The following is a 57,671-nucleotide window of genomic DNA, read 5'->3' on the forward strand; positions in this document are numbered from 1 at the left end:
TACAATGCCGTTATCGATGAAATTACCCGTTTAGTGGGTGAAGGACGCCCGGTATTGGTCGGTACGACCTCGGTAGAGGTCTCCGAGTTGTTGAGCCGTATGTTGAAGTTGAGGGGTATCAAACACAATGTGTTGAATGCCAAATTGCATCAACGGGAGGCGGAGATTGTGGCAGTTGCCGGTCAATCGCAAGTGGTAACCATTGCAACCAATATGGCGGGGCGTGGTACCGATATCAAATTAAGCCCGGAGGTGAGAGCAGCCGGAGGTTTGGCTATCGTGGGTACGGAACGTCATGATTCTCGTCGTGTCGACCGTCAGCTGCGCGGTCGTGCGGGGCGGCAGGGAGATCCGGGGTCTTCCCAGTTCTTCGTTTCTCTGGAAGACGACCTGATGCGTTTGTTCAGCTCCGAACGGATTATTCGCGTGATGGACCGTTTGGGACACGAAGAGGGAGATGTGATTCAGCACTCCATGATTACGAAGTCCATTGAAAGGGCTCAACGGAAGGTGGAAGAGAATAACTTCGGTATTCGTAAACGTTTGTTGGAGTACGACGACGTGATGAACTCACAGCGGGAGGTTATCTATAAAAAGAGACGTCATGCCTTGCTGGGCGAGCGGATAGGAGTGGATATTGCCAATACGATGTACGATGTATGTGAAGGGTTGGTTGAAGAGTATAAAGAGGCAAACGATCTGGAAGAGTTCCGTCTGGCCGTGTTGAAGAATCTTTCCGTTAATTACGAGATTACTCCTGAAGTTTTTCAGAAAAAATCGGGAGCGGATATTACGGAAGATTTGTACCAGCAGATGCGGGAAACCTATACACGGAAGGTGGAAAGTATCTCCCGTCAGGCTTTTCCGGTGATTAAGAATGTATTCGAACAGCGGGGAGAGTTGTTTAAGAATATTATTGTGCCTTTCACGGACGGAATAAAGATGTATAATGTCGTTACCAATTTGGAAAAGGCTTACCATTCGGGAGGAGAAGAGTTGGTTCGGGCATACGAGAAATCAATCATGCTTGCCCATATCGATGATGCCTGGAAAGAGCACTTGAGAGAGATGGACGATTTGAAACAATCCGTGCAGAATGCGACCTACGAACAAAAAGATCCGCTATTGATCTATAAATTCGAATCTTTCAACCTGTTTAAATCCATGGTCGACAAGATCAACAAGAGCGTAGTCTCCACGTTGATGAAGGGACAGATTCCTTTTGAAGCACCCGAAGATGTACGTCAGGCCGAAGAGAGACGTACGGATTTGAGTAGGATGAAAACGGGACGTTCGGATATGGCTCCGCAGGCCAACCGGGAACAACGTAAACAGGAGCCTGTGCACGTGGGACCGAAGGTCGGCCGTAATGACCCTTGTCCTTGCGGGAGTGGCAAAAAATATAAAAATTGCCACGGAAAAGAAGAGTAATAAACGAATAAAGGAATCCGGAGGTTGACGAGATTGATCTCCGGATTTCATTCTCCAGATAATCTTAAAATCAGAAACATGATTTCACTTTATATTGATTGGAACGTAAGTCCGGAAATATTTAATTTAGGAGGTATTTCTGTCCGTTACTACGGATTGTTGTTCGCGTTGGCCTTTATATTTGGCTATAAGGTTGAGGAAAAGATGTTCCAGTCGGAAGGTCTGAGTCAGAAATGGCTGGATAAGCTGTGGATATATGTTGCCATAGCCACGGTGATAGGCGCTCGTTTGGGACATTGTTTTTTCTATGACTGGGGATATTACAGCAGTCATCCTCTTGAGATCATTCTGCCGGTACGTTTTGAAGGTGGATTTCATTTTACGGGATACCAGGGACTGGCAAGTCATGGGGCTGCCATCGGAATTATCGCGGGATTGTGGTATTACTCTAAAAAAGTGAGTAAAAAGTCTATTTTCTGGATATTGGATAGAGCTGTCGTACCCATCGCTCTGGCGGGATTTTTTATCCGTATGGGAAATTTCATGAATTCGGAAATCATTGGAGCACCGACATCCGTACCCTGGGGATTTCATTTTTTGCGGGTAGACGATAGCGAGTGGATTAAGGCTGTCTTCTCCACGGAACAGATTGCTCAGTACCTGAAAGACGGGATTATTGCTAAAACCCGTACGGGGCTCCATTTTCTCAGACATCCGGCTCAATTGTACGAGGCAATTTGTTATTTGATTAGTTTTGCCGTACTTATGCATCTCTATTGGAAAACGAAGGTGAAAGAGAGGCAGGGATATCTTTTCGGGATGTTTCTCGTATTAATCTTTACGGCTCGTTTTGTCATCGAGTTCTTTAAGGAGGTACAGGAACCCTGGGAAGCAGAAATGGCATTGAAGATGGGACAATGGTTGAGTATTCCATTTGTCTTGTTCGGTGCGTTTATGATATGGTACAGCAGTCGGAAAAAAGTTAAAGTAAGAAATTAAATCAGTTCGTTCATATATAACTATTCATTCATATGGCTGTATACGATAAAGAGTTTATGAAAGAGGCAATACGCATTGCCGTAGAGAATGTGAAAAACGGAACAGGAGGACCCTTTGGGGCGGTTGTCGTACGTGATGGGAAAATTATTGCCACTTCCGGCAATACGGTTGTTCCGGATAACGATCCGACGGCTCATGCCGAAGTAAATGCCATACGAAAAGCTTGTAAACAATTGGATTCCTTTCAATTAAAAGGATGCGATATTTATTCCAGTTGCGAACCCTGTCCCATGTGTCTGGGTGCTATCTACTGGGCTCGTCCCGATCACCTCTATTATGCCTCAACGAAAGAGGATGCTGCCGACGGCGGGTTCGACGACTCTTTTATCTATAAAGAGATTGCCTTGGACGGCCCCAATCGTTTTATACCCTTTATCAATAAACGGGAAGAGGGAAGCGGGGAGGAGTTCCGGCTATGGAAAGAGAACGAAAACAAAACAGCATATTAACAAATCGACCGAAAATTTTATTTTTCGGTCGATTTCTTTTAAAGGATTAAGTTAGAGAAAAATATAAAAGAAATGTAATAATCCTATTGTTGCAGAATTCGTTTTTTGTGGAAAAATAGTATATTTGCGCCTTGAAGAAACGTCTTATGGCGTTATGTTAAACCAAAATTTAAAGTTATGAGCGAAGACCCTTATAACCAGTGTAGAAAAACAGATTGTTTAATCGCTCTGTAAGGGTACGTTGTTTCTCCTTGCGGGGCTAAACTGTAAGGAGATATGAACGAAATTACAATTCGCTTCCGGCTACTTATTGAGAATAAGAGTTGGAAAATCCTCAAACAAGAACTTGTTAAATTAGATCCGGCACGGATTGCCGATATTATTACGGATATCTCTTCGGATAACGAACGGATTATCTTGTTTCGGCTACTGACAGGCGAACAGGCCAAACAGACATTTCAACGCCTTTCGCACGACGAACAGGAAGATATTATTAACGGGCTTGCTGCCAATAGTAACAAAGTAACACGATTGCTTGACGATCTTGATCCGGATGACCGTACTGCTTTTTTCGAGGAGCTTCCCGGTAAGGTGAGCCAGAGATTGATGCAATTGATGTCTCCCGATGAGCGTGTTATTGCAATCAAACTTCTGGGATATCCGCAGGACAGTATCGGACGCTTGATGACTCCCGAATATGTTGCGGTAAAAACCAGTTTTACCGTTGAGCAGTCATTGGAACATATCCGGAAATTCGGGAGAGATTCGGAGACGCTGGATGTTATTTACGTGGTAGATGATTCATGGAAACTCGCGGGGAGTATTCGTATCAAAGAGATCATACTTGCCTCGCCGCAACGGATGGTTACGGAACTGACTATGGATTATCTTGTATCCCTTAATGCCTATGACGACAGGGATTTAGCCGTGAAGGTTTTTAAAGAGCATGACCTGAGTGTCCTGCCTGTTTTAGATAGTAACGGTGTGTTGGTCGGTATCGTTACGGTGGATGATGTCATGAATCTGGTAGAAGAAAAGGCTGCCGAGGAGTTCCAAAAATTCGGTTCATTGCAAGATGTGGTGGCAAATCCTCTTAAAGCCCGTGTATCGCAGCTTTACAGGCAGCGTATCGTATGGTTGATCGCCTTGGTTTTCATGAATGTTTTTTCCGGATCTGCAATAGCTGATTTTCAGAATGTTATCGAGTCAGTAGTGGCACTTGTCTTTTTTCTTCCGCTGTTGATAGACAGCGGTGGGAATGCAGGTTCGCAATCGGCGACGCTTATGATACGGGCATTGGCTGTAGGTGAAGTACAAATGAAGGATTGGTTCTATTTATTGGGCAAAGAGTTGCTGGTGTCATTATTGCTCGGCCTTACGATGGCTGTTGGAGTATCGGCTGTATCAGCATTCCGGGCTCCCGAGATTATGCCGGTTGTTGCCGGCACGATGGTATTGGCCGTTGTAGGGGGGAGTGTCATCGGCATGTTGTTGCCGTTCATCTTTACAAAATTCAGGGCCGATCCTGCCACGGCGAGTGCACCGCTTATTACGTCTCTATGTGACATTATGGGAGTGTTGATCTATTTCTCGTTGGCTTCGTGGTATTTCGGACTTTGATCGTAAGAATTGAAAAAGGTGCTTTTGACAGCACCTTTTATTGATTGATTTCATCCAGAATGGCCTGGATTTCATCTTGACAGCCACCACAACCACATCCTGCATTTGTAGCGTCTCCGACTTCTTCTACTGTTTTTAAGCCTTGTTCCTGAATAGCTTTTACGATATCAGCCTTTGATACTTGAAAACAGTTACAGATTATTTCCTCGCTCATAGATTATATTATTATACTGTTTTGTGTACGTTTCAAAGATAAACTATATTTCTTTAAGAGTCCTTATAGATACGATATTATCTATTTATGAACGGATAGAGAAAATCTATTTATACTAAAACGAGGTCGTAAAAGCGACCTCGTTTTAGTATATTGAAAGATTCGGATTATTTCAGGTTGTTATAGAAGAATTTCCAGAGATTATCTTCCAGCGGAGGGGTAGCCGTGATGGTGATCATTTCCTGTTTCACGGGATGCATAAAACTAATGCTACGAGCATGTAAGCTAATGCCTCCTCCGGGATTGGAACGAGGTGAACCGTATTTCAGGTCGCCTTTAATAGGACATCCTATTTTAGCTAACTGGCAGCGAATCTGGTGATGTCTGCCCGTGCAGAGCTTTACTTCTAACAGGAAGTAGTTTTGGCTTCCATTGATTAGCTTGTATTCCAAAATAGCTTCTTTGGCCCCTGGGCGAGGACGGGTATACACAGAAGATTTATTTTTCTCCGTATCGCGTACCAAATAATGGACTAAGCGTGCTTCATCCTCTTGCGGCAGTTCGCTTACGATCGCCCAGTAAATTTTAGTTATTTCGTTATCATGTTCTTGGAACATTTTATTTAAGCGGGTTAGGGCCTTGCTTGTTTTGGCAAAGAGAACAACACCGCTTACAGGTCTGTCCACCCGGTGGGGAATTCCGAGAAATACATCTCCCGGCTTATTGTATTTCTCTTTGATGTAGGCTTTCACCTGCTCGCTGAGAGGTTCGTCTCCGGTTTTGTCTGCCTGTACAATATCGGAACTTTTTTTATTGACGGCAATGATGTGATTATCCTCGTATAAAATTTCCAAGCTCATTTTATTCTATTCTTTTCAAATTTAATATTGTTCCCTTTCGTTCGGGAAGTTTCTGCTTTTTACATCGTTGATGTAATTACTTACGGCTCCGCTGATCTCTGCGTACAGATTATGATAGCGACGTAAGAAACGAGGAGAGAACTCCTGATTGATACCTAACATATCGTGTATAACCAGTACCTGACCGTCAACGCCACCACCTGCACCGATTCCGATGACCGGTATCGTTAACTCTTTGGCAACACGGGCGGCTAATTGGGCCGGAATCTTCTCCAAAACGAGTGCGAAGCACCCCGCTTCCTCTAACAAGTGGGCGTCTGCTACCAACTTTTCAGCCTCTTCATTTTCTTGGGCCCGAACTACATAGGTTCCGAACTTGTGAATACTTTGTGGGGTTAATCCCAAATGCCCCATAATCGGTATTCCGGCAGAAAGAATGCGGGCAATGGATTCCAGTATCTCTTCGCCTCCTTCTAATTTTACGGCATCCGCACTGGTCTCTTTCATGATGCGTATGGCGGAGCACAAGGCCTCCTTGCTGTTTCCCTGGTAGCTACCGAAAGGCATATCGACAACCACGAGAGCACGATCTACACCTCTGACGACAGAAGCCCCGTGGTAGATCATTTGATCGAGAGTGATCGGTAGAGTCGTTTCATGTCCTGCCATGACGTTCGAAGCCGAATCTCCGACAAGGATAACATCTATACCTGCATGATCAATGATTTGGGCCATGGAGAAATCGTAGGCCGTTAGCATGCTTATTTTTTCACCCTTTAGTTTCATCTCTGATAAAACATGGGTAGTAACTCTTTTTACTTTCTTTTGAACTGACATTGCATTCTGATTTGTAAATCCGGTGACGTATCACTTGGATTCAAGGTTCTGAAATGTTCCGATAAGTGTTTGCGAACCGGTCACTTTCTGACCTAATTTTACATCGATTTGGGTTCCAAGAGGTAAAAACAGATCCACTCTTGAACCGAATTTAATAAATCCTGCATGTTCATCCTGACGAGCTTCTCCTCCCACGGGAGCATAAGAAACAATTCGTTTGGCCATGGCTCCCGCAATCTGTCGCATAACGATCTCTTGTCCGTTTCGGGTTTCAATGGCAATGGTTGTTCTCTCGTTTTCCGTGGAAGATTTCGGTAGGTAGGCTGCCATGTATCTTCCTTGATGGTATTTAAAATATTTGATAATGCCGTTTACGGCGAACCAATTAATATGTACGTTGAAAATATTCATGAAAATAGATACTTGAATACATTGACTTTTCAGATATTCGGGTTCGTATGTCTCTTCGACAACCACGATTTTTCCGTCAGCAGGGGCTAAAATAGTGTTATCGTTTACCTGAATATGCCGATTGGGAAATCGGAAAAAGTTTACGATTAACAGGTATATAACGGCACTTGATATAAGTATGATCCGAAAGATAAGATCGTTTGGAATAAAGACAAAAACCAATACGTTTATAAAAGCAATAAACACAAAAATCTTAAATAGTAACGGATAACCAGCCTTATGTATTTTCATCGGATAATATTTTAGTCAGTTTTCGCAAAGAGCGATTTGTCTTTCTTTGTTTTTACATATGATTTTATCAAAACAAGTCGCAAAGTTAATACATGAATTCCATATAAACAAAAATAGCGGGGATTGCGAAGATAATTGCATCGAATCGATCCAAAATTCCGCCGTGTCCCGGCAATATATTGCCCGAATCTTTTATCTCTATACTTCGTTTGAAAAGGGATTCCAACAAATCCCCGTATATACCGAATACGACGACGATGCAGGCTATGATGGTTGTGTCTATAATAGTGTATCCTTCAATATGAGGGGCGAGCCCCAAAGCGGCAAGGATAGTTGTGACCCCTCCGCCGATAGCTCCTTCCCAAGATTTTTTGGGCGATATTCGGGGAAATAATTTATGCTTCCCGAATTGAGAACCGAACAAGTAGGCGAATGTATCGTTAATCCACACGAGTAAAAATGGAAAAAAGATAATTTCCGGCATCCATTGACCGGAAGTCATGTAAGGAAGATATATCAATAGGGTGAAAGGAAGACTGATATACAATAAGGCGTAATAGGAGAAAGCTATATTCTGGAAACCATTTCCTTTTTTTCGATATAATTCCCGGATGGCCATCAGAAAGGTCAACAGGAAAAAGAATAGGTAGCCGTCCTTGTAATCAATATAGTTGTGCAGGAAGCCTACCGTGAAAAGTACGCTACCACACAGGATACAGAAAGGAAAATTAATGTGGATATTCATTTTTTTTGCCATTCTTCCGAATTCGATAATTCCTAATATATTGATAATAAAAAAGAGTATATAAAAGCAAATGGGGTGTATAAAAATACACCCTGTTAAAATGAATACGAACAGCAATCCGCTGATAGCTCTTTTCCAGAAATTACTCACGATTGTTCTTGTTTTTGATTACTTTTTCAGCCTCTTCTTTATGCTCCTTGTTCACCATTACATTTATCTCCCCGAGCATGGTATAAGAAGAATCTTTTTGATTTAAAATCACGGCAGGAATGTTCGAATCGATCAATAATTCTTTGATCCTTTCCGCTTCAAATTCCTCATTTGTTGTAAAAACAGATACCCAGTTGTCCATGACGTATGTTTTAAATTAATCCATATTGTCTTTTGGGGCGTCTTGAGGCTTCGCCTCTTCTTCCTCGTCTGACCAAGGGCGTTTTCCTAAAATATTTTCCAAATCATCGCTGAAAATTACTTCTCTTTCGATTAATAGTTCCGCAACCTGTTTATGTTGTTCCTGATGTTTTCTAAGTAATTGTTTTGCTCGTTCGTAAGCAGCGCTGACCATTTCCTTCACTTCTGCATCGATAAGTTCTGCCGTCTTTTCGGAATAGGGTTTTGTAAAGCTAAAATCACTTTGCCCCGTGGAATCGTAGAAGCTTAACGTTCCGATTTTGTCGCTCATACCATAAATGGATACCATCGCATATGCTTGCTTTGTCGCTCTTTCCAGATCATTTTGAGCTCCTGTTGAAACTTGCCCGAAAACGAGTTCTTCGGCGGCCCTTCCTCCCAATACGGAACACATTTGATCTAATAACTGTTCTTTCGTGGTGATCTGCCTTTCCTGAGGTAAATACCAAGCGGCTCCCAGAGCCTTGCCTCTCGGGACAATGGTTACTTTCAAAAGGGGATGAGCATGCTGCAATAGCCAAGAAACGGTGGCATGACCAGCTTCATGGTAGGCAATCGTTTTCTTTTCACTAATTTTTATCACTTTGCTACGATTCTCGAGACCTCCCACGATTCGATCGATAGCATCCAGGAAATCTTGTTTCTCCACGGCAGATTTGTCTTTTCTGGCCGCAATAAGAGCGGCTTCATTTGCCACGTTGGCAATATCTGCGCCTGAGAATCCCGGTGTTTGTTTAGCCAGAAAAGAGTAGTCCACGTTGTCGGCCAGTTTCAGCGGTTTCAGATGGACTTTGAATATTTCTTCCCGGTCTTTTAATTCCGGTAGATCCACGTATATCTGACGATCGAAACGTCCGGCTCTTAAAAGGGCGCTGTCCAGAATATCAGCCCGGTTTGTTGCGGCTATGATTATGACTCCCGAATTGGTTTCGAACCCGTCCATTTCCGTCAACAATTGATTCAACGTATTTTCCCGTTCATCGTTTGAACCCATGTTCGGATTTTTACCTCGGGCACGTCCGATAGCATCGATCTCATCGATAAAGACGATGCAGGGAGCTTTTTCTTTGGCTTGCTTAAACAAATCCCGAACGCGGGAAGCTCCGACACCGACGAACATCTCCACGAAATCGGAACCCGACATGGAGAAGAAAGGTACGTTTGCCTCTCCCGCCATAGCTTTTGCCATTAAAGTTTTACCTGTTCCCGGAGGACCGACCAATAAAGCTCCTTTGGGTATTTTTCCTCCCAATTTCGTGTATTTGTCCGGACTCTTCAAGAAAGAGACAATCTCTTCTACTTCCTGCTTGGCTTCCGCTAATCCGGCCACGTCTTTAAAAGTTACTTTCACGTTGGATTCTTTGTCAAAAAGTTTTGCCTTTGATTTTCCCACGTTGAAAATTCCTCCTCCTCCGCCACCTCCGGCATTTTTACTCATTCTTCGGAAGAAGAAAATCCAAATGAAGATAAGGATAGCCAGAGGGAAAATGATGGATATGACATCACTCCACCAGTTGTATTCTTGTTTATAGTCGATGGTAACACTCGTTGCCCCGGGGATCTCCTTACGTGCCTCCTCCATGTTTTTTTCAAAGGTTTCAGTCGAACCTATTGAAAAATAAAATTGAGGGCCGTTTTCATTGTTTTTGAATCCTTTGGAGACTAATTTACTGTAATTCTCGATCTTATCAGGTTGTAGGTACACATTTACCCGCCCCGTGTTAGTGATCACCACGAATTCTTTTACATCTCCCTTTTCTAACATTTGAGTTTTGACTTCTTGCCAAGTCGTCCTTTCCGGACTGGTCGGCATATTGAGGAAGTTGAAACCGATGATGATGGCGGCGATTATAATGTACATCCAGTATCCGCTGAATTTAGATCCTTTATTGTTTTTTCCTCCTCCTACAGGGGGAAAGTTGAAGCCTTCATTTTTATTGTTTTCTGCCATAATTTATTGTTAAATTCTCTTCTAATCTTGTTATTTTTGCATCTACCCAAAAGTCCTCCAATTGGTAATAGTCTCGTTGCTCTTTTTGAAAAATATGCACCACGACATCCCCGTAATCTAACACGACCCATTGGGCTTGATCTTCTCCTTCTTTATGTATAGGTGTTTCTTTCAGTTCCTCCCGAACCGAATCGTGAACATAGTCCGCTAAACTCGCAACATGAGAGTTTGAAGTTCCATGACATATTACGAAGAAACTACAAAAACAGTTTTCTATTTTTCTCAGATCAATTTTTACGATATCAACACCTTTATGATCATCCAGTGTTTTTACTACATTCTCCACGATTTTTTCTGCTCCGCTCATTCTAAAAATAGTTTTAAAATCCAGTACAAATATACATTTTTATTTAGACTTAAAAGGTTTTGAAGGGACTCTTCTTGATTTCTATCAAAAAATGTACCTAAATTTATTTTCTTATTTATTCTGACGATTTGACAGTAAAATAAGTTATAGAAAATGGGGTTGAAAATAATATACAAATTGTTAAAGTTTTTGGAGAGAAGCCGTGTATTTAACAAATCTTATTTATAGTTTTGCAAACTTGAATAGAGGAAGTAAGTAAACTTATTTCCCTCGCATTCTTTAAAGAATGACTCGAAATATTGTCGTTTTAAGTTTAAATGAAAAGAAATGGAGAAATATCTTATACCATTAGTACCGGGGCCGGTTTCAGTTCCCAAAGAAATTTTGAATGTTGCGACCTTTAATTACGGTTCTGCCGATTTGGAGCCGGAATTCTTGTCTATGTACCGGGAAACGGAAAGATTACTGCAGAAAATGATGAACACGAAAAACCATGTCGTTATTCAAACGGGAGAAGGCATGCTGGCTTTGTGGACAGCATTGAAAAGTACGTTGCTGCCAGGAGATCGGGTATTGGTTATTTCTACCGGTATCTTTGGTTATGGTTTTGGCGAAATGGCGGAATCCATCGGTTGTGAGGTAAGGACATTGGCTTTCGGATTCGACGAAACGATAACGGATTTTGATTTGATTGAAAAGGCAATAAAGGATTTTCAGCCTAAAATGATTACTTTGGTGCAAAATGAAACGCCGAGTGGAACGATGAACCCGGTGAAGGAGATCGGAGATTTGAAAGTAAAATACAATGTTCCGTTACTATGCGTGGATATTGTATCGGGCTTAGGTGGTTCGTGCATTGACATTGATGGTTGGAATGTGGATTTGGCACTGGGCGGTTCGCAGAAATGCCTGTCTGCTCCCGCGAACATGTCATTCCTTTCCGTGAGCGAAAAAGCGTGGGGCATTGTCAAAGAAGTCGCTTACCCCGGATACGAGGCCTTATTGCCTTTCCTGAAGGCTATTGAAACGGGATGTTTTCCTTACACACCTTATTGGCACGGTATAGCCCAATTGCATAAGGCATGTGAGTTGATATTTGAAGAAGGGCTGGAAAACTGTATCAATCGCCATAAGACCGTGGCGGAATATTGCCGGGGACGAATCAAGGAGATGGAATTGAAGCTTTATCCGCTCGAGGATGCGATATGTTCTCCTACGGTTACGGCCGTTTATGTTCCGGAGCAAATGACCTGGGAAAAACTGGATAGCGAATTGCGTTTGCAGAATATGGTTGTGGGTGGAAATTATAGCTGTTTGGCCGGCAAAGTATTTCGTATAGGACATATGGGATCGCAGGCTAATATGAATTTGGTGAAAGAGGCTATGGATATATTGGAGACGGTTGTTCACAATATATAGTGTCGGCTTTTTTAATAAGTCCATAATGACGGAATGGTTTGAAGTGCATCAATTGTCGTGCTGGATAAAGGCATTATACGGCATAGATTGCCCCGGATGCGGTTTTCAGACGGCTATATTGTTATTGATGAAAGGAGAGGTGTCGGAGTCGATTGTAACCTATCCGGCATTACTTCCGTTTATGTGGTTTATCTTGTTGATTATAGGGAGAATAGTAGGAATAAAGAAAATTAAAACAGGCTTGTTAAAAATTAGCGGGTTTGCTTGTTTGATTATAATTTTAATGTCATATTTGTTTAAATTAATGTCGATCTAAAATACAAACGAATGGAAGTAGAAGAATTAAAAAAAACGAATTTACCTAATGCTACGGCAATATTGGTTTTGGGTATTTTATCACTTATATTCTGTTGGATGTGTTACGGAAGTATAATTGGGGTCATACTGGGTATTATAGCCATCGTTCTGGCTTCGGAACCCCGTAAGATGTATCTGCAAAATCCGCAGCTTTATACAGAAAGTTCTTATAAAAATTTAAATGCAGGAAGAATATGTGCTATCGTGGGGCTTTGTATTTCTCTTGCCATGGTTGTGTTTATGATTCTAATGGTATTGGGAATAGCTGCTGTAGGCCTGAGTTCTTCCATGATGTAGGATTAAATGAATATAGAATATGGATTACAGATTTGAAATCAGCTTACCGAATAGTTCGGATTTTAGATGTGAGATCGCAATTGGTGGAGATCAGACGTTTCAACAGCTTCATGATAAAATCGTGGATGTGTTGAATTACGACAATTCACAAATGGCTTCTTTTTTCACGATTGACAAAATGGGGAATCGGGGAAAAGAGATTGCATTAATGGATATGGCGACCGACGAGGAAGAGAGTGATACTTTGGTAATGGATAGTACGAAGATCAGCGATATTATAAAGCCGGGTTGTTTGGAGTTGGAATACGTTTTTGATTTCTTTACGAATCGTTATTTCAAGGTGGAATATGCCGGGGAATATGTTCGTGATTCCTCCGATGTTATGCCCGTGTGTGTGTTCTGCGACGGGGATATTCCAGAGCAGTTTTCCTACGATGAAGGTAACGATAACTGGGACTTTGATAAGCCGGAAGAGGAATTTGAGGGTGAGTATGATGATAGCTTTATGGAAGAATTCGGTAACGATAGTTACGAGGATGAGGACCGGGAAGATCGGGGATACGACGAGGAGGATTATCGGGAAGATCGTTACGAGAGTTTGGATGATTATATCGACAGACTTTAACTATTTTATTCGATGAAGAAAACGTTGTTAGTAATACTCGGACCGACAGGAGTAGGAAAGACCGATTTGAGTATAGAGCTGGCAACTTATTTTGAAACAGCTATAATTTCGTGTGATTCACGACAATTATTTAAGGAGATGCATATTGGAACTGCCGTGCCCGAACGAGAGCAACTGACGGCAGTTCCTCATTTTTTTGTGCAATCTGTTTCTGTAAAAGATTACTTTAATTGTTGGGAGTTCGAACAACAGGCCTTATGCCGGATAACGGAGCTTTTCCGGGAGAAAGACGTTGTCGTTATGGCAGGAGGTTCCATGATGTATATCGATGCCGTGTGTCAAGGAATAGACGAGATCCCTGATGTGGACCCGGAGGTTCGGCAATCTGTTATGCAGATGTATCAGGAAAAGGGACTGGAATTTATGCGACTCTTATTGAAAAGATTGGATCCCGTTTTTTACGGTGTAGTCGATCTGAAAAATGCAAAACGGGTAATGCATGCCGTTGAGATCTGTTTGACGACGGGCAAGCCTTATTCTTCGTTACGTACCGGAATTCGGAAAGAACGAGATTTCTCCATTATAAAGATAGGACTAAATAGGGATAAGGATGAATTATATGCCCGCATTAATGCCCGGGTCGACGAAATGTTTAGACAGGGCTTGGAAGAGGAGGCTCGTTCTTTGTATCCTTTGAGGCACTTAAATGCATTGAATACGGTAGGATACAAAGAGTTATTTGATTTCTTTGATGGAAAAACCGATCGGGAAGAAGCCGTTCGTCTGATCAAACGGAATACTCGTCATTATGCCAAAAAACAGTTGTCTTGGTTTCGCCGAGATTCAACTATTACTTGGTTTCATCCCTCCCAAAAACAGGAGATACTCGAATTTCTAAGGCGTTCTTTTGACCTTTAATCTACAATTTTTTAATTTGTCATATATTGCTTTTGATCCCGTTTGGGGGGCATGATTAGGATTAAAAATGATCCGAAAATAATGACCCCGGCTAAAATAAAATCCTTTGTGTTTAAATCCGGACGCATGGCGAAATAATAAGTAGTGGCCCAGATTTCTAAGCCATAAGTGAGCATGGGCTGAAAAGCTCTGAAAGTCATAAACGTTTCGGCTGTTGCGGTTTGTAGGGTTGCATAATATAAATAAGTGGAAAGTGATGTGATAAGAAGGCCGGTGAGACATGCGCTTATAATGCCTGCCGGATTAATAATATCTTTTATTTTGGGTAAATATAGAGTCGATAAGGGGAGGTCCATTAAATCTTTCGCGAAGAAATGTTCGAATAACGCGATTCCGCTTAAGATGCAAATAACCAAAAAGCCACCCCAAAACATCGTATAACCGGATATACCGCACTTTTGACGTGTGGTCGTGTTGGGACTCATGATGGTCGTTTTTTCTACAATTACAGCCCGGATGCAACTGGCAAAAGCTGCTAAAACAACAAGTATTGCTATTTTTCCCCGAATGGCTTCGGGAAGAGACAGGAGAAAAAGAACGATTCCGGTGAGGATAACCAACATGCCGATGATATCGCTGCTACGAGGTTTGCGTTTGAATAAAAGATAGGTCAAAATGGCCGTGATGATTACTTCCAAATTGATCAGTAGACTGGTTTCGGTACTGCTGATATATAGATAAACGGCGGCTAAAAAAAAATTACGAAAAATTTGTAACCAGGTATACAACCATGAATATCTGACACCGGATTTCCAATTCTGTAATGTTACCGGTTCCCGGATGATAAGTAAGGCTACTCCTCCGGAAAATATTTGTAGTGATGTAAATACAAGTATGTTGATATCGTAGTTCAGTAGACAATATCGGGTGATGACACTGTTTACGGACCAGGTAATCACGCTCAGTAAAGCAAACAAAGCTCCTATTTTCATGGATAATTCGTTAGTTTTCAGTTAAGAACAAAAGTCTTGACAAGAAGACTTTCTCTGTTTTTAATTGTAACGATAATGTATAGAAAAAGTTTTTTATCGTAGACGCAAAAAAACGGTATGTTTTATGTAAAAAAGATTTGAAATCATATCTTTGTTAAAAAAGATCCGTATAAATAAAGGACGAAAGCGAACATATGACAGAAAAACGGATTCACATAGGAAAAAATAGGGCGTATTATGCAACCGGTGTAACACGGGATATTGATTTCAGGATAGATACGTTACGACGTTTAAAGGAGGCCGTATTAGAATACGAACAGGAGATAAGCAGGGCGTTATGGAAGGATTTGCATAAATCGGAAGGGGAGAGTTATCTTACGGAAATCGGGGTCGTTTTGGGAGAGATTCGGGATTGCATAAAACATTTGCACCAATGGAGTAAAGACCGAAAGGTAAGTACCCCGTTGTTCTTATTTCCATCACGAAGCAGGATCGTGTACGAGCCTTACGGTATCGTGCTGATAATTGCTCCGTGGAATTATCCGTTTCAGTTGTTATTAATGCCTTTGATCGGGGCTATCGCTGCCGGAAACGGTGCGGTTTTGAAACCTTCGCCTTATGCTCCTGCCGTTTCGGAGGTTATTACTCGAATTGTAGGCCGGGTATTTCGACCGGAATATGTATCTGTTTTCGATGGAGGGGAAGAGGAAGCGGAGGCTTTGTTGAAAGAGCGCTTCGACTATATTTTTTTTACGGGTGGGGCCCGTTTCGGTCAAAAAGTTATGGAATCAGCTGCTAAACAATTGATTCCATTGACATTAGAATTAGGAGGAAAGAGTCCTTGTATTGTAGGAGAATCATGTAATATAAAATTAGCGGCCCGAAGAATTGCCTGGGGAAAATTCTTGAACGCGGGACAGACCTGTGTTGCTCCGGATTATGTATTGATTCCGAATCATTTGAAAGACGAATTTATTGACCGGATGAAATCGGCGATCTTCTCTTTCTGGGGAGAAGAGCCGCAAAATAGCCCGGATTACGGTAGGATCGTACATGAAGCCGGGACGGAACGATTGGTGAGATTAATGTACTCTTCAGGTAAAGTTGTATGCGGAGGAGAATATAATATAGTTGATAGGTATATTGCTCCTACTTTATTGGATGAAGTTAAACCCGACAGCCCGATTATGCAGGAAGAGATATTTGGTCCTTTATTACCGGTTATCGGGTACGAGCAGATAGAAGAAGCTATTGAGTTTGTAAATAATCGTGAAAAACCGTTAGCCCTATATTATTTTGGAGATAAAAAAGGAGAGAAGCAAATACTAAACTCGACCTCTTCCGGGGGAGGGTGTATTAATGATACGATTATCCATCTGGCTAATTCCCGTTTGCCTTTTGGCGGAGTGGGGAGAAGCGGAATGGGAAAATATCATGGGAGAGCCAGTTTTGAATTATTCAGTAATTGCCGGACTATCGTACGTTCTTCTTCCCGGATGGATATTCCTTTGCGATATCCGCCGTATAAAGTGAAATGGATTAAAAAATTTTTAAATTAGCAAACGGATAGTTTTACTATCTATATTAGAAACCTTAATAAAAGAAAAGCGTTATGAAAAAGTACATTTGCACTGTATGCAGTTACATTTACGATCCGGCAGAAGGTGATCCGGATAGTGGTATAGCACCGGGAACAGCATTTGAAGATCTTCCTGATGATTGGGTTTGTCCCTTATGCGGAGTCGGAAAAGAGGATTTTGAACCCGTGGAGGAATAGAAACTTTTTATTTTAAAAATTCCCACTAAATTCAAGAGAGATTTGGTGGGAATTTTCTTTCAAGACAACAATTTCTTCATTGATGTAAGTACCCACTATGCGGATGGAAAAACAGAGTCTTTTTCGAGAAAAGATATAGAGAAGGGATGGATTCCGATGGGTATGTACCAACTTTCGGAAGGGGAGATATATCGTGCTGATGCTGTGAAGTGGGTAAAAGTAGAAGATGAACACAAATAAAGTACAAATACCAAAAGCAATTCTCTCTAAACCGCCTTTGGTATTTGTAGTATTTGATTTGCATTGAAAATCTCTCGATCTAAAATGGCCAATTTACCATTTTCAATGTGACCATTCCGCAAAGAAATCATTTCCTTTGTCATCCACGATAATGAATGCCGGGAAATTTTCTACCCTAATTTTGCGAACGGCTTCCATGCCGAGTTCTTCAAAATCGACGATCTCTACCGATTTGATACTTTCTTTTGCCAAAATGGCAGCAGGGCCACCGATAGAACCAAGGTAGAAGCCTCCGTGTTTCTTACAGGCATCCGTGACGGCTTGTGAGCGGTTTCCTTTGGCAACCATGATCATCGAGGCTCCGTGATCCTGGAATAAATCCACATAGGGGTCCATGCGGCCTGCCGTGGTAGGTCCGAAGCTACCGGAGGCCATTCCCTTCGGGGTTTTAGCCGGTCCGGCATAATAGATAGGATGTTTTTTAAAGTATTCAGGCATAGGTTTGCCTTCATCTAACATTGCTTTGATACGGGCGTGCGCGATATCACGGGCAACGATCAGAGTTCCGGAGAGATTTAAGCGGGTTTTGATCGGGTATTTACTCAGTTCTTTTAAAATATTTTCCATGGGTTGATCCAGATCGATGTTTACCGCCGGGGCCAAATGGGGGGCTTCAGCCGGTAAAAAACGGGCCGGATTTTTTTCCAGTTGCTCCAGGAAAATACCCTCTTCCGTGATCTTTGCTTTGATATTCCGGTCTGCACTACAACTTACTCCTATACCCACGGGGCAAGAGGCTGCATGACGAGGAAGACGGATCACCCGTACATCGTGTACCCAATATTTTCCACCGAATTGTGCACCGATACCCATATCTTGACATATTTTCTGAATTTTGGCTTCCCACTCCAGATCGCGGAAGGCTTGTCCTCCTTCGTTTCCTTGGGTGGGAAGATAGTCGTAGTATCCGGCAGATGCTTTTTTAACCGTGGTAAGGCAGGCTTCGGCAGAGGTCCCTCCGATAACAACAGCCAGGTGGTATGGAGGGCAGGCAGAGGTTCCTAAGTCTTTTACCTTTTCTTTAATGAACTTGGTCAGGGTCTCTTCATTCAGTAAGGCTTTCGTTTGCTGGTACAAGAAGGTCTTGTTAGCGGAGCCTCCTCCCTTGGTTATAAACAGAAATTCGTATTTATTGCCTTGTGTAGCGTAAATATCAATTTGTGCCGGTAAATTTGTACCGGTGTTTTTCTCTTCGGTCATAGTGAAGGGAACTACTTGAGAATAACGTAGGTTTCTGTCCCTGTAAGTTTCAAATACCCCTTTGCTGATAGCTTCGGCATCATTACATCCGGTCCATACGTTTTCTCCTTTTTTACCGATAGCAATAGCTGTTCCTGTATCCTGGCAGGTCGGAAGTTCCCCTTCTGCCGATACGACCTGATTCAATAGCATCGTGTGGGCTACAAATTTATCGTTATCGGTAGCTTCCGGATCTTTTAGAATATCGGCCAATTTTTGTAAGTGAGAAGCACGTAGATAAAAGGATACATCGGCGTAAGCCTCACGGGCCAATAATTCCAATCCCTCTTTTTCAACTTTTAATATTTTCCGTCCTTCTACCTCTATGGTTTTTACATAATCTTTGGTTAACGGACGGTATTCCGTGCAATCTTTTTGTATCGGAAATGGTTCTTGATACTTGAAATCTGCCATGATCGTTTATTGTTTAAAGTGTTTTTGTGTTTTAGATTTTTATAACGGAAAAATTTCTTTAATCCGGCAACGAAATTAAAATTAATAAACGAGAAGTCCAACTGCTTCCCGGATAAAATTAGCGAAAACTCTTTTTCGTTCGATGGTTTGAATAAGATCCCGTTAAGAGGGGTAAAACTGAGTTTCCGGATTATAAATCGGGTTATTTTGTATACCTTTGTTTGTCGATTAAAAATAGAGTTATGATGTCTGGTTTGATATTTATAATAATTGTACTGTTTCTTTGTTTTGATTTTGTATGGGAGAGGGGGCTGGAATACCTGAATCTGAAACATATGTCTCCTTGTTTGCCTAAAGCTTTGACCGGAATATACAATGAGACGGAATATCGTTCTTTTCAAGATTATAAACGGCAAAACGGTCGATTGGATTTCTGGAGTTCGATATTTGATTTTGTGTTGATGATCTCTTTTCTTGTTTTGGGCGGTTTTGGGTGGTATAACGATTGGGTGGTATCCCTGACGGGGAGTGTTATTTGGCAGACGGTTATATTCATGTTGGGGTTATCTTTGGTCTCCACGGTTCTGGATATTCCTTTTGATTATTATGCTACCTTTAAAATCGAAGAAAAATATGGCTTTAATACTTCTACAAAGACTCTTTTCTGGACGGATAAATTGAAAGGAATATGTATTTCACTATTATTGGGAGGAATCATATTGGTTTTGATTACCTGGTTTTACACGTGGGCCGGGACCTATTTTTGGTTGTACGCCTGGGGTGTAATAACCCTTTTCTCTTTGTTTATGTCTTTGTTTTATTCTCAGTTAATAGTTCCTCTGTTTAATAAACAAACTCCGTTGGAAGAGGGTAGTTTACGGGATAAGATTCAATTATTTGCGGAAAGAGTGGGTTTTAAATTAGATAATATTTACGTGATAGACGGATCGAAACGCTCCACGAAAGCCAATGCTTATTTTACCGGATTTGGTCCGAAGAAGAGAGTCGTTTTATATGATACGCTGCTCAAAGAATTAACGGAAGACGAGATTGTGGCCGTATTAGCTCATGAGATAGGGCATTATAAAAAGCGACATACCTTGAAAGGTATGTTTGTCGCCATTTTGGAGATGGGAATAATGTTGTGGCTTTTTTCTCTTTTTGTGAATAATGCTTCTTTATCTATGGCTCTTGGAGGAGATCGGGCTTATTTCCAATTGGGATTGGTTGCATTTGCTATTCTCTATTCTCCAATCAGCACGGTTTTGGGTGTTGCCATGAACATCTGGTCGCGTAAGAACGAGTATGAGGCGGATACCTATGCAGCTGTAAATTACAATGGAAATGAGTTAATTTCCGGTTTGAAGAAGATATCGGTGAAGGCATTAAGTAATTTGACCCCTCATCCGTTCTATGAGTTTGTCTATTATTCACATCCCTCGCTTTTAAAAAGGATCGATGCGATTTCAAAAATAAACGATAATGTATAATAAAAACAGAACGGAAGAGATCCGATTTGTTTTCAAATTTCAATCATATGGATGCAATTATTATTACCATCGGGGATGAGATTTTGTTGGGGCAGATTTTAGATACCAATTCGCAATATATCGCGAAACAATTGACCCGTCTTGGGGCGGAAGTCGTGGATGTTTTGTCTGTTCCCGATCAGGGGGATAAGATCAGGGAATGGATCGATTATGCGATGATGCATGCAGAGCTGGTTATTGTGACGGGAGGGTTGGGACCGACGAAAGATGATGTCACTAAAAAGGTATTGGCAGAGTATTTCGATACTCGTTTGGTGTTAAATGAAGAGGTTTACTCTTGGATCGAAAAGTTATTGCGAAACGGAGGGATGAGGATGAATGAAAATAACAAAGGGCAGGCTTTCTTACCCGAAAATTGTAAAATATTGCTTAACCATAAAGGAACAGCTTCCGGAATGTGGTTTGAAAGGGAACGCAAGGTCTTGGTTTCGTTGCCCGGAGTCCCTTTTGAAATGGAAGATTTGATGACCCGTAGTGTTATTCCTGAATTGAGGAAACGGTATCCTCATTTGATGCTGGAATACAGAATGTTGAAGGTATATGATATTCCGGAATCGGAATTAGCGATTCGTTTGGAAAGCTGGGAGGAGAAATTGCCGAAAGGATTGGGATTAGCTTATTTGCCTTCTCCCGGTTTTATTAAGTTACGTTTGACGGCCAAAGGAGAGGGGGTATATAATCTGGATCTGTTTTTTGAGACCTTAAAAGAGGTATTGCAAGGGTTGCGTTTTACGGTCGGAGAAGAGGATTGTATGGAGAGAGAGTTGGGTGAATTGCTATTGATCAAAGGAAAGACTATTGCGACGGCTGAAAGTTGTACGGGAGGGAATGTGGCCCAGCAGGTTACATCGATCGCCGGGGCGTCGGCTTATTTTAAAGGGAGTGTCGTGGCTTATGCCAACGAGATAAAGGAGCGGGTGTTGGGGGTCGATCCTCGTGCTATTGAGACTTACGGAGCCGTCAGCGAACAAGTTGTGGTGCAGATGGCCGAAGGGGTACGCCGTCTTATGGGAACGGATTATGCAGTTTCCACCTCGGGGGTAGCCGGTCCGACCGGGGGAACTCCGGAAAAACCGGTAGGTACCGTCTGGATCGGATTGGCAACTCCGGAAAAAACGATTGCACGTAAGTATGCCTTTTCTTTTACCCGTGAACGGAATATCGGAAAAGCGACGATGAAGGCAATAGAATTGGTTATTGAAGAGTTAAGAAACAGATAAACGAAGGCGATGATGATAAATCATCGCTTTTTTTAAGAATTGTTAAATCAGAATCTTTTTGCACGTATTCGGCTTAAATGTTCAGATGTTATTCCTAAATAAGAGGCAATGTGTCGTAATTGTACTCGTTGTAAGATTTCGGGTTTTTCATGCAAAAGTTGGGTGTAGCGCTCTGCGGCGGATTGAGATAAAATAGAAATGAGATGGTGTTCCGTACGGACAAACTCCTTTTCAATCAATTGGCGTGCCCAGTTACAAATTTCAATGTCTGATCGATACAGTTCAGTTAATGGGGTGAGGTTTATTTTGCATAGAACGGAATCTTCTAAAAGTTCCATCGTCTCGTATCCGCTTTTCCCGTTTACATACCCGTTGGCAGATAGGATAATATCATGCTCCTGTCCGAACCAAATTGTAATATCTTTTCCGTCGGTTTCAATAAAAGCTCTTGCCATACCTTGTTGTATGATATAGATATTACGTTCCGCCCTATTGCTATTGAATAGGATATATCCCTTGGGATAAGAAATTTCTTCTCCTATAAGTTTGAGCTTGTCTTCTATCGTGTTGGAAAATGATGTCGTGTTCATGTACAAGTGATTTGTATTGCAAATATAGTTATATAATATATACTTAATTGATATTTATCAATTCATATCATCTGTCAGCTCTATAACTTTGCTGAAAATTAATTAGTTGAATATGGCATGGATGTTATTGGTATTAGCCGGAATATTGGAAATAGGATGGCCTTTAGGATTTAAATTAGCAAGTACATATGAAAAATATTTCTGTTTTTTCATTGTTTTCTCTGTTATTTCGATGGGAGCGAGCGGATTCTTTCTTTATTTGGCACAAAAGACAATCCCTATAGGTACGGCCTATGTTATCTGGACGGGTATCGGTGCTGTGGGAACCATTCTTATCGGTATTTTCTTTTTTCAGGATTCCGTAAGTATATTCAGACTTCTATTCGTGTCGTTGATATTGATAGGGGTTGTTGGATTAAAATTAGTACACTGATTGTTTATATACTTTCGTTTGTTTGGGGCTTTTTGTACTCCTGTATACTGAAAATAGACACGGGACGTAACGAATTATTCGTACGTCCCGTGTTTTATTATTCGTTCGGAAGTTTATTTTAAACTTGCCAATGCCTTATCGTAATTGGGTTCCTGTGCAATTTCGGGTACTAATTCTTCGTATATGATTTTTCCGTTTTCATCAATAATTACTACCGCACGGGCTAAAAGACCGGCTAATGGACCGTCGGTCATTTCAACGCCATATTTATCACCGAAGCAACAACTTCTGAATGCAGAGAGTGGAATAACTTTATCGATGCCTTCTGTCGTACAAAAACGTGCGTGTGCGAACGGAAGATCTTTGGAGATCGCCAATACTACGGTATTATTCATTTCGGCGGCCAATTTGTTAAAGGTGCGAACGGAGGTAGCGCATACGCTTGTATCCAGGCTGGGGAATATATTTAATACGATTCGTTTGCCTTTTAAACTACCTAAAGAAAGTTCTGACAGATCTGTTTTAACCAGAGAAAATTCAGGAGCAACCGTACCTACTGCCGGTAGGTTTCCTTTCGTGTTAATACTGTGTCCTTGTAATGTTATTTTTGCCATTGTTTTTAATTTTAATGTGTCAATTAATACCTATTCAAAGGTACTGCTTTTATTTCTTTTTGCAAAATCATAATTATTTCTAATAGTACGTTTCGAACCATAAATAGGTTAGTAAATAGAGTGTTATTTTACATCTATTCTTTTTTGAGAAAAAGCATTCGGCAAAATTTGTATTTATCTTGAAAACCCCTATATTTGCACCGTCAAAATAGAAACGACAACGGTTCGGTAGCTCAGCTGGATAGAGCAACGGCCTTCTAAGCCGTAGGTCTTGGGTTCGAATCCCAACCGGATCACAAAATTCTATGCAATTATGAAACAGAATCCTGAAAATCAACACTTTCAGGATTTTTTTATTTCTTACAAGGAAGCCCAAAAAGATATAAAGAAGCAAGGTTTTCGTATGAAATCCGGTGATAAAACGACCTTATGCTATTGGGCGGTACAGGCGGAATTCCTTACATCGGTAATGTCATTCGGTAGAATATTTGCCAAGTAAGTCTTTGGGGGAAGTGTTCTTTTTCATCCTGTTTGTTTCTTGGTAAACTTTGTATGTTTATAAAAATATGATTCTCTCCTGTAAAATACGGGTCAATTGTGATTTGAGTTGTTTGGCATTGATCGGTTTTGCCATATAACCGTCGAAACCGTTCGACATAATCTTTTGTTCGTCGGAAGCGTAGGCAAAAGCGGTAACCGCTATGATCGGTACTTGTGTGGATAGTTTACGGATTTCGCAGGTCGCATCATAGCCATTCATTTCAGGCATATTAATGTCCATGAGGATGATGTTGGGGTGGTATTTTTTGAATAGTTCAACGGCTTCCTTGCCGTTCCATGCATGGATGATGTGGTATTCATGCCGGAGAATCGATTCATAAAGTTTATAATTACTCGGATCATCTTCTGCAACCATGATGATTAACTTGTTCTTTTCTATTTTTACAGGTTCTACTATTTGTTCCTGTTTTTTATTGATTGTCACCGGATGGTAAGGAATGGTAAACCAAAACTTGGAGCCTTTTCCCTCTTCCGATTCAACGCCGATACAACCTCCCATGTGTTGAACAATAATCTGGCAAATGGAAAGACCGAGTCCTGTTCCTTGGGCAAAAGTATTGAGTTTAACAAATCGATCGAATATTTTTTCTTTTTGGTCGTTGGCTATTCCACAGCCTGTGTCCGATACATAAAAATAGAGGAATTTACCTTGGATTTCGTAACCGAAACGAATGCTTCCTGCTATGGTAAACTTGATGGCATTCGTGAGTAAATTGGTCAATACCTGGGTGAGCCTGTTCTTGTCTGTATTGATTTCACAAATGGGCAAGGTCGGTTCAAACTGTAGTTTTACGATCTCCGGATTTATTTTGGGAAATAGGGTTTGTTCCAAGGTGTTCATGAGAGCGTTTAACTCGATATCCGAATAGGTAAATTCTAACGTTCCGGCTTCAATTTTAGATAAGTCGAGAATATCGCTGATTAGTTGTAATAATAGTTCGTTATTGTTTTCTATAATATTGACATACTCCTGTTTTTCCTTTTCTTCTTCAAGTGTTGCCAATATACCGGAAAAACCGACGATAGCATTCAGGGGTGTACGAATTTCGTGGCTCATGTTTGCCAGAAAGGCTGATTTCAGACGATTGGACTCTTCGGCCCGATCTTTTGCGGATATTAATTCCTGCTCCATTTTTTTGCGTTCCGTGATCACGAGTGAAGAGCCTACTAACGTCAAAGGGTTTCCTTTTTCGTCTCTGGAATCTACTGTGGCCTGTGCTTCAACCCAGTCTATCCGGTGTCCGTTATGATCGGAAGTTACCACCCGGTACTCTTCTTTGATCTTGGCAATTTTCCCTTCTATCAGATTTTGATAGGCCTTTTTGATTTTTTCCCGATCTTCTTTAATGATTTTGGAAAAATATTGAGAATCCGGTACGGATAAATGATCTTCGTTGATGTCTTGCTCTATATTACTCAACTCTATGGGACGATTCACGTCACAAAGTATGGTCTTTTTGCGTAGATCCCATCTCCACGGAACGATGTTGGCCACTTCCAGGGCCATTGCCAGTTTGTGATTCGTAGATCGAAGTTTTTCTTGAGCTTGATGTAGCTCCGTGCTATCCAAGCAAAAAATATCCATCGTATTCGGTTTGTTGGAGTAGTTTATTACCACGTCATAGAACGTGTTGATACTTTCGAAATAGTAGGGAAAAGTGATGGTTCTCTTTTCTGTCATCGCTATTTTAAAGACCGGCATAAAGGTGGTAAGGGATTCCGGGAATAATTCGCTGGCTTTTTTGCCGATGATATTCTTTTTATCTCCAAAGTTTTTTTCGAAGAATTTATTTACCTCATCAAATATAGAGTCAACCGGATTACCTTCTTCGTCTAAAATTATCCTTTCTTTCATATAAAGGATAGGCATGTTATTGAATAGATGCAAGTAATCGGATGCATATTCAATCTCTTTTCGCTGCATCTCTTTTAATCTATTCAGTACGATGATACGGCCTTGCTGGATTAAAAATAATAAAGCAATAACAAGGAATGCAATTATTCCGATCAGAAGGTATTTGTTTTGTTCCCAGAAAGTTACCGGTTTGTTGTAAAACATACTATCGGGGGGACAACTCTTGGGAGATACGCCTTTTAGAAGTAACGTGTTGTAATTAAAGGTAGGGGCAGCTTTTACCGGGTAATAAAATGGAATATTTCTCGGTTGTTTTCCTGTTAGGACTTCAGATATCGTTTTTATCAATTTGTTTTCAAAATCAGTGTCGTCATACATATACCCTCCGATCATTCCCCCGTGTTTCATAAAGGCGTTTCTCAAAGTAAAAATGGGAACGGAGGAATTGGATATGATTTGGAAGGAGTTAATCATTAAGAGAGTTCTTCTGTTAAATTGCTGAGCATGGAACCAGGAAGAAAATAAGACTCCCGTGGTTGCTTTATTTACCAGTTTTAGGGTGTCGAGAAGTTGATTTATGCTTGTTTCTTCGGCATATATAGTTTTGTATTCTACGCGGGGATAATGTTTTTTTAATATTTCAGATATTTCCCATTGAATTTGTTGATTGACATACCTTTTGTCCATGAGAATCAATAGCTTCTGCATGTCGGGAAGCATTTCATTCATCAAATCAATATTTTCTTTGGGATATAGTCTTGAATAGAGTAACGTGAGGTTATACTCGCCGGCTAATGATGCGAGAGAAACCCTGTCTTCGGGTTTAATAATGGTCTTGTTCAAATAATTATCCGGTGTTCCGAGGTAGTCCTGTTCCGCACAAACGATAAGGGGGAGATCTCTCCATCTTTTTCGAATTTCGTCTTTTAGGAGTAAAGCAAAATTCCCTACCACGACTAAAAGTTTGGGACGTTTTTCCGAATATTCGGAAAAAAGAAGTTTTGTAAATTCGTTTAATTCCTCCTGCTTGTTGACAACAAACATATTCATATGTTCGATGTATATATCCAATTTTTGATTCTTGGAAGCCATTTGTATGATGGGATCAATGATAGAGGAACTCCACGGGGTCGTTTCCGTGTAACTGTTAATAATCAAAATATAATCGTTTTTGGATGAGGTGTTTTTTTGAGCGAAAGAAGTAGAGATATACATACAAAGTATGAAAATGCAGAAAAACGGTTTATTCATGGATGCGCTCCGAAAAATAGAATTGATTTTAATCATACCACACACAAATAATAAGTATTGATTTTATAGTTTTATAACACAAAAGTACTAATTTGTATTGAAAAAGAAACTATTTTACTAATTTGTTGTCTATTTTTAAACTCTTTTTTCAGTAGAGGTAAATATAAGATGTAAGTAATTGATTTATATGTATATACATGTTGTTCTTGTATTTTTAGAATAATCTTGATAAATTACCTGCCCCCGTCCTTTTTTTTTATAATTTTGTGGAAAAGAATGTTGAAGATATGAGAATGTAATTAAAGGTTTTTATGGTAAAAGATAAACTTTTTTCGACGGGGTTTTGTTATATTCTTGCAGCTAATTTCTTGTTATTTTTTGCGTTTTACTTGTTGTTACCGGTATTGCCATTCTATTTGCGAGAGGAGTTTATGGCTGGAAAATCCATGATCGGTTTTATTTTATCCTGTTACACGATTGCCTGTTTGTGTATTCGTCCTTTTTCGGGGTATATGTTGGATACGTTTAGTCGTAAGCCTCTGTACCTGTTGTCTTATTGTATTTTTACCGTGATATTCGGGGGATATATGGTGGTAACTGTTTTATTCCTTTTTATCATACTTCGAATTATTCATGGGTTGGCTTTCGGGATGGTTTCGGTGGCCGGTAATACAATCGTCATCGATATTCTTCCTTCTTCCCGGAGGGGGGAAGGGTTAGGCTACTATGGGTTGGCCAATAATATTGCCATGAGTTTCGGGCCGATGGTCGGATTATTTATGCATGGCCATTGCTCTTATGAGATAATTTTCGCTTGTTCCCTAATTTCCGGTGGTTTGGGGTTTGTGATGGCGAGTTTGGTTAAAACCCCGTATAAACAACCGGTGAAGCGAGAGCCGATCTCTTTGGACCGATTCTTTTTGTTAAAAGGATTACCGGCCGGAATATCACTTTTATTACTGTCTATTCCTTATGGGATGACGACCAGTTACGTGGCGATGTATGCCGAAGAGATCGGTATTCAAGGTAGTCCTGGTCTCTATTTTACTTTTATGGCGGTCGGTTTGGCTGTATCTCGAATTTTTTCGGGAAAACAGGTCGATAAAGGTCGGATCACGAAGGTAATCTTATTGGGGATGTATTTGGCCTGCATGAGTCTTTTTGCCTTATCTGCCTGCGAAGAGATGATGAAATGGAGTGTTCGAGTAACTTCTTATCTCTTTTTCATCATTGCTTTTATGCAAGGAGTCTCTTTTGGAACCATGTTTCCGGCGTTTAATACCTTATTTGTCAATTTGGCTCCTAATAATCAAAGGGGTACGGCTACTTCGACTTATTTGACCAGCTGGGACGTGGGTATTGGAGTAGGATTAATGTGTGGCGGTTCTATTGCTCAGGCTTTCAGAGGCTTTAGTCACGCGTATTTTTTCGGTGCTTGTCTGGCTGTCCTTTCCCTCTTCTTTTTTCAATTTAAAGCAGGGCCTCACTTTAATCGGAATAAATTGCGTTGAGTATTGTGGTAAAATATCTTATATTTGTCGGGTAACGTTATTTCGGTATGAAAAATATGTTTTTTATCTTTATAGGAATATTCGTCGGGTTGATGTCTTGCTCTTCCGGAAAACGTCCGGAGTGTGTCAATCCGGTAGGGAAGTTGTGTTTCGATACGGATAAGATAGAGTTGGGGGATATTTATTGGAATAAGGAGTATCGGGATACGATTATTGTTCGTAATCCCACGGAAAAAGCTATTCGCTTGGGAGGATGGGGATATACGACGGGAGTTGAATGTCGGATGTTGGGAGGAACTTTACAGGAATGGCAATCGGGAAATGTTGAAATTGCGGCTCAAAGTCAGGATTCTCTACTTGTTGTCGTAAAGATGGTCAAAGATAGTCAGTTGGGTTATTTTTTTACTTTTTTGCGCTTTTCGACTAATGGAGAATTGGTGGATCCGAATCAGGGAATCTCTCTTGAGGCAAATGTCGTTGAACGTTTTGATACGACGCAAGCGGGAAAATTGTCGGTACCTAAAATCGTGGCAGATAAAGAGGAGATTGATTTTGATACCATCGTTAGAGGTGAGAAAGTTGAGGTGGCCTTTGTGTTGAAAAATGAAGGATCTAAGAATTTGATTATCCGTAAGATAGAGACGACTTGCGGGTGTACTGCCGCCATTCCTGAAAAAAAGATAATTTCCCCGGGTGAAAGTGTAAAGATGAATGTTGTTTTTGATTCTGAGGGCAGACGTGGAATACAACATAAAACCATTACCGTGATTTGTAATGATCCTCGGCATGCTTCATTTAAACTGGTTTTAAAAGGGTATGTAAAATAATCTTTTTCATGGAATCATTCTAATATTTTACTCATTTGGTACTTTATTTGTCTATTTTATAAATGATATTCGGATTTTTTTTATTTTTGCTTTGCAAGTAATAAAATAATGATCGATAATCTTCAATTTTTGCATGGGATAAATCGCAAGGAGAATGCGGCTTGGGAAGAGTTGTACCGTTATTATTATGCCCCTTTATGTAATTATGCTGCTAAACTTACCGGGGATTCGGTTGCTGCTGAGGATATAGTTCAAAACGGTTTTATCAAATTATGGAATTTCTCTTTTTGTTTTTCGGATATCAAAGCTATTACTACTTATATGTACCGTTTCACTTATAACGGAGCATTAAATTATATCCGGGATAAGAAGTCGTCAGAGGCGATTCATAAAGTATGGATAGCACTTAGGGACGGGGTTAAAGTGCTATTAATCGACAATTGTATAGGTTGATGTTTCGTGATTTACAGATTCAGGTTTACGATTGAATGAAAATAATTATAAGTCGTAAATTATAAATTGTATGATGAAATAACCTCGAGCGGGTAAGATTCGTAAAAATAGAATATCTTTGTTTGAAGATTAGTTTGAATAAAGATGAAATCAATTATAGTGTTGTCCATTATGTTTATTTTATTAACTCCTGTAGTTTCCTGTTCTTCTTCATCGACGGTACGGTTCACTCCTTTAACCGATGAGCAGAAGGAGGTATTGGCTTATTTACTGCGTAATATTGTTATTTCACACCGGGGTACGACGTATTGGGCCCCGGAGGAGACGGAGGCTGCCATGCGCTGGGCCCGAAATATGGGAGGTGATTACTTGGAATGTGATATACAACGGACAAAAGACGGGTATCTATTGGCTTTGCATGATGAAAATTTGCAGCGAACCACGGATGTGGCGGAGAAGTTTCCGGAACGGAAAAACGCTCCGGTATCCGAATTCACGTTAGAAGAGTTATTGACGTTGGACGCCGGAAGCTGGTTTAATAAAGCTTATCCGGAGCGGGCGAGAAAGGCTTTTGCCGGATTGGATATCTTAACGTTGGAAGACGTGATACAAATTGCGGAAGGAAACAGGATATTACGGGATTCGACCGGAAAACGAATCTACCGGAAAGAGAACGGAAAGTTGGTCATGCAATACGAGAAAGATCCGGCAGATAACGGAAATCGTCCCGGTATATATCCGGAGACCAAGGAGCCCCGTTTGTTTCCCGGAATAGAACAGGATTTGCGAAACGAATTGGAGCGGTTAGGATGGTATACCGTCAATATGGATTCTCTGAAATCGATTGAAACCGTAGAGGGGAAAGTAGGGGTAGCTAATACTCCGGCCCGGGTGATTTTGCAGACTTTTTCTCAGGAATCGTTGCGGAAACTGCGAAAAGCCTTTCCCCGTCTGATTCCTACCTGTCAACTCCTATGGTTAGGTGAGAATGATATGAAAAATAATGATCCCGAAACTTACGCGAAATGGATTGATTATGCTATAAAACAAGGTGCCGTGATCATGGGGCCCAGTATCGGGGGCGAACCGAATAAGTACGATGATTTGTTGAAACCGTGGATGGCCGCTCTTATTTTTAGTTCGGGAATGCAAATACATGCTTACTCTTTCGATACGGAAGAGCAGATGAAAAAATACCTGGAAAATAATTATGTTTTAGAAGGAGTCGGTGAGCGAAATTTAGTGGATGGTCTTTTCACCAATTTGACAGATGAAACGATTCGTTTTTATAAAGAACATATGGATTTTGATAACCACCAGAAAAGTAAGCCGTTGGAGTCTTCCGAAAAAGTTCTTGAAAATTTAGGATATTAACTTTACTTTATAGCACACGGGGACGGGTACAGTTGGTTGTTCATTTACGATTGTGTAAAAAGATTTTTGTAATTGGGAGATTCTATGATTAGTTGGTAAGGCTTAAAAGAGATTAAAAATAGCTTAATAATATTTATGTGAATCATATATAATTAACAATGTTAGCTTTATTTTATTGTGATATTTGTGATTTAAACGTTATTTTTGACAAATTCATAAATAGAATATACGAATATGAACTTTTCTAACATCAATACTATTGCTCGTTACGAGGCGAAAATTTTAAGGCGTACTTGGTCATTTCTATTACTTGCTTTAGTCTCTTTAGTGGGTGTTTCAATTTTTCAGGTATTGGTGCAAGGTAATATGGTGCGTTGGTTTTCATGGAACGTGATAGCCCTGTCTTCTTATGTTCCTTATTTGAATGTTTACTTATACAGCATTATTCAAGTATTACCTGTTGTATTTTTAGCCTGTGATATGTTGGATCGCGATCGAAAAATAGATATGGCAGAGACGATATATACCCGTTCCTTGAGTAATACGGATTACGTGATCGGTAAAGCTCTTGGTGCAATTCAGGTTTTTATGGGTTTGTCTTTGTTGTCACTTTTATCGGGTGTGATTATTAATATTTTTTTTACGGATGCTTCATTAAATATAGGAATATATTTTTTTTATTGGATAGTGTTCTTGTTCCCTTCTCTGGTATTTCTACTCGGGCTTACTTTTTTAAGTATAAGCCTTGTTCGTAATAAACCATTGACTATATTGCTGGTGTTTGGGTATGTTTTTCTGACTCTTTTTTGCTTAAATAAACATCGCTTAGGTCTTTTCGATTTTTTAGGTTTTGTAATTCCTAACACGCTATCGGATATCACGGGTTTTCCGGATCTATGTAGTGTTTTGTTGCAGCGTTTAAGCTGGTTGTTTTTGGGTGTTAGTTTTATAGGCTATTCGATCTCTTTATTGAAACGTATACCTAATCGACCGGGATGTGCTGTTGTTCAAACGGGAGTCTCGACTCTTGTCGTGTTGATAGGTTTTGTTTGTGGTTTATCATTATTTCTAAAGCAACAGGAAAATATTTCTTGTCGGGAGCGCTACAGGGCAACGTATGAAAAATATCGTTCGATTCCAAAATTAACCCTGAAAGCTCAAAATATTACCTATTGTCAGGTAGGGGATAGGTTAAAGGTAAATACACGACTTTCTCTAAAGAACAAGCATGCAAAAGAGGTAACTCCTGTTATCCTCTATTTAAACCCGGGCTTGAAGGTCGACAGGATAATAATAAATAATAATGATACTGATTTTTATCGTGAAAATCAGGTGATTGTGGTTGATGAAGCTGTGAAGGAAAACGACATGTTGGATTTGGAAGTGGAGTATTCCGGAAAAATAGATGAGTCTATTTGTTATTTGGAATTGCCGGATGAGGATGTGGCAGGGACTTGGAATATTGGGTCCGAACTTTTTCGTTCCGGTAAGCGATACGCTTTTTTGGAGAAAGATTACACGTTGTTGACTCCGGAATGTATCTGGTATCCGGTATCAGTTCCTCCGGTAAACTTGTCTAGTGCTTACGCTATAGAAAAGGATTTCACTATGTATAGTTTGCAGGTGATCGGGGAAAACAGGAGAACTGTTTTATCGCAAGGTGATCGGGTTGAATCAGGAGATACGCTTGCGTTTAAAAATAAGCATAATTTATCGGGAATTTCGTTGTGTATCGGTACATACAAAAGTTACAAGTTGATGGTGGATTCCATTTCAGTGGAACTTTGCTTGGTAGAGGGACACGACGACTTTCTGGAGAATTTGAGACATATAATAGATTCAATGCCTGAGATGATTCGTGAATTTAAATACAAACTCGAAGAGGTACAAAATAGAAAGTACCCTTATGAACGTTTCACGATTGTCGAGGCCCCGATTTCATTTGCAGCTTATTTCCGGAACGAACGGGGAGGGAGTGAAAAAGTACAACCGGAGATCGTTTTTTTACCGGAAAGAGGCGTTGGTTTTTGGAGGATGAACTTGAAGAAAAGTATACGAGATTACAAGCCAGTAATGGCCGCGTTGAATATGGATAATGCTGATGTTGAGCGATTGCTGATGACAGGCTTGTTGGATGATCTGTTTATCTTTGAATATGACGCTCTTCGTGAACCAAATCCGTTAACCGGGCGTTTATTCACGAGAGCCCGTACATTTTCTAATAGTAGACTAAAAGGTAATCCATTTATTCTTACCCCGTTATTTTATGATCACGTGAATTACTTGTATTCCCCGGAATATCCGATCATGAATATGGTGTTGAATAATCTGTTACATGAAAAGAGAGATGGTAAAGAGAACTGGATAAATGATTTCTCGACCCGTAGCGGTTCGTATAAAAAAGCTATGAATTATCTTAAGCATCACAGTTTAAAAGAGGCCTTGGAAGATCCATCGCTGACTTCCGATATTTTATTTCAGCTTATAAAATTAAAGTCTGCAACTTTGAAAGAACAATATTTTAGTTTACTCGTGTCTTCTGCTGATTTTGAGGATTTCATAACTCACTATTGGGAAAAACATAAATTTGAAAAAATAGATTTCTCAGATTTTGACAGGGAATTTGCGAAACGATTCGGAATTAGCTGGTCGAAAGTGTTACCTGAATGGTACTTGGTGAATCGTATACCCTCGTTCGTGATCCGAGATGCTTACGTGAAGGAAATTGAAAGCGGAGAGGAAATTGAAAATTATTATGATAAACGTTACCTTGTTCATGCGAGTGTTTACAATGAAAGTGACGTGGATGGGGTAGTTTCATTAATTTACGCTCAAATACCGAAACCAAGAAGTAATAGTGAATTGACGACAATAAAAGACCTAATGCCTACCTATTCGAGAAATGTTTTGATTGAAGCCAAGAAAGCTAAAAAGATAGTTCTCGTATCGAGTGGTATAGTTTCAAGTGCTTTTTTGAATACGATTATTTCCGAAAACTTACCGACGATTATTCCCGTGTTACAAGTTGATGGGAAAACGCGTGAAACGGATATAGGAGTAAGAGATATCGACGTATCCTATTTTTTTCCGCAAGAAGGAGAATTGATCGTGGATAACGAATCAGATAATTTCAGTATAACACAGATCTCAAACGGAAATTGTGTGCGTCAAGGGCTAAAAACTGATGATTTGACAAATGAATATAATGCCTTTACTGTAGTGAAGGTTCCTGAGAAGTGGACTCTTGTTACACATTATGGTTTTTACGGGGACCGGGTAAGAAGCGGCTGTTTGAAAAAGTCCGGGGATGGGAAATTTAAAGCAGAGTGGTCCGTGAATATAGAAAAAGCCGGATATTATGAACTCTCGGTTTTTATACCTGATGATGTGGATTTGTATCGATTAATAACGAATAGTAAAGGAATGGCTATGAGAAATGTGAATATGATAAAGCAATTCTATACTGTATATCACGATGGGAAAGAAGCGAAAACTACGGTAGAGATTCCTGTCATGGATCGTGGCTGGATCTCCTTGGGACGTTTCTATTTTACGCCGGGAGAGGCTTCTGTCGTTTTGACGGATAAAGGAAATGCGGACGACCAGATTATATATGCCGATGCCGTGAAATGGGTTTTTAAGGGGAAGGATGAGTTGCCGGAAAAGTAGAATATGTTGCCACTCGTGTGTCAGTTACAATAACATTATCTATAAATAGTAGTAATATTATAGCTGTTTTTGTAATTTTTCCATGGAAGTTTATATCTGAAAAATGCGCCATCATTCTCGTGATAAATTGTATTTTATTGAAATAAAATAAATCATCCGGTAGCGAACTCTCCACTTGTTGCTACCGGATGTAAGACGGTTTTAGGGATTTAGGCTATAGCTAAATTAGTTGGTGTGTCTGTTTTTCTATACGTGGGTATAGAAGAATCTGATTCTTCTTCTTCGCTTATGGTTGATCGACTGGTTACTAGTGCAATCATAGGTAGGTGTAAAATAGGTGCTGCATGAATGTGTGCAGCAAGTAGGTGTGCTATAGTTATAGCAACTGCTATCTCGCAGACCGTAATTATGATGCCCGCTCCTGGAACTCCTTTTAATACAGCCTTTAAAATAAAGGAACACAATCGTCCCGTGCCATATCCGACGAGAGCCCCGAAAGTAATTCTAAAAGAACGATTATCACTAGCTATCTCCGATTGTATAGAGATACCTGGATCTTGGTTCATTGATTCTATTTTCTCAACAAGAGCGTTGGTAACATAAAAATTATGACTCTGTATTTCACCCGGCTGCATTTGAGTTGTATAATTATTTGGTATAACAGCAGGATCCTGTGCATTAGCCTTGTTGGCATTAAGAACAGTTATCGTAGTCAAACACAATATAACAATAAATTTGATATTTCTTTTCATAAGATATAAGTTTAAGAGTTTTTTGTTAGTAAATGGAGAGTTTTATCTTTTAGAGTTGTTTTCAATTTCTAATTTTGCTTTTTTACGTTCTTTTTTGTCTAGTAACAAGAATGCTACAAATGGTGATATTATAGATGAAAAAATAATTGCATTACAGACAAATTCAATCGTGAGTTGGATTAGAAAGTCAGATAAGAGTAGAAAGAGTGTAGTGAGACAAAGAGTAAAGACAAATCCTACTATGATACTTTTATATAAAGTAAGAAAGTGTTGTTCTCCTGTGAAGCTAGAACTATCGCATAAAAGAGGAGGTATTTTTCGTATTAAAAATACCAGTTGAAATTGAAATATAAAAAATAATGCTACAAATATAAACTTCAAGGGAATTTCTTTTGGTATATCATTTTTAAAAAAGGACGATATAAATATTAATGAAAACGCCGCAATAATTCCTTTTATGATCATACGTCTTTTCCTGTAGATTTTTTCAAGTTGTATCCGTTTTTCTATATCCATAGTAGAGAATAATTATAGATAAATTTTATAGCTATAGTGTAAATGATAAATAATTTTTTTACGAAGTTATAATATATTTCTAATTAAAAAAATGGATAGTATTACTTATGTCTATTTTTAAGTATCTATTTTATTTATTAATGTATTAATAATTAAAATACTATTTTTGTAGAAACTCTAAAAATAGTGTACGAATATGAACTTTTCTAATATCAATACTGTCGCTCGTTACAAGGTGAAAACTTTATGGCGTACTTGGTTATTTTGGGTATTTGCTTTACTCTCTCTCGTTGGAGTTTTAAGCCTTCAAATACAGATGCAAGGCAATATGGTCGAATGGACTTCATGGAACATGATAGCTATGTCTTCCTATGTTCCTTATTTTAATGTATACTTGTTTGGTGTTGTACAAGCATTAGCTGTCATATTTCTGGCTAGTGATTTGTTGAATGCAGACCGAAAGATAGATACGGAGGATATGATTTACATTCGGTGTGGGAGTAAAGTGGATTATCTCATTGGTAATGTCTGTAGCATAGTTTTGATATTTATTGGTTTATCTTTCTTGTCCCTTTTGTCGGGATCCATTATACATCTTTTTTTTACAGATGCTCCTTTTAATGGAGGAGTGTACCTATTTTACGGGGTCGTGTTCTTATTTCCTTCGTTGGTTTTTATACTCGGTTTTACTGTTTTGTTAGAGACTCTTATTCCGCATAAAGCAATCGTCATTTGTGTGATGTTAGAATTTATACTCGTGTCTTTGTATTACCTGAATAATCCTCAGCAGGGGCTTTTCAATTTTTGGGGATTTGGTATTCCTACTACCTTATCGGATATCTCGGGATATCCTGATTTGGGAGGTGTGGTATTACAACGTTTAATTTGGTTGTTTTTAGGTGTTGGTTTTATCGGTTACTCCGTCGTGTTGCTAAAACGTATTCCTGCTCGAACGGGGAATGGCGCTGTTCAATTAGGGATACCAACTTTATTGGTTGTAATAGGCCTTGCTTGCGGATTGTATTTATTTATAAGACAACATGAAAATGTTTCTTGTCGGGATAACTACAGGGCGACTTATGAAAAATATAGTTCGGGCCCGAAATTAACCTTGAACGATCAAATTATCACTTATCGCCAGGATGGAGATAAAATAGAGGTAAAGACACGACTCCGTTTAAAAAACGAATGTACGGGAAAAGTGAGTCCGGTTATTCTTTATTTGAACCCGGGATTACGAGTTAAGCGGATATTGAAGAATGGGGAGGAAGTCGATTTCTCTCGTGAGAATCAGGTAATCGTGATTGACGATACGGTGGAAGAAAAGGGTATATTGGATTTGGAAGTAGAATATGCCGGAACAATAGACGAGTCTATCTGTTATTTGGAATTTCCGGACAAATATGTGGCAGGGACCTGGAATATCGGCTCCGAACTTTTCCGTTCCGGTAAACGATATGCTATTTTACAAAAGAATTACACGTTATTGACACCGGAATGTATTTGGTATCCGGTGTCGGTTCCCCCGGTGAACTTGTCCGATCTTTACGCGATAGAAAAGAATTTCACGAAGTATGGTTTGCAGGTGGTAGGGGAAAACGGAAGAACGGTTTTATCGCAGGGAGACCGAAGTGAAGCGGGTGACACCTTAATTTTTAGAAATAAGCACGGTTTACCTGGTATTTCTCTATGTATCGGTCATTACAAGAGTTATAGAGTAATGGTGGATTCCGTTTTAGTCGAGCTTTATTTGGTGGAAGGACATGATGATTTTTTTAAATATTTGAGCCGTATAAAGGATTCGGTGCCCGGGGTGATACGTGAATTTAAGCGTAAGGTCGAACAACAAATGAACAGAAAATATCCATTTGAACGTTTCATGGTTGTCGAGGCTCCGGTTTCATTTGCCGCTTATTTTCGGATCGAAAGCGGAGGTAGCGGGAGGGTGCAACCGGAAATGTTTTTTTTGCCAGAAAGGGGTGTTGGTATTAAAAATATGAAACTGAAAAAAATACAGGCATTTCAGAATATAATGACCCCGGCAGATATGGAAAATATTGAGCGAAATGTATTGACGCAATTGTTAGATGGCCTTTTTGCATCGGAATATGATCTTTCGGAACACACTACTTTAAGAAACTTGAATCCGTTGATAAAGCTATTTGTGACTTATTCGTACGATAATTTCACTTTGAATGGTAATCCGTTTACCCTTTTCCCGTTATTTTATAATTACGTGAATCAGTTGTATGCCCCGGAATACCCGATCATGGATATCGTACTGAATAGTTGGCTAAGCGAAAAAGATGTTACCCGGACGAGACGGATTAATAGCCAGTCAACTCTTAGTCGTTCGTATAAACAAGCCATGAATTATCTTAAAACCCATAGTTTGCAAGAGGCTTTAAAAGATTGTCGGATAACTTCCGATATACTATATCAGCTTATAAAACTAAAGTCTAATAGTCTGAAAGAACATTATTTTGGTTTAACTGTTTCTCCAGCTGATTTAGACGAATTTATAAAGCGATTTCGGGAAGAACATACATTTGAAAAGATAGATTTTTCTTTATTTGACAAGGCATTCACGGAACAATTTGGGATTAGCTGGTCAAGCGTGTTACCTGAATGGTACACGATAAACCGTATTCCTTCATTCCTGATTCGAGATACTCGCGTGGAAGAAATCGATGAAAACAAAGAAGGCGAGAGTTTTGATGATAGACGTTACCGTATCCAAGCGAAGGTATACAATGAAAGTGACGTGGACGGGGTAGTTACGTTGTCTTTTATAGATGTTGTAAAAAGAGGGAGTGACAAAACCTCGTTCGTGTCAAATGAAATGAAATTTCTTTGTACACAAAATGTTTTGATAAAAGCTAAAGAGGGCAAAGAGATTGTTATTGTAACGAGAGGTAGACCTTCTGCCGTTTTTTTGAATACGATTATTTCCAATAACATGCCAACCGTTGTTGTATTGGAAGAAACCGGGGGAATGACGCGTAAAATAGATCCTGGGATAAAAGATATTGACCTATCTCATTTTCTACCGAAAGAGGGAGAATTGATCGTGGACAACGAATCGGACGGTTTCAGTCTGTTACAGCCTCCTGTCGGTAATCGCTCTCCTGAATGGCAGAAGCCTGTTTACTCTACGGATAAATATAATACTTACAATATGATGCTGGCTTCGAAAGCGTGGACTCTTGTTACACATTACGGTTTTTATGGAGAACGGGTAAGGAGCGGTTGGATGAAAAAATCGGGGGATGGAGAATTCAAAGCAAAATGGTCGGTGAAGATAGAGAAAGCGGGGTATTATGAAGTTTTGGCATATATACCGAGTTACGTGGAATTACAACAAAAGAGGGTCATATCATCCAGAACATTGAGTCCTATGAATGCCATAAAACAAAATTACTTGGTGCAACATGACAGTAAGGAGACAGAAATTTCATTGGAGATTATTGCATTGAATACCAATTGGATCTCTTTGGGACGTTTCTATTTTTCTCCGGGAGAGGCTTCTGTGGTTTTGACGGATAAAGGAAGCGTGGACGACCAGATTATATACGCGGATGCCGTGAAATGGGTTTTGGATGGGGATAACAAGATGTGTGAAAAGTAGGTTAGCTTATTCATTATTTTAACCGTAAAAAACAAAACCAGCTAATGATAGCCAATTAGCTATCCCTGTTTCTTTACAACTCCAATAAGATCATAAATATGTTGAATTCTACTCAATTTTATTGCCTTTTTCATCGACAACGACAATTTCAAAAGGATATGTATCGTCTTTTATAGGTAAACTTTCATGATATTTGGCTTTAAATTCCAATATGTATTTTGTCGTTTTCTCGGGTTTGATTGTAAAACTGCATTTTCCTTTTTTTAACTGTTTTTTTGTAGCTGTTCCTACATTGGGAATATTGACTTTTTTTACGCGCTCGGGATCGAATGTTACCGTTATAATGACTTCTTCATTTTTTTTAATGGGATTGAAATCATTACTTAACTGTAATTGAAGTATCTGTTTACTTTTTACTGTATTTTGAGTTTTTTCCTCCGGTGATTGAGTACCTATTGTAATAGTATAACCTATAAATGCGATAAAAATTATAGTTGCAATTATTTTTATTGTTTTCTTCATCGTAGCTCTGTTTTATAAATTTGATTTATGGTATTACTTGTAATTAGAATAGCTGTAATAGTTAAATTTGCACTAATGATAAATGTTTTCATAAGATCATAATTTTAAATGTTATAGTAAAGTACATATGTTGAGTCTTATTTTTTAGAGCTGTTTTCAATTTCTAATTTTGCTTTTTTACGTTCTTTTTTGTCGAATATCAGAAATGCTACTAATGATGATATTACGGTTGAAAAAATGGTTGTAGAACAAACTGTTTCAATGGCTATATCGATTGAAAAATTGGATGAAGCCAAAAATAGTAATGCTATTATAACCATTGTGAAAGTGCATCCATATGCGATACTCTTGTAAAAAATAAGTAAATGTTCTTCTTTTGTGAAACTTGGACCATCACATAAAAGAGGAGGTATTTTTCGTATTAAAAATAATAGTGGGCATTGAGATAGAAAGAATAATGCTAAAAGTATATAATTTAAGGGAATTTCTTTGGGAATGTATTTTTTTAAAAAAATCATTAAGACCATTAGTAGTAATGCCGCAATAATTATTTTTACAAATATACGTCTCTTCTTATAGATTTTTTCAAGTTGTATCCGTTTTTCTATATCCATAGTAGTTAATTTTTAATCTTTCTTGCTGGTTAATTTTGAAAGTAGTATAATAAATGATATATAAAAAGTTTCACGAAGTTATAATATATTTCTAATTAAAAAAATGGATAGTATTACTGATGGCTATTGTCTATTTGGGGTTTGTGTTTTTGTTTTCTTCTTTAGTTTTTATATTTGGCCTTGAATTCGGTATTAAGATGAGTTTCATAAGTATGATAATTTGTTAAATCATGGATGTGGGGTCTATTTTTAGTTCAGGGATATAGAAGCATGATTATTCTATCGCTATAAAAGAGCAGATAAGAAAAACATCTGAAGGATGGTGATGTTTTAAAAGGAGTTGGTGAACGAAATATAGTAGGTTTGTTTTTGTAAATTTAACATATTAAACAATTTTGTTTTTCATGGTTGTGTTTATTCTTTTGATAATATACAGTAATGCAGTGTTTTATAATGTTTTTTGAAAATCATCGATAAATTTGGATATTAACTTTTCTTTATCAAAGTATTAATAATTAAAACGTTATTTTTGGTGAAATCCTAAAAATAATGCACGATTATGACCTTTCCTAACATTAACACGGTTGCTCGTTACGAGGCAAAAATCCTGAAACGCTCTTGGTTGTTCAGGGTATTGGCTATCGTTTCTCTTGTAGGTGTCATTGCTTTTCAAATTATGATACAAGGAAAGTTAACTTTTTGGACTTCATGGAACCTGATAGCCATGTCTTCCTATATTCCCTATATGAACCTGTATCTGTTTGGTATGGCAATGGCCGTGGCTGTAATATTTTTGGGTGGAGAGCTTTTGAATAGAGATCGCAAGTTAGACACGATGGAGATTATATATGCCCGGTCTATGAGTAATGCCGATTATGTTATCGGCAAGAGTTGGGGAATTGTTCGGGTATTTATGGGCTTGGCCTTAATATCTTTATTGTTGGGAGGAATTGTCAATCTTTTTCTTAGCGATGCTCCCTTTAACGGGTTTATCTATCTTTTTTACTGGATCGTTTTTTTACTTCCCTCGTTAGTATTTATCTTGGGATTGACCTTCTGGATTTCAAGTATTGTTCGTAATAAAGCATTGACGATATTACTTTTATTGGGGTACGTGTTTTTGACGATCTTTTACCTGAGTGAAAGAGGGCAGGGGCTTTGTGATTTTTTGGGTTCGACGATACCCAATACTTTCTCGGATTTGACAGGCTACCCTAATCCGGGTTCCGTGTTATTACAACGTTTAGTTTGGCTGTTTCTTGGGATGGGGTTTATCGGTTATTCGGTTACTTTATTGCGACGTATTCCGAATCGGCCGGGGCGCAGGATTGTACAACATGGTTTTTCGACTCTGTTTGTGTTCGTGGGAGTTATATGCGGTTGTGTATTGTATTTTTCCAATGATCGGGAAAGAGATATTCGTTCTGCATATAGGGCGAGTTATGATCGGTATAATTCAAGTGATAAGTTGACGCTCGATAGGGAAACGATAGCTTATTGTCAAAAAGGAGACCAAATAGAAGTGCGGGCTTTTATGAAACTTGTAAATTGTCACGATAGGGAGGTTAATTCTGTCATATTATATTTGAATCCCGGATTGAACGTAAAACGTTTGACAAAGGAAAGTCAGGAGTTGTCTTTTTTAAGGGATAATCAGGTGATAGAGATAAAGGAGAAAGTTGCTCCCGGTGACTCTCTTCTACTTATTTTGGAATACGCGGGGCAAATCGACGAATCGGTATGTTATTTGGATGTGGACGATAAATATATATTCGATACCCGTACGACAGGCTCTTCCATTTTCCGTTCGGGAAAGAGATATGCATTCGTGGGAAAAGATTATTCCTTATTGACTCCGGAGTGTCTTTGGTATCCGGTATCGGTACCTCCGGTAAACTTGAAGAATGTGTACGATATTCAGAAAAATTTTACAGACTATCGTTTGAATGTGGTGGGGATGGGAGATAAGACGGTATTGTCTCAGGGGCTTCGGGAAGCTTCGGGAGACACTCTGATTTTTCAGGATGAGCACCGTTTGCCGGGAATTTCTTTGTGTATAGGTTCCTATAAAAAGTACGCGATAACGGCGGATTCGGTCTCTTTTGAGCTTTATATAACGGAGGGACACGATGATTTCATGTCCTGTTTTACCGAGATACAGGATTCAATGGTGTCTGTTTTGGCGGATCTGAAATATAAAACGGAAGAGAAGATGAATCGTAAATATCCCTATAGCCGTTTTATCGTTGTAGAGAGTCCCTCTTCTTTTGCCTCGTATTATCGGAACGAACGGGGAGGTAGCGAACGGATACAACCGGAAATGGCCTTTCTACCGGAACGAGGTGTAGGATTCTGGGGTATGAATTTTAAGAAAACCTTGGAGGGGTATGCTTGGATGCAAAAAGTGAATAAGACTATGGGGTCGGTATTGAATGGCGAACGCCAGGCGTTCAAACAATTTGTACAGAGTGTATTCATGAGCGAATACGGTAGTTCTACGGAAGGGAACCCCCTTAAAAGACGTTTTATGCTAAACAATACGATGTTTGATTACGCGTTGAATGGGAATCAATATGACATTTCTCCCTTGTTTTCTAATTATGTGACCTATATCTATTCTTCGGAATATCCGATTATGAATATTATATTAAACGGTCTGTTGAAACGGGGAAAAGCACAGGGAATGCTTTACTCGACGTATAGTACTTCCTATAAAAAAGCGATGAATTACCTGAAGGATCATAGCATAAAAGATGCTCTGGAGAATCCCGGAATTACTTCCGATGTTTTGTATCAGGTTGTTAATTTAAAAGCTTTAATATTGCAATTACAGTATTTCGGATTGACGATAGATCAGAAAGAATTTAATGATTTTATCGAGCGGTATTTCGATGAACATAAATACAAACAGGTTGAGTTTGCTTGTTTTAACGAAGACTTTATCGAGTATTTTGGAATTGATTGGTTAAAAGTGTTGCCGGAATGGTATACGGTCAATCGGGTTCCTTCATACATCATCAGGGATTGTTTCATTGAAGCGGTAGAAGGAGATACGAAGGAGCCGGACTATAGCAAGAGACGTTATCGCATTCACGCAAGTATATACAATGATAGCGATGTGGATGGAGTGGTTTCCCTTAATTATTCCTTGTTACCCAAAATGGAAGCTGGAACGGCTGTGATGGCATATACCAACGATGAGATGTATAACCGGAATCAAAATGTTTTGGTAGAAGCAGGGAAAGCTAAAGAAATTATGATCTTGTGTAAAGGGCAATTGGCACAGGTTTCATTGAATACGAATATTTCCGGAAATCTCCCTTCTATTATCACCCTTTCTCCCTATGGTTCTGGCAGAGAAACACGAGATACTTCTTCGGGTATAAAGGATATAGATACATCCCGTTTCTTCCCAAAAGAGGGGGAGTTAATCGTGGATAACGAATCGAACAGTTTTCGTGTTTTAAACGCACCTTCCGGCAATCAATTACGCAAATGGTTTAAAACGAACGATACAACAAAATACAAAGATTTTTATAAAGCGACTTTTGCCGAAGAGTGGGCTCTTAGCGTTCATGACGGTTTTTATGGGGGACATGTGCGGAGTGGTTGGAGAAAGGAAGGTGGAAACGGGAGTTCCAAAGTAGAGTGGTCTATATGGATAGAGAAGGCCGGATATTATGAAGTTTTTGCCTATTTACCCAGTATGGTGTCTTTGTTTCAGATGAAGGTATCCAATAATATGGTTATAGGGGTACAGAAACAGACACCGATAAAGCAGTTTTATCTTGTTCGCCATGATGGAAATGAATCGGAAGTCGAGTTGGAAGTTCCTTTGACACAACGGGAATGGTTATCATTGGGACGTTTTTATTATCCTGTTGGAGAAGCTTCTGTCGTGTTGACGGATAAAGAGAGTATTCCGAACCAGATTATATATGCCGATGCGATAAAATGGGTTTATGACGGGGAAAAGTAGACATTGAATACGATTTTGAATAACATTTAATCTATACATCAGATATGAACATTTATAATATAAATACGGTAGCCTGTTATGAGGCAAGAATTCTGAGACGTTCCTGGTTGTTTAGGATGTTGGCCATTCTCTCTCTGGTAGGAATTACTTCTTTTCAGTTATTGGTACAGGGAAATATGGTGCGGTGGACGTCGTGGAATCAGATCGCCTTATCTTCCTATGTCCCCTATATGAATATTTATCTTTTCGGTATTGTATTGTCGATAACCGTTGTCTTCCTGGCGGGCGAACTTTTAAGTAAAACCCGTAAGGTGGATACGATGGAAATTATTCATGCCCGTCCGATGAGTAATGCGGATTATGTTATCGGGAAGGCCTGGGGAACGATTAGAATATTCATGGGATTGGCGATCGTCTCTTTGCTTTTGGGTGTCATGGTGAACCTCTTTTTTAGTGATGCCCCTTTCAATGCTTTTCTGTATCCTTTATATTGGGTGTTGTTTCTGTTTCCTTCACTGGTATTTATTTTAGGATTTACCTTTTTAGTCGTAAGTATTGTACGTAATAAAGCATTGACAATCTTGTTTGTGCTCGGGTTTGTTTTTCTGACCGTATTTTATTTAGGTAATATTCATCGGGGGCTCTACGATTTTTTAGGAACGACAATTCCGAATGCCTATTCCGATATAACGGGTTATCCGGAGTTGGAATTTGTGATTTGGCAACGTTTGACGTGGTTATTCTTGGGAATGGGTTTTATCGGTTATTCGATTGCCTTTTTACAGCGAATTCCGAATCGTCCGGGGCTCAAGATGAAGCAACGTATGATTGCGACATTGTTCGTGTTGTTCGGCGTATGTTGTTGGTTTCTTCTGTTTTCTTCCGGTCGGAAATCTATGCATGACCGGGAGGAGTACCGTATGAGTTATAATCGGTACGAGGCTCAACCTAAGTTGACACAGAAGGCCCAGTTTTTGGTTTATAAACAAAAAGGGGATCGGATGGAAGTGACGACGGAGATTCAATTGGTAAACCCTCATGATCGGGAAGTAAGTATTGTGTTGTTGTATCTGAATCCCGGATTGAAAGTAGATAAGATATTAAAAGAGGGAAAAGAGGTTTCTTTTTCCCGGGATCATCAGGTATTAATCTTGGACGATAAAATAGAAAGCGGAGATAGTGTGAGATATGTTATGGATTACGGGGGGCGGATAGACGAGTCTATTTGCTATGTGGACCTATCTGACAATCAGGTATTCGATAGTAGAACCATCGGTTCTTCTCTTTTTCGTTCCGGGAAAAGGTATGCCATGCTCGGATCGGATTACACGCTTCTGACACCGGAATGCTTGTGGTATCCGGTAAGTATTCCTCCTGTGAATCTGACGAATAGGTATGATATTCAGAAAGATTTTACCTCTTATATTTTGAAAGTTGTCGGGACGGAGGAAAAAACGGTATTGTCCCAGGGTAACCCGATGCAATCCGGCGATACACTTGTTTTTCGGAATGAGTATCCTTTACCGGGGTTATCCCTGTGTATCGGTTCGTATGAAAAATATTCGCTACTAGTGGATTCGGTCTCTTTTGAGCTTTACGTGACGGAAGGACATGATGATTTTATGGCTTATATAAGCCATGTACAGGATTCGATGAAATCGATATTATCCGATATGAAAATTAAAACAGAAGATTTAAAGGGCCGTAGGTATCCCTATAATCGTTTTGTAGTCATAGAAGCTCCGGCCTCTTTCGCTTCTTATTATCGGGATGAAAGAGGGGGAAGTGAACAAGTTCAACCGGAGATGGTTTTTTTGCCGGAACGGGGTGTCGGATTCTGGAGTATGAATTTTAAAGGAACCAGTAAATCTTATGCTAATAACGTACGGACGATAAAAGGGATGGTACTGGATTGGGTTGCCATGGAACGCTTATGGGTTGAACAGTTTATTCGAAATACGTTTATGGGTGAATACGGATGGTTTGGAGAAGGTAATCCTTTAATGAGGCGTCTCCCCCAGAAAGGAGGAGTAAGAGGTTATAAGTTAAACGGTAATCCGTTTGATATTTCTCCTATGTTTTTTAGTTACTCGGGTTATTTATACTCCTCTGATTATCCGGTGATGAATTTAATACTGAATGGTTTGATGAAACCGGAATCGAAGCAGACGCAATTTACCCCGGTATATAGCAGTTCGTATTGGAAAGCTATTCGTTATCTTGAAAATCATAGCGTGAAAGAGGCTCTTGAGGATCTGGAGATCTCTTCGGACGTGTTGCGTCAGGTTTTAAGTATGAAAACGACAGTTTTACAAAAACAATACTTAGGTATGGCCGTGTCTTCTGCCGATTTGATGCAGTTTATCAATGGGTATATGGAACGACATAAATATCGGCAAATGGATTTTTCCGACTTTAACCGGGAATTTGTAAAACATTTTAAGGTAGATTGGCTGGAAATATTACCTGAATGGTATACGACGGATCGGATCCCTGCGTTTTTGATTCAGGATTGTCTTATTGAAGAGATCGAAACAAAAGATAAGGATCCTCGCCATAAGCGTTATCGTATTCGGGCAAGTGTTTATAACGTTAGTGATGTGGACGGAGTCGTTACCCTTAATTGTGCCGTTATGCCCTCTCAATTGAAAAACGTGGGAGGAATGGCTGTAATGAGTCCCGATCAAACGAATGACAACAATAAGAGTAAAAATATATTAGTTAAATCCAAGGAGGCTAAAGAGATTGTTCTCGTGTGTGAAGGAAATCTCATGTCGGCCTCGTTGAATACGAATATTTCCAGAAATATTCCAGCTATAATAACTATTCCTCGGAATTATCGGCAAAAAACGAAAGAATCATCCGAGGAGGAAAAAAGGATAGATGTTTCCAGCTTTATGCCGGAGACGGGAGAATTGATTGTAGATAATGATTCGAAAGGATTCCGGATACTGGAGTCTTCTTCCGATAATTCAATACGTAAATGGTTTAAAGAAACCGATACCTCTGAAATCAGATATAATAATTATACGGCTACCAATAAATGGATGCTTATCACTCATTCGGATCTATACGGGGGATATGTACGTAGCGGTTGGATAAAGAAGAGCGGGGATGGGAATGGTAAGGCTGAATGGTCGACCCGGGTGGAGAAAGCCGGGTATTATGAAGTATTTGCCTATATTCCTGATAATATGCCGTTGATCCAGCAGCAATACAAAGGGGATGGTGCTGTTTTTATAGCTGTTTCCATGTCTACAGGAACGGGAAAGGCAGAACCCGTAAAGCAATATTATACTGTCCGTCACGATGACAAAGAGTCCGAAGTCGAAATGGAGATACCTTATGCCGGGAGGGGATGGTTATCCCTGGGACGGTTCTATTTTCCTTCCGGGGAATCCTCTATTGTGCTTAATGATAAGGGGAGTACGGACAATCAGGTAATATACGCCGATGCGGTAAAATGGGTTTGGGATGAGGGGAAAGGGGATAAAGTAATTGAGTGATATAATGATTTTATTGCAATGACTTAATCTCAGAATCTCTCAATCACCGAATTCATATATGTTTTTTGAATTGAAAACCGGAAACTATACCTCCGTTTTTTCTCTTCCCGTGAAAAAGCGTATCTTTGCGGAAAAGAGAGGTTATGACAGATAAGAGCGTAATATGTGCTATCGCAACGGCTCCGGGAACAGGTGCCATTGCGGTTTTACGAGTATCGGGAGAGGGGTGTATCGCTTTATGCGATCGCTTGTTTCAGTCTCCTTCCGGAAAAAAATTAACGGAGGTCCGGCCTAATACCGTGCACTTCGGGCGTATCGTGGAGGGAGAGGAGTTGGTGGATGAGGTGCTGCTCTCTGTTTTTCATGCTCCTCACTCGTTTACCGGTGAAGATTCGATAGAGATATCCTGTCACGGCTCCGTGTATATTCAACAGCGAATATTACAGTTGCTTGTTTCCCGTGGAGCTCGTTTGGCTCATCCCGGTGAATTTACGCGGAGGGCTTTCCTGAATGGAAAAATGGATTTGTCACAGGCTGAGGCCGTGGCCGATCTGATTGCCTCCTCTTCGGCTGCTGCTCATAAAATGGCATTGAATCAGATGCGGGGCGGGTTTTCAAAGGAGTTGATAAAATTACGCGCAGAACTGCTCCATATCACTTCTCTTTTAGAGTTAGAGCTTGATTTCTCGGAAGAAGATGTTGAGTTTGCTAACCGCACGGAACTTCGTGTTATTGCCGTAAAAATCCGGGATATGATTTCCGGGTTGTGTAACTCCTTTTCACTCGGTAATGTCATTAAAAACGGACTTCCCGTGGCGATTGTGGGAAACACCAATGTTGGGAAAAGTACCCTATTGAATGCCTTATTGAAGGAGGATCGGGCTATCGTTTCGGATATAGAAGGTACGACCCGCGACGTAATAGAAGATACAATCAGCTTGAACGGAATCCTGTTCCGATTTATCGACACGGCAGGGATACGTTGTACTTTCGATACGGTTGAAAACCTTGGTATAGAGCGTACTTTTGCTAAAATTTCCCAGGCGAAAGTCGTTTTACTTTTGCAAGATGTAAACCGGAGTAGCGATCAGTTTATTCCTTATTACCGACAGGTAAAAGGACGCTTGTCTCCTGACGCTAAATTGCTGATCTTATTGAATAAAGTGGATCAGACGGAGGTGTTGGATGCCATTAAGGAAGAGATCGAAATTCAGATTTCCGGAGAACCGATTCTTCCTGTTTCAGCCAAGACGGGTTATAATATGGAGGCTCTTGTTCGGTGGTTAACCTCCTCCGTTAATACGGAAGCTCTTTCTGCGGGTAATGTTATTGTCAGCAATGTCCGTCATTACGAGGCTCTTTCACATGCCCTCGAGGCTATCCGTCGTGTTATCACTGCTCTGGACTCCTCTCTCAGCGGTGAATTTGTTTCCCAAGACATCCGGGAATGCCTCCACTACCTCGGTGAAATCACCGGTGAAATCACTACCGATGAGGTTTTGGGTAATATCTTTAAAAATTTCTGCATCGGTAAATGATGGTTTAGAAACAGCTGTAACCAACTATAATTATTTAGAATAAAGTCTCTGTATTTCAGTAACTTTTGTATTTTAATACTTTCCAGTCCGTATTTGGAAGTAACGGTTTTTATCCATATTTTTCCATCATATTTCTACCGCGACACAAATTTACGGTTAGCCCGAATGTCACAGTGACGCATTAGTTGACTAAGCCCAACTCGCCAATGAGTTCTACCTCCTTCAACCAGTCAAAATCAGCATATACATACAGTTTTTTCATCGCCTACTCCTTTTTTGAGGTACGTTCTCTTATCTTCAAATTCAAATCCTGCAAGGCTTTTCCCAATTTGTCTTCTTTGATACCGCATTTTGGAATATAGTAGCAATTATAGTTCCATCGTATGCTGATGCAAAAGAGAATGGCTAAAGAATTAATGGATCAGAGATAGAAATAGATTTTTAATGAAATACTTGTTTAATAATGGCGTTTTCCAAATGGCTATAATATGTGGACTTTCTGTAAATGAAAACCTTGCTAAAAAGGCTAATGAGTTAAAAGAGGATATAATCAAAAAAGAGATTCTTCCGGTACTCAGTAAGACCATTGAGCCTGCTTTGTTGCCAGTAAAGCGTGAATTGGTTTTAGTCGTGGCCTATTTCTCTCTTTTTGCTTTTTATAACGTTTTGTTTTCTATCTTTGTATCAATAATGTTTAATAATTTATGATAGATATAATTGATCATTTGGAGGGTATTGTGATTGCTGCAACCATATTGGCGGCTGTCATTATGTTTATTTTTAAATTTTTTGATATACGAAATAATAGAGAGAAGGAGAAAGAATATAAAGACGAATTTAACGCTACCGTATCTCAATTGTCTTCAAATAATTTATCTTCTCAATTATCGGCTGCTATTCTTTTACGGCGGTTTCTTAATGTTAAAACAAAAAATTCATCCTATTTCCATGAAGAAGTAATCAACGTGATATCTGCCTTATTAAGGACATTGCCATCTGGTATTTTGCAGAAAACGTTAGGGGATGGTTTAGCTTACGCGAAGGATCTGAGTAAAATCGATTTGCAAAAAACGAATATGCAAGATTTATACTTGGGTAATAAGGAATTCCGGATCGTTCTGAACAGGACCGATATGTATTTAGCCGATTTATCATTTTCATTATTAGAGAATATAGATGGTGAAGAAGCAGTCTTTTACAATGCTATTTTATCCGGTTGTCGGATAAAAGAATCGAATTTTACAAAAGCGAATTTTCGCGGGGCGGATTTGACGAATGCTTTTTTTAAGAATGTGATTCTGTATCAGGCGGATTTCAATGAGGCTGTAAATATTCCTGATGAGATCAGGCAATTCCTTGTTGATGGAATATATTCTGATTCGAAACCATTCGTGATGAAGGCGGCAGACTCTTCCAAAAGTGTGTTTTTTAGTGTACCAAGTTCTTTAAGCAATGAAGATGCAATACTTATCAAAGAATACGAGAAACTTCTTAAGAGTAAGGGGGTAGAGGTTTTTCCTTATGAAAAAGGAGAATATTCCAAATTCGGTCAATTCAATAAAGTCCGTCAATCTGTTCAGAAGTCATCAGCAATGATTGTATTCGGATTAAAACAGATTAATGTAATGGAAGCATTGTATCGACCTGGTCTGAAAGATTGTGAATTATGGAAAAACAAATGGTTACCGACTCCTTGGAATGATATAGAAATTGGAATGGGACTTATGAAAGGAATCCCTATTTTACTCGTAAAAGACGACGATATAAATACTGGTGCTTTTGACACTAATCTTAGCGAATGTTTTGTGGCAACCATTTCTTCCAAAATAGATTGCAGGGAAATAGATCAAAATACTCAATTTATCTATTGGCTCAGTAAATTTTAGTTTATCGAATGATAAAATACGCGAATTGGAATCCATGGCACGGTTGTGCGAAGATCAGTCCCGGATGTAAGTATTGTTACGTTTATCGCCAGGACGAAATGTACGGGACTGAAGTAGATAGTAGTAAGGTACATAAAAATACTGATTTCAATCTGCCGTTAAAATGTAAACGGGATAAAAGCTATAAGATAACTCCGGGGACAGTTGTTTTTACCTGTTTTACTTCTGACTTTTTTCTTGAAGATGCTGACGAGTGGCGTGCGGAGGCATGGGCAATGATTCGGGAGCGTTCCGATTTGGTTTTCTTTTTCTTTACCAAGCGTATCGATCGATTTTCCGCGTGTATACCTGAGGATTGGGGGGACGGATATGACAATGTGATCGTGGGATGCACCGTTGAAAATCAGGCCATGGCAGATTATCGTCTACCGATATTTAAGGCTCTTTCCATAAAACATAAGGCGATTATTGTTGCGCCTTTGTTGGAACGAATAGAACTGTCGTCGTATCTTGATAATACTGTCGAGGAGGTTTCTGTTAGCGGAGAATCGGGAGTTCAAGCTCGTGTATGCGATTATGACTGGATATTGGATTTACGCGAGCAATGTATGAATAAAGATGTGCCTTTTCGGTTTCATCAAACCGGGGCAAAATTGCTTAAAGATGGAAAACTCTATCGTATAAAACGTGGATACCAGATTGCCCAAGCCTATAAGGCAAATATAAATTATAGAATCGGTAAGGATTATAAACCGATATTATAAAGTTTTGTTGCAATTATTCTTTCCAGTATAGTTTGTGGAGAGAATAGTTTCTATGTATTATTGGTTTCGTCAATTCTAAATTGACTACTTTATTTATACTTCTGGTTTCATAATTGTTTTTCAGGTCTTGATATTGCAGGGGGGATGTTGGGACGATTCTTCGATTTTGATACTGAAATTTATCATTTGCATTCAATCCCGATCATAAAACCCGTTTTTAACATATGGATATTGTACATTTGCGATGTTTACTAAATTACAAAAGGGCAAATAATTGAATGAGTGATACTTTCCATATATATACCGATATTTCATCTCTTCCAGCGAATGAACATGAGACGTATTTGAAGGAGGGGTTTAATGGAATATGTACGGCGGGTACGGCTGTCATAGAGGTTTTCTCTGTTCGTCGGCACATATCCAAAGACGATCTTGTAATCGTTTTGCCTTTGCAATTGGTATCGATTCACGAGGTTAGCGATGACTTTTCCATGACTTTTTTTAAAGTCGATAAAGTTATGTTTTTGGATATTATGAGTGGTTTGGGTAAGATAACCCCGGATTTTTTCTTCTATATGCGGAAGAATTTCCTGTATCGTTTAAGCGGGAGAGAGGCTCATAGGTTTCTTGGTTTCTGCCGCGTACTTGATTTCAGGGGGAATCATGACGATCCTATTTTTTGCCGGGAAACGATTCTACATTTACTACGGATTTATTATTGGGATTTTTATGTCTATTTTCAAAAGAAAACAAGTAATAAAAAGAATCCTTCATTGAACTCTAATAAAGAGAGCATTGCTTTTAAATTTGCCATGTTGGTTTCCGAACATTATAACATGCACCGGGAGATTACTTTTTATGCCGATAAGTTGTGCATATCTCCCGTGTATCTGGCCAAAGTTGTTCAGGAGATGAACGGTCAGTCTCCTTATAAAGTGATTGCGGATCATGTTGTCGTTGAAATAAAGATGTTACTTAGGAATCCAGATCTCAATATAAAAGATGTGGTCGGAAAGACCGGGTTTTCCAATCAGTCTTCGTTAAGTCGTTTTTTTCGCCAGTATACGGGTATGTCCCCGTCGGAATATCGACGTACTATCCATGTTATACGATAAATCTGAAATAGACACATGATATAGCATAAAAAGATATAACATGAAACAAAATGAAATGACTTCCTCCGAAAACGACGAAAAGTCTTTTGAAATAGAGTTCTCCGAATTACTAACAGAACAAATTTTGTTTCCGGAGAGTGTGTATGCTCGCTTACCGATAGGGGTCGAAATCTATGATGCGAAGGGTATTTTACGCGGTATAAATCATCGGGCACAACGTATGTACGGTATCGAGGACCAGTGTACGGTAATAGGCAAAGTTAATCTTTTCAATAGTCCTTATGTCGACGAGCAACTTAAAGCGAAGATACGGTCGGGAGAAGATATTGTTCTGGAGTTTGAGTATGATTTCGACCGGGTGAACAGGGAGTATTTTTCGACTTGTAATAAAAATACGATTATTTATGAAGTTAAGGTCGTTGCCATACGGAATAAAAAAGGAACTATTCTCGGGCATATGTTGCTCACCAATGATGTAACGGCAACGAAGGAGGCTGAGTTTCGTACCGAGGAAAGTAAGAAAAACTTGGAAATGGCTATGGATGCGGCTCATATGTCTTCCTGGTTATACGACGTACAGAGAGAAGTTTTTAGTCCCTTGCATGGAGATACTATCGTTAAGGATGCCATGTCTTTGGACGAGTTACAAAAGATACTGCATCCGCAGGATCGTACACCGTTGGAGCAACTTTTTCGGCAACTGATAAACCGGGAGATTTTATATGGACAGATAACCTTGCGTTTCTATAACGAACAAAAGCATCAGTATTGCCATTACGAGAGCCGGATGCGTCTCTCTTCCGAACTTCGGGGAAAATTACTTATTGTGGGAACACAACTCGATGTAACGGAAAAAATACAAATGGCAAAACGGACGGAAGACCTGATTGCAAAGCGGGAATTAGCCATGAAGGTTAGTAATATTGTTCACTGGGATTTCGATGTACGGATTCAGAAATTCGAATCTTATAACGATCCGGTTAACGATTATGCTTCCGATAAGTTACTGACCATTGAAGAGTATCTGAGTGTTATTCATCCTGAAGATCAGTCTTTGGCCCATGATGCTATACAATCCATGTCTATGGGTAAAGAGCTTAACATCAATTTTACCTGTCGTATGCAAACGAAACATGATGATTCATGGCAATATTGCAACGTTATAGGGGTGCCTTTCGAACATGGCGAAAGCGGTGAGGTCATCCGGTTTACCGGGTTCCGACAAAATATCTCAAAACTTCACCATTTGAACGAAGAGCTTAAAGAGCGGAATTATAAAATGGAGCTGACGTTTAAAACAGTCGGAATGTCTTACTGGGATTTTGATGTGGAGAGTAAACAATACCGAGCGTTTAATGATCCGGTCAATGATTTTCACCCGGAGAAGGTGATTTTACCTGAAGATTATATGAATGCCGCTCATCCGGATGATACGGACCGTGTTCGAAAGAATATTGAGAGTATGCTTCTGCGAACCGATAAAGAATTCAATTTCCAGTATCGTTCCAGAACCAAGTGGGATCAGGACTGGCAGACCCTTATCATTACCGGTATTCCTGTCGAAAAGAATAAAAAAGGGTATGTTACCCGTTATACCGGTATCGCATTCAATAATACAAAATGGGAAAAAATGACTCAGGAATTAGTGGAGATGAAAGAAAAAGCAGAGCTTTCTGATCGGCTTAAGTCAGCTTTCTTGGCTAATATGAGTCACGAAATACGTACTCCGTTGAATGCTATTGTCGGATTCTCCGAATTGATGGTGAGTTGTGACGATCCGGCTGAAAAAGAGGAGTATATGAGCATTATTGAGTCTAATAATGAGTTGTTATTGCGGTTGATTAACGACATTCTTGATCTTTCGAAGATCGAGTCCGGCATTCTCGAGCGTAAAAGGGAGAAATTCGATTTGGCCAAGGTATGCAATGAATTGTATCTGATGATCCAGTCGAAGATTACCAATCCGGATGTCGAATTCCGGGTGGATAAAGGACCTGATTGTCGAGTTTTTCTGGATCGGAACCGTTTGAAACAAGTTTGGATGAATTACCTGACCAATGCTGTAAAATGCACCAGATCAGGATATATAAAGATGGGATATTCCGTCGAAAGGGGAGGTATTCGTATATATGTTGAAGATACGGGTGCAGGTATTTCGAAAGAGTTGCAAGACCGGGTGTTTTGCCGTTTTCAGAAGCTCAATGAGTTCGCTCAGGGGACGGGGTTAGGATTGGCTATATCCCGTGCCATTGTCGAGGCTGCGGGTGGGGAAGTGGGATTTACTTCCGAGTATGGTGTGGGATCGACTTTCTGGGCTTGGTTACCATGCGAAATAGATATGTGGGAAGATACCGGTTCGACCGATCAACAGCTTTTAGGACAACAATCCATTCTTAACGGTGACAATGAGAAAGAGTTGAAAATCTTGGTTGCTGAAGACAATGACGGTAACTATTTGTTGGTAGAACGTATTCTTAAAGATTATACTCTTACTCGGGTACTAAATGGTGTAGATGCCGTTAGGAAAATCATTGATGAAAAGTTTGATCTTGTTTTTATGGATTTAAAGATGCCGATCATGGGAGGTTTAGAAGCGACCCGTAAAATCCGTGAATTCAATACCGAAATACCGATCGTGGCCCTTACGGCTAACGCTTTTGATTCCGATCGTGTTAGTGCTATTGAGGCGGGGTGTAGTGCTTTTCTTGCAAAACCAGTGAAAAAGAATCAGTTACTTGAATTATTTTCGAAAAAATGGTAGGTGGTGGTGTATATGTTAACACGTACGGATTGGATTGTTATGGGGAAAAAGCTGAAAAATAATAACAATTTGTAATTATTTTTTTTTAAAGGCTTATTCGTGTATTGTAAGTAGGGTTATTCGTGAATGACCCTACTTTTTATATTGTATCTTTTTGAATATTTATAATATATATTTATTTTTGATTTTTCCATTCAGAATAAAAATTTTTTAAGGAAAGAAAAACAAAAAATGTCAACTCAAAGGTTGTTAGTATGTCAAATGTAAATTCATGTTATAATTACTTGGATGATTAACGATTATTCGGACGATAAGGAACTGCAAATTTTTTTAAAACGGGGTAAGATATCTGCCTTTGTGTATATCTATACCACGTATTACGATTCGTTATTAAATTATGCCGATCGTTTGTTGAATGATATGGAAACAGCCCGGGATGTTGTCCAGCAAGTATATTATAAGATCTGGGAGGGACGGAAATCTTTGGCCATCACTCTTTCCGTTAAGGCTTATCTTTTTAAATCGGTTTATTACGGCAGTCTGAATACGTTGGCTCATGAGAAAAATGTCAGGAAATACGAGCGGGAGCGATTGGCCGATTTCTATTTTTCCACCATTATACAATCACCGGAGGCGGAGATGAAATTGTGGCAGTCAGACATTGATCGGGCTCTACAAGAGGCGATGGACTCTTTACCGGAAAGATGTCGGGAAGTATTTTTGCTGAGTAAGGTGGAAGGGCTAAAAAACAGGGAGATCGCCGAGCGATTAAATATTTCCGAGAAGACAGTAGAACGTCATATGTCGATTGCGTTAAGTAAGTTAAGAGAGGAGTTGGATTGGTTACTGCAGTTGATTTTATTTTTTTCTTTTTCTCATTGGGGGTAAAATCATTTTTAACTGTCTTTAGAAGATAAAGACAGAAAGGATGGAATTCAAAAATTTTGATGTCGATAGGTTGTTAGTCCGTGTTTTAACAAATCGAGCGGGCCAGGAGGAGATTATTTATTTTTTTCGATGGATAAACGAGGGAAAAAACCGGGAGTATTTCGAAAAATTCAAGAAAGTATGGCATATGACTTCAGGTATGCATGCTGACCGGGAGTTGTTAGAGGCTGGATTAGAGGATTATTGTCGTTTTATGGAAAAATCTTTGCGACGGGAACGCCAAGTGAAACGGGTGTTGTGGCAGATGGCA

Annotated in this window: 49 protein-coding genes, 1 tRNA gene and 1 pseudogene (2 of these 51 cut by a window edge); 33 read left to right on the forward strand and 18 right to left on the reverse strand. The window is 39.6% G+C overall.

From position 1 onward, the window contains the following. The 4 genes from secA to mgtE all read left to right on the forward strand — a co-directional run. A protein-coding gene (secA, locus tag QZR76_RS00185) for a preprotein translocase subunit SecA (RefSeq protein WP_294139341.1) crosses the window boundary here: on the forward strand, positions 1-1,431 show its 3' portion. It extends 1,854 nt beyond the left edge of the window; only the last 1,431 of its 3,285 coding nucleotides appear in the window; its start codon lies beyond the left edge, outside the window; the stop codon is at positions 1,429-1,431. A 78-nt stretch (positions 1,432-1,509) separates the two neighbouring features. Then, positions 1,510-2,430: a prolipoprotein diacylglyceryl transferase gene (lgt, locus tag QZR76_RS00190; RefSeq protein WP_294139343.1), complete on the forward strand. Its 921-nt coding sequence runs from the start codon at positions 1,510-1,512 to the stop codon at positions 2,428-2,430. Positions 2,431-2,462: 32 nt separating this feature from the next. Continuing rightward, positions 2,463-2,939 carry a nucleoside deaminase gene (locus tag QZR76_RS00195; RefSeq protein WP_294139345.1) on the forward strand — a complete coding sequence of 159 codons (477 nt, stop codon included), beginning with the start codon at positions 2,463-2,465 and terminating at the stop codon, positions 2,937-2,939. Positions 2,940-3,215: 276 nt separating this feature from the next. Further along, positions 3,216-4,559, forward strand: a complete 1,344-nt coding sequence (gene mgtE, locus QZR76_RS00200) for a magnesium transporter (RefSeq protein WP_294139347.1) — start codon at positions 3,216-3,218, stop codon at positions 4,557-4,559. Positions 4,560-4,596: 37 nt separating this feature from the next. Here mgtE and QZR76_RS00205 read toward each other — a convergent pair whose 3' ends face one another. The 8 genes from QZR76_RS00205 to rsfS all read right to left on the reverse strand — a co-directional run bounded on the left by QZR76_RS00205 (position 4,597) and on the right by rsfS (position 10,646). Beyond that, positions 4,597-4,773, reverse strand: a complete 177-nt coding sequence (locus QZR76_RS00205; RefSeq protein WP_294139349.1) for a (2Fe-2S)-binding protein — start codon at positions 4,771-4,773, stop codon at positions 4,597-4,599. Positions 4,774-4,940: 167 nt separating this feature from the next. Continuing rightward, positions 4,941-5,627 carry an RNA pseudouridine synthase gene (locus QZR76_RS00210; RefSeq protein WP_294139595.1) on the reverse strand — a complete coding sequence of 229 codons (687 nt, stop codon included), beginning with the start codon at positions 5,625-5,627 and terminating at the stop codon, positions 4,941-4,943. Positions 5,628-5,654: 27 nt separating this feature from the next. Then, a complete protein-coding gene (gene panB / locus QZR76_RS00215; RefSeq protein ID WP_294139350.1) occupies positions 5,655-6,470 on the reverse strand; it encodes a 3-methyl-2-oxobutanoate hydroxymethyltransferase in 816 nt (271 codons plus the stop codon). Positions 6,471-6,500: 30 nt separating this feature from the next. Beyond that, positions 6,501-7,172: a phosphatidylserine decarboxylase family protein gene (locus tag QZR76_RS00220; RefSeq protein WP_294139352.1), complete on the reverse strand. Its 672-nt coding sequence runs from the start codon at positions 7,170-7,172 to the stop codon at positions 6,501-6,503. Between the two features lie 85 nt (positions 7,173-7,257). Continuing rightward, on the reverse strand, positions 7,258-8,067 hold the full coding sequence (locus tag QZR76_RS00225; protein ID WP_294139356.1) for a phosphatidate cytidylyltransferase: 810 nt from the start codon (positions 8,065-8,067) through the stop codon (positions 7,258-7,260). Beyond that, a complete protein-coding gene (locus tag QZR76_RS00230; RefSeq protein WP_294139358.1) occupies positions 8,060-8,269 on the reverse strand; it encodes a DUF2007 domain-containing protein in 210 nt (69 codons plus the stop codon). The genes QZR76_RS00225 and QZR76_RS00230 overlap by 8 nt, the downstream gene beginning before the upstream one ends. Before the next feature lie 15 nt (positions 8,270-8,284). Further along, positions 8,285-10,279, reverse strand: a complete 1,995-nt coding sequence (gene ftsH / locus QZR76_RS00235) for an ATP-dependent zinc metalloprotease FtsH (protein WP_294139359.1) — start codon at positions 10,277-10,279, stop codon at positions 8,285-8,287. Next, the gene (gene rsfS / locus QZR76_RS00240) at positions 10,263-10,646 is read right to left on the reverse strand and encodes a ribosome silencing factor (RefSeq protein WP_294139360.1); all 384 of its coding nucleotides are present in this window, start codon (positions 10,644-10,646) and stop codon (positions 10,263-10,265) included. The genes ftsH and rsfS overlap by 17 nt, the downstream gene beginning before the upstream one ends. A 327-nt stretch (positions 10,647-10,973) precedes the next feature. Here rsfS and QZR76_RS00245 point away from each other — a divergent pair, with 327 nt between their 5' ends. Genes QZR76_RS00245 through miaA form a run of 5 tightly spaced genes read left to right on the forward strand, consistent with a single transcriptional unit; the run spans position 10,974 to position 14,262 of the window. Next, positions 10,974-12,065, forward strand: coding sequence for an aminotransferase class V-fold PLP-dependent enzyme (locus tag QZR76_RS00245; protein WP_294139362.1), 1,092 nt, complete (start codon positions 10,974-10,976; stop codon positions 12,063-12,065). Between the two features lie 25 nt (positions 12,066-12,090). Then, positions 12,091-12,381 carry a DUF2752 domain-containing protein gene (locus QZR76_RS00250; protein ID WP_294139364.1) on the forward strand — a complete coding sequence of 97 codons (291 nt, stop codon included), beginning with the start codon at positions 12,091-12,093 and terminating at the stop codon, positions 12,379-12,381. 11 nt (positions 12,382-12,392) lie between these two features. Further along, on the forward strand, positions 12,393-12,719 hold the full coding sequence (locus tag QZR76_RS00255; protein WP_294139365.1) for a CCC motif membrane protein: 327 nt from the start codon (positions 12,393-12,395) through the stop codon (positions 12,717-12,719). 19 nt (positions 12,720-12,738) lie between these two features. Beyond that, positions 12,739-13,344 carry a hypothetical protein gene (locus QZR76_RS00260; RefSeq protein ID WP_294139366.1) on the forward strand — a complete coding sequence of 202 codons (606 nt, stop codon included), beginning with the start codon at positions 12,739-12,741 and terminating at the stop codon, positions 13,342-13,344. 12 nt (positions 13,345-13,356) lie between these two features. Next, the gene (gene miaA / locus QZR76_RS00265; RefSeq protein WP_294139368.1) at positions 13,357-14,262 is read left to right on the forward strand and encodes a tRNA (adenosine(37)-N6)-dimethylallyltransferase MiaA; all 906 of its coding nucleotides are present in this window, start codon (positions 13,357-13,359) and stop codon (positions 14,260-14,262) included. 11 nt (positions 14,263-14,273) lie between these two features. On the opposite strand, the gene QZR76_RS00270 is transcribed toward miaA, so the two are convergent. Further along, positions 14,274-15,254: a DMT family transporter gene (locus QZR76_RS00270; protein WP_294139370.1), complete on the reverse strand. Its 981-nt coding sequence runs from the start codon at positions 15,252-15,254 to the stop codon at positions 14,274-14,276. 194 nt (positions 15,255-15,448) lie between these two features. Between QZR76_RS00270 and QZR76_RS00275 the strand changes: the two genes are divergently transcribed. From QZR76_RS00275 to QZR76_RS00285, 3 genes are read left to right on the forward strand one after another with little or no spacing between them, the layout of a single operon-like run. Continuing rightward, a complete protein-coding gene (locus QZR76_RS00275) occupies positions 15,449-16,813 on the forward strand; it encodes an aldehyde dehydrogenase (RefSeq protein WP_294139372.1) in 1,365 nt (454 codons plus the stop codon). A gap of 53 nt (positions 16,814-16,866) precedes the next feature. Beyond that, on the forward strand, positions 16,867-17,031 hold the full coding sequence (gene rd / locus QZR76_RS00280; protein ID WP_070807446.1) for a rubredoxin: 165 nt from the start codon (positions 16,867-16,869) through the stop codon (positions 17,029-17,031). Positions 17,032-17,076: 45 nt separating this feature from the next. After that, positions 17,077-17,271: a hypothetical protein gene (locus QZR76_RS00285; protein ID WP_294139374.1), complete on the forward strand. Its 195-nt coding sequence runs from the start codon at positions 17,077-17,079 to the stop codon at positions 17,269-17,271. A 102-nt stretch (positions 17,272-17,373) separates the two neighbouring features. Here the strand turns inward: QZR76_RS00285 and QZR76_RS00290 are convergent, their stop codons facing one another. Next, positions 17,374-18,984 carry a fumarate hydratase gene (locus tag QZR76_RS00290; RefSeq protein ID WP_294139375.1) on the reverse strand — a complete coding sequence of 537 codons (1,611 nt, stop codon included), beginning with the start codon at positions 18,982-18,984 and terminating at the stop codon, positions 17,374-17,376. Between the two features lie 242 nt (positions 18,985-19,226). Here QZR76_RS00290 and QZR76_RS00295 point away from each other — a divergent pair, with 242 nt between their 5' ends. Both QZR76_RS00295 and QZR76_RS00300 read left to right on the forward strand, forming a co-directional pair. Continuing rightward, complete coding sequence (locus tag QZR76_RS00295) at positions 19,227-20,474, forward strand: M48 family metallopeptidase (RefSeq protein WP_294139378.1); 1,248 nt, start codon at positions 19,227-19,229, stop codon at positions 20,472-20,474. A 47-nt stretch (positions 20,475-20,521) separates the two neighbouring features. Beyond that, positions 20,522-21,754 (forward strand): competence/damage-inducible protein A, encoded by a 1,233-nt coding sequence (locus QZR76_RS00300; protein WP_294139380.1) that lies wholly within the window; start codon positions 20,522-20,524, stop codon positions 21,752-21,754. A gap of 47 nt (positions 21,755-21,801) precedes the next feature. Here QZR76_RS00300 and QZR76_RS00305 read toward each other — a convergent pair whose 3' ends face one another. Beyond that, on the reverse strand, positions 21,802-22,344 hold the full coding sequence (locus QZR76_RS00305; RefSeq protein WP_294139382.1) for a Crp/Fnr family transcriptional regulator: 543 nt from the start codon (positions 22,342-22,344) through the stop codon (positions 21,802-21,804). Positions 22,345-22,456: 112 nt separating this feature from the next. On the opposite strand from QZR76_RS00305, the gene QZR76_RS00310 reads away from it, so the two are divergent. Next, positions 22,457-22,777, forward strand: a complete 321-nt coding sequence (locus tag QZR76_RS00310) for a multidrug efflux SMR transporter (protein WP_294139383.1) — start codon at positions 22,457-22,459, stop codon at positions 22,775-22,777. A gap of 113 nt (positions 22,778-22,890) precedes the next feature. Here the strand turns inward: QZR76_RS00310 and tpx are convergent, their stop codons facing one another. After that, on the reverse strand, positions 22,891-23,391 hold the full coding sequence (tpx, locus tag QZR76_RS00315) for a thiol peroxidase (RefSeq protein ID WP_294139384.1): 501 nt from the start codon (positions 23,389-23,391) through the stop codon (positions 22,891-22,893). A gap of 222 nt (positions 23,392-23,613) precedes the next feature. Here tpx and QZR76_RS00320 point away from each other — a divergent pair. Both QZR76_RS00320 and QZR76_RS00325 read left to right on the forward strand, forming a co-directional pair. Beyond that, positions 23,614-23,687: transfer RNA gene (locus QZR76_RS00320), tRNA-Arg, on the forward strand. Between the two features lie 17 nt (positions 23,688-23,704). Beyond that, on the forward strand, positions 23,705-23,890 hold the full coding sequence (locus QZR76_RS00325; protein ID WP_294139386.1) for a hypothetical protein: 186 nt from the start codon (positions 23,705-23,707) through the stop codon (positions 23,888-23,890). Between the two features lie 57 nt (positions 23,891-23,947). Here QZR76_RS00325 and QZR76_RS00330 read toward each other — a convergent pair whose 3' ends face one another. Further along, complete coding sequence (locus QZR76_RS00330) at positions 23,948-27,058, reverse strand: ATP-binding protein (RefSeq protein ID WP_294139597.1); 3,111 nt, start codon at positions 27,056-27,058, stop codon at positions 23,948-23,950. Positions 27,059-27,369: 311 nt separating this feature from the next. Here QZR76_RS00330 and QZR76_RS00335 point away from each other — a divergent pair, with 311 nt between their 5' ends. The 5 genes from QZR76_RS00335 (at position 27,370) to QZR76_RS00355 (ending at position 34,892) form a co-directional block, all read left to right on the forward strand. Further along, positions 27,370-28,569: an MFS transporter gene (locus QZR76_RS00335; protein ID WP_294139387.1), complete on the forward strand. Its 1,200-nt coding sequence runs from the start codon at positions 27,370-27,372 to the stop codon at positions 28,567-28,569. Between the two features lie 47 nt (positions 28,570-28,616). Further along, positions 28,617-29,396, forward strand: coding sequence for a DUF1573 domain-containing protein (locus tag QZR76_RS00340; protein ID WP_294139389.1), 780 nt, complete (start codon positions 28,617-28,619; stop codon positions 29,394-29,396). A 108-nt stretch (positions 29,397-29,504) separates the two neighbouring features. Next, positions 29,505-29,849, forward strand: a complete 345-nt coding sequence (locus tag QZR76_RS00345; protein WP_294139391.1) for a sigma-70 family RNA polymerase sigma factor — start codon at positions 29,505-29,507, stop codon at positions 29,847-29,849. Between the two features lie 144 nt (positions 29,850-29,993). Continuing rightward, complete coding sequence (locus tag QZR76_RS00350; protein WP_294139393.1) at positions 29,994-31,223, forward strand: glycerophosphodiester phosphodiesterase; 1,230 nt, start codon at positions 29,994-29,996, stop codon at positions 31,221-31,223. Between the two features lie 234 nt (positions 31,224-31,457). Then, entirely contained in the window at positions 31,458-34,892 is a 3,435-nt protein-coding gene (locus tag QZR76_RS00355) for a hypothetical protein (RefSeq protein WP_294139394.1), read from the forward strand. A gap of 209 nt (positions 34,893-35,101) precedes the next feature. Here the strand turns inward: QZR76_RS00355 and QZR76_RS00360 are convergent, their stop codons facing one another. Both QZR76_RS00360 and QZR76_RS00365 read right to left on the reverse strand, forming a co-directional pair. Then, the gene (locus QZR76_RS00360; RefSeq protein WP_294139398.1) at positions 35,102-35,644 is read right to left on the reverse strand and encodes a hypothetical protein; all 543 of its coding nucleotides are present in this window, start codon (positions 35,642-35,644) and stop codon (positions 35,102-35,104) included. 42 nt (positions 35,645-35,686) lie between these two features. Beyond that, positions 35,687-36,160: a hypothetical protein gene (locus QZR76_RS00365; protein ID WP_294139400.1), complete on the reverse strand. Its 474-nt coding sequence runs from the start codon at positions 36,158-36,160 to the stop codon at positions 35,687-35,689. Positions 36,161-36,356: 196 nt separating this feature from the next. Between QZR76_RS00365 and QZR76_RS00370 the strand changes: the two genes are divergently transcribed. Next, a complete protein-coding gene (locus tag QZR76_RS00370; protein WP_294139402.1) occupies positions 36,357-39,788 on the forward strand; it encodes a hypothetical protein in 3,432 nt (1,143 codons plus the stop codon). A 108-nt stretch (positions 39,789-39,896) separates the two neighbouring features. On the opposite strand, the gene QZR76_RS00375 is transcribed toward QZR76_RS00370, so the two are convergent. Next, a complete protein-coding gene (locus QZR76_RS00375; RefSeq protein WP_294139404.1) occupies positions 39,897-40,310 on the reverse strand; it encodes a hypothetical protein in 414 nt (137 codons plus the stop codon). A 137-nt stretch (positions 40,311-40,447) separates the two neighbouring features. Further along, the gene (locus tag QZR76_RS00380) at positions 40,448-40,924 is read right to left on the reverse strand and encodes a hypothetical protein (protein ID WP_294139405.1); all 477 of its coding nucleotides are present in this window, start codon (positions 40,922-40,924) and stop codon (positions 40,448-40,450) included. Between the two features lie 559 nt (positions 40,925-41,483). Between QZR76_RS00380 and QZR76_RS00385 the strand changes: the two genes are divergently transcribed. The 3 genes from QZR76_RS00385 to mnmE all read left to right on the forward strand — a co-directional run bounded on the left by QZR76_RS00385 (position 41,484) and on the right by mnmE (position 49,947). After that, the gene (locus QZR76_RS00385; RefSeq protein ID WP_294139406.1) at positions 41,484-44,903 is read left to right on the forward strand and encodes a hypothetical protein; all 3,420 of its coding nucleotides are present in this window, start codon (positions 41,484-41,486) and stop codon (positions 44,901-44,903) included. Between the two features lie 44 nt (positions 44,904-44,947). After that, a complete protein-coding gene (locus QZR76_RS00390) occupies positions 44,948-48,409 on the forward strand; it encodes a hypothetical protein (protein WP_294139407.1) in 3,462 nt (1,153 codons plus the stop codon). 143 nt (positions 48,410-48,552) lie between these two features. After that, entirely contained in the window at positions 48,553-49,947 is a 1,395-nt protein-coding gene (gene mnmE, locus QZR76_RS00395) for a tRNA uridine-5-carboxymethylaminomethyl(34) synthesis GTPase MnmE (RefSeq protein ID WP_294139408.1), read from the forward strand. Positions 49,948-50,212: 265 nt separating this feature from the next. On the opposite strand, the pseudogene QZR76_RS00400 reads toward mnmE, so the two are convergent. After that, positions 50,213-50,287: pseudogene (locus QZR76_RS00400) on the reverse strand (transcriptional regulator); the annotation flags it as partial. A gap of 104 nt (positions 50,288-50,391) precedes the next feature. Here QZR76_RS00400 and QZR76_RS00405 point away from each other — a divergent pair. From QZR76_RS00405 to QZR76_RS00435, 7 genes are all read left to right on the forward strand, one after another. Then, positions 50,392-50,655, forward strand: a complete 264-nt coding sequence (locus tag QZR76_RS00405; RefSeq protein ID WP_294139409.1) for a hypothetical protein — start codon at positions 50,392-50,394, stop codon at positions 50,653-50,655. Next, positions 50,652-51,833, forward strand: a complete 1,182-nt coding sequence (locus tag QZR76_RS00410; protein WP_294139410.1) for a pentapeptide repeat-containing protein — start codon at positions 50,652-50,654, stop codon at positions 51,831-51,833. The genes QZR76_RS00405 and QZR76_RS00410 overlap by 4 nt, the downstream gene beginning before the upstream one ends. Before the next feature lie 8 nt (positions 51,834-51,841). Further along, positions 51,842-52,597 carry a DUF5131 family protein gene (locus QZR76_RS00415; RefSeq protein WP_294139411.1) on the forward strand — a complete coding sequence of 252 codons (756 nt, stop codon included), beginning with the start codon at positions 51,842-51,844 and terminating at the stop codon, positions 52,595-52,597. Positions 52,598-52,875: 278 nt separating this feature from the next. Further along, positions 52,876-53,712, forward strand: a complete 837-nt coding sequence (locus QZR76_RS00420) for a helix-turn-helix domain-containing protein (protein ID WP_294139412.1) — start codon at positions 52,876-52,878, stop codon at positions 53,710-53,712. A gap of 40 nt (positions 53,713-53,752) precedes the next feature. Beyond that, complete coding sequence (locus QZR76_RS00425) at positions 53,753-56,473, forward strand: ATP-binding protein (protein ID WP_294139413.1); 2,721 nt, start codon at positions 53,753-53,755, stop codon at positions 56,471-56,473. A 288-nt stretch (positions 56,474-56,761) separates the two neighbouring features. Next, entirely contained in the window at positions 56,762-57,361 is a 600-nt protein-coding gene (locus QZR76_RS00430) for an RNA polymerase sigma-70 factor (RefSeq protein ID WP_294139414.1), read from the forward strand. A 40-nt stretch (positions 57,362-57,401) separates the two neighbouring features. Next, positions 57,402-57,671 carry the 5' portion of a FecR family protein gene (locus tag QZR76_RS00435; RefSeq protein WP_294139415.1) on the forward strand. The gene runs 897 nt beyond the window's last position, so 270 of the gene's 1,167 nt are visible here — the first part of the coding sequence; its start codon is at positions 57,402-57,404; its stop codon lies off the right edge, out of view.

Source organism: uncultured Sanguibacteroides sp. (assembly GCF_900543425.1).
In the GTDB taxonomy this organism is placed as follows: Bacteria; Bacteroidota; Bacteroidia; order Bacteroidales; family Marinifilaceae; genus Gabonibacter.

Coding starts and splice junctions, on each gene's coding strand:
- lgt (WP_294139343.1), top strand. CDS start 1,510: ATGATTTCACTTTATATTGATTGGAACGTAAGTCCGGAAATATTTAAT.
- QZR76_RS00195 (WP_294139345.1), top strand. CDS start 2,463: ATGGCTGTATACGATAAAGAGTTTATGAAAGAGGCAATACGCATTGCC.
- mgtE (WP_294139347.1), top strand. CDS start 3,216: ATGAACGAAATTACAATTCGCTTCCGGCTACTTATTGAGAATAAGAGT.
- QZR76_RS00205 (WP_294139349.1), bottom strand. CDS start 4,773: ATGAGCGAGGAAATAATCTGTAACTGTTTTCAAGTATCAAAGGCTGAT.
- panB (WP_294139350.1), bottom strand. CDS start 6,470: ATGTCAGTTCAAAAGAAAGTAAAAAGAGTTACTACCCATGTTTTATCA.
- QZR76_RS00220 (WP_294139352.1), bottom strand. CDS start 7,172: ATGAAAATACATAAGGCTGGTTATCCGTTACTATTTAAGATTTTTGTG.
- QZR76_RS00230 (WP_294139358.1), bottom strand. CDS start 8,269: ATGGACAACTGGGTATCTGTTTTTACAACAAATGAGGAATTTGAAGCG.
- ftsH (WP_294139359.1), bottom strand. CDS start 10,279: ATGGCAGAAAACAATAAAAATGAAGGCTTCAACTTTCCCCCTGTAGGA.
- rsfS (WP_294139360.1), bottom strand. CDS start 10,646: ATGAGCGGAGCAGAAAAAATCGTGGAGAATGTAGTAAAAACACTGGAT.
- QZR76_RS00245 (WP_294139362.1), top strand. CDS start 10,974: ATGGAGAAATATCTTATACCATTAGTACCGGGGCCGGTTTCAGTTCCC.
- QZR76_RS00250 (WP_294139364.1), top strand. CDS start 12,091: ATGACGGAATGGTTTGAAGTGCATCAATTGTCGTGCTGGATAAAGGCA.
- QZR76_RS00255 (WP_294139365.1), top strand. CDS start 12,393: ATGGAAGTAGAAGAATTAAAAAAAACGAATTTACCTAATGCTACGGCA.
- QZR76_RS00260 (WP_294139366.1), top strand. CDS start 12,739: ATGGATTACAGATTTGAAATCAGCTTACCGAATAGTTCGGATTTTAGA.
- miaA (WP_294139368.1), top strand. CDS start 13,357: ATGAAGAAAACGTTGTTAGTAATACTCGGACCGACAGGAGTAGGAAAG.
- QZR76_RS00270 (WP_294139370.1), bottom strand. CDS start 15,254: ATGAAAATAGGAGCTTTGTTTGCTTTACTGAGCGTGATTACCTGGTCC.
- QZR76_RS00275 (WP_294139372.1), top strand. CDS start 15,449: ATGACAGAAAAACGGATTCACATAGGAAAAAATAGGGCGTATTATGCA.
- rd (WP_070807446.1), top strand. CDS start 16,867: ATGAAAAAGTACATTTGCACTGTATGCAGTTACATTTACGATCCGGCA.
- QZR76_RS00290 (WP_294139375.1), bottom strand. CDS start 18,984: ATGGCAGATTTCAAGTATCAAGAACCATTTCCGATACAAAAAGATTGC.
- QZR76_RS00295 (WP_294139378.1), top strand. CDS start 19,227: ATGATGTCTGGTTTGATATTTATAATAATTGTACTGTTTCTTTGTTTT.
- QZR76_RS00300 (WP_294139380.1), top strand. CDS start 20,522: ATGGATGCAATTATTATTACCATCGGGGATGAGATTTTGTTGGGGCAG.
- QZR76_RS00305 (WP_294139382.1), bottom strand. CDS start 22,344: ATGAACACGACATCATTTTCCAACACGATAGAAGACAAGCTCAAACTT.
- QZR76_RS00310 (WP_294139383.1), top strand. CDS start 22,457: ATGGCATGGATGTTATTGGTATTAGCCGGAATATTGGAAATAGGATGG.
- tpx (WP_294139384.1), bottom strand. CDS start 23,391: ATGGCAAAAATAACATTACAAGGACACAGTATTAACACGAAAGGAAAC.
- QZR76_RS00325 (WP_294139386.1), top strand. CDS start 23,705: ATGAAACAGAATCCTGAAAATCAACACTTTCAGGATTTTTTTATTTCT.
- QZR76_RS00330 (WP_294139597.1), bottom strand. CDS start 27,058: ATGAATAAACCGTTTTTCTGCATTTTCATACTTTGTATGTATATCTCT.
- QZR76_RS00335 (WP_294139387.1), top strand. CDS start 27,370: ATGGTAAAAGATAAACTTTTTTCGACGGGGTTTTGTTATATTCTTGCA.
- QZR76_RS00340 (WP_294139389.1), top strand. CDS start 28,617: ATGAAAAATATGTTTTTTATCTTTATAGGAATATTCGTCGGGTTGATG.
- QZR76_RS00345 (WP_294139391.1), top strand. CDS start 29,505: ATGATCGATAATCTTCAATTTTTGCATGGGATAAATCGCAAGGAGAAT.
- QZR76_RS00350 (WP_294139393.1), top strand. CDS start 29,994: ATGAAATCAATTATAGTGTTGTCCATTATGTTTATTTTATTAACTCCT.
- QZR76_RS00355 (WP_294139394.1), top strand. CDS start 31,458: ATGAACTTTTCTAACATCAATACTATTGCTCGTTACGAGGCGAAAATT.
- QZR76_RS00360 (WP_294139398.1), bottom strand. CDS start 35,644: ATGAAAAGAAATATCAAATTTATTGTTATATTGTGTTTGACTACGATA.
- QZR76_RS00365 (WP_294139400.1), bottom strand. CDS start 36,160: ATGGATATAGAAAAACGGATACAACTTGAAAAAATCTACAGGAAAAGA.
- QZR76_RS00370 (WP_294139402.1), top strand. CDS start 36,357: ATGAACTTTTCTAATATCAATACTGTCGCTCGTTACAAGGTGAAAACT.
- QZR76_RS00375 (WP_294139404.1), bottom strand. CDS start 40,310: ATGAAGAAAACAATAAAAATAATTGCAACTATAATTTTTATCGCATTT.
- QZR76_RS00380 (WP_294139405.1), bottom strand. CDS start 40,924: ATGGATATAGAAAAACGGATACAACTTGAAAAAATCTATAAGAAGAGA.
- QZR76_RS00385 (WP_294139406.1), top strand. CDS start 41,484: ATGACCTTTCCTAACATTAACACGGTTGCTCGTTACGAGGCAAAAATC.
- QZR76_RS00390 (WP_294139407.1), top strand. CDS start 44,948: ATGAACATTTATAATATAAATACGGTAGCCTGTTATGAGGCAAGAATT.
- mnmE (WP_294139408.1), top strand. CDS start 48,553: ATGACAGATAAGAGCGTAATATGTGCTATCGCAACGGCTCCGGGAACA.
- QZR76_RS00405 (WP_294139409.1), top strand. CDS start 50,392: ATGAAATACTTGTTTAATAATGGCGTTTTCCAAATGGCTATAATATGT.
- QZR76_RS00410 (WP_294139410.1), top strand. CDS start 50,652: ATGATAGATATAATTGATCATTTGGAGGGTATTGTGATTGCTGCAACC.
- QZR76_RS00415 (WP_294139411.1), top strand. CDS start 51,842: ATGATAAAATACGCGAATTGGAATCCATGGCACGGTTGTGCGAAGATC.
- QZR76_RS00420 (WP_294139412.1), top strand. CDS start 52,876: ATGAGTGATACTTTCCATATATATACCGATATTTCATCTCTTCCAGCG.
- QZR76_RS00425 (WP_294139413.1), top strand. CDS start 53,753: ATGAAACAAAATGAAATGACTTCCTCCGAAAACGACGAAAAGTCTTTT.
- QZR76_RS00430 (WP_294139414.1), top strand. CDS start 56,762: ATGATTAACGATTATTCGGACGATAAGGAACTGCAAATTTTTTTAAAA.